The 57,671-nt window shown below is 74.4% G+C and carries 45 protein-coding genes and 1 tRNA gene (1 of these 46 running past the window's edge); 17 read left to right on the top strand and 29 right to left on the bottom strand.

Annotated elements, in window-relative coordinates:
* From aroA to hisN, 4 genes are all read left to right on the top strand, one after another.
* Positions 1-389 carry the 3' end of a 3-phosphoshikimate 1-carboxyvinyltransferase gene (gene aroA / locus ACWGKU_RS10975; protein WP_452177971.1) on the top strand. 946 nt of this gene lie to the left of the window's left edge, so the window shows 389 of its 1,335 coding nt (coding positions 947-1,335); its start codon lies off the left edge, out of view; the stop codon is at positions 387-389.
* Between the two features lie 15 nt (positions 390-404).
* On the top strand, positions 405-1,457 hold the full coding sequence (gene rsgA, locus ACWGKU_RS10970) for a ribosome small subunit-dependent GTPase A (RefSeq protein ID WP_359908428.1): 1,053 nt from the start codon (positions 405-407) through the stop codon (positions 1,455-1,457).
* A gap of 128 nt (positions 1,458-1,585) precedes the next feature.
* Complete coding sequence (locus tag ACWGKU_RS10965; protein ID WP_359908425.1) at positions 1,586-1,909, top strand: DMT family transporter; 324 nt, start codon at positions 1,586-1,588, stop codon at positions 1,907-1,909.
* Between the two features lie 151 nt (positions 1,910-2,060).
* Positions 2,061-2,858, top strand: coding sequence for a histidinol-phosphatase (gene hisN / locus ACWGKU_RS10960; protein WP_380540004.1), 798 nt, complete (start codon positions 2,061-2,063; stop codon positions 2,856-2,858).
* 80 nt (positions 2,859-2,938) lie between these two features.
* Here the strand turns inward: hisN and ACWGKU_RS10955 are convergent, their stop codons facing one another.
* A complete protein-coding gene (locus ACWGKU_RS10955; protein ID WP_452177972.1) occupies positions 2,939-4,414 on the bottom strand; it encodes a catalase in 1,476 nt (491 codons plus the stop codon).
* A 104-nt stretch (positions 4,415-4,518) separates the two neighbouring features.
* Between ACWGKU_RS10955 and ACWGKU_RS10950 the strand changes: the two genes are divergently transcribed.
* On the top strand, positions 4,519-4,932 hold the full coding sequence (locus tag ACWGKU_RS10950) for a Fur family transcriptional regulator (protein ID WP_452177973.1): 414 nt from the start codon (positions 4,519-4,521) through the stop codon (positions 4,930-4,932).
* Positions 4,933-5,024: 92 nt separating this feature from the next.
* Here the strand turns inward: ACWGKU_RS10950 and ACWGKU_RS10945 are convergent, their stop codons facing one another.
* From ACWGKU_RS10945 to ACWGKU_RS10935, 3 genes are all read right to left on the bottom strand, one after another.
* Complete coding sequence (locus tag ACWGKU_RS10945) at positions 5,025-7,001, bottom strand: sel1 repeat family protein (protein WP_401044173.1); 1,977 nt, start codon at positions 6,999-7,001, stop codon at positions 5,025-5,027.
* A gap of 367 nt (positions 7,002-7,368) precedes the next feature.
* Positions 7,369-7,442 (bottom strand) — tRNA-Met (locus ACWGKU_RS10940).
* A gap of 64 nt (positions 7,443-7,506) precedes the next feature.
* Complete coding sequence (locus tag ACWGKU_RS10935) at positions 7,507-10,464, bottom strand: UPF0182 family membrane protein (RefSeq protein WP_452177974.1); 2,958 nt, start codon at positions 10,462-10,464, stop codon at positions 7,507-7,509.
* Between the two features lie 274 nt (positions 10,465-10,738).
* Here ACWGKU_RS10935 and ACWGKU_RS10930 point away from each other — a divergent pair, with 274 nt between their 5' ends.
* Entirely contained in the window at positions 10,739-11,311 is a 573-nt protein-coding gene (locus ACWGKU_RS10930; protein ID WP_359908408.1) for a PPA1309 family protein, read from the top strand.
* Positions 11,312-11,373: 62 nt separating this feature from the next.
* On the opposite strand, the gene ACWGKU_RS10925 is transcribed toward ACWGKU_RS10930, so the two are convergent.
* The 4 genes from ACWGKU_RS10925 to ACWGKU_RS10910 all read right to left on the bottom strand — a co-directional run bounded on the left by ACWGKU_RS10925 (position 11,374) and on the right by ACWGKU_RS10910 (position 14,701).
* Positions 11,374-12,483 (bottom strand): YlbL family protein, encoded by a 1,110-nt coding sequence (locus tag ACWGKU_RS10925; protein WP_359908403.1) that lies wholly within the window; start codon positions 12,481-12,483, stop codon positions 11,374-11,376.
* A 42-nt stretch (positions 12,484-12,525) separates the two neighbouring features.
* Positions 12,526-12,717, bottom strand: a complete 192-nt coding sequence (locus ACWGKU_RS10920; protein WP_401044177.1) for a hypothetical protein — start codon at positions 12,715-12,717, stop codon at positions 12,526-12,528.
* Positions 12,718-12,929: 212 nt separating this feature from the next.
* Positions 12,930-13,370: a molybdenum cofactor biosynthesis protein MoaE gene (locus tag ACWGKU_RS10915; protein ID WP_359908397.1), complete on the bottom strand. Its 441-nt coding sequence runs from the start codon at positions 13,368-13,370 to the stop codon at positions 12,930-12,932.
* Between the two features lie 182 nt (positions 13,371-13,552).
* On the bottom strand, positions 13,553-14,701 hold the full coding sequence (locus ACWGKU_RS10910; RefSeq protein ID WP_359908394.1) for an NAD-dependent epimerase/dehydratase family protein: 1,149 nt from the start codon (positions 14,699-14,701) through the stop codon (positions 13,553-13,555).
* 199 nt (positions 14,702-14,900) lie between these two features.
* Here ACWGKU_RS10910 and ACWGKU_RS10905 point away from each other — a divergent pair, with 199 nt between their 5' ends.
* Positions 14,901-16,421 (top strand): zinc-dependent metalloprotease, encoded by a 1,521-nt coding sequence (locus ACWGKU_RS10905; RefSeq protein ID WP_401044180.1) that lies wholly within the window; start codon positions 14,901-14,903, stop codon positions 16,419-16,421.
* Positions 16,418-17,020: an NUDIX hydrolase gene (locus ACWGKU_RS10900; protein ID WP_359908388.1), complete on the top strand. Its 603-nt coding sequence runs from the start codon at positions 16,418-16,420 to the stop codon at positions 17,018-17,020. Before ACWGKU_RS10905 ends, ACWGKU_RS10900 begins: the two co-directional genes overlap by 4 nt.
* Positions 17,021-17,131: 111 nt before the next feature.
* Here ACWGKU_RS10900 and ACWGKU_RS10895 read toward each other — a convergent pair whose 3' ends face one another.
* Positions 17,132-17,869: a M48 metallopeptidase family protein gene (locus tag ACWGKU_RS10895; RefSeq protein ID WP_452177975.1), complete on the bottom strand. Its 738-nt coding sequence runs from the start codon at positions 17,867-17,869 to the stop codon at positions 17,132-17,134.
* A 255-nt stretch (positions 17,870-18,124) separates the two neighbouring features.
* Here ACWGKU_RS10895 and ACWGKU_RS10890 point away from each other — a divergent pair, with 255 nt between their 5' ends.
* Positions 18,125-19,213 carry a ThiF family adenylyltransferase gene (locus ACWGKU_RS10890; protein ID WP_387694932.1) on the top strand — a complete coding sequence of 363 codons (1,089 nt, stop codon included), beginning with the start codon at positions 18,125-18,127 and terminating at the stop codon, positions 19,211-19,213.
* A gap of 227 nt (positions 19,214-19,440) precedes the next feature.
* Entirely contained in the window at positions 19,441-20,823 is a 1,383-nt protein-coding gene (locus tag ACWGKU_RS10885; protein WP_401044187.1) for an ABC1 kinase family protein, read from the top strand.
* Between the two features lie 120 nt (positions 20,824-20,943).
* Here the strand turns inward: ACWGKU_RS10885 and ACWGKU_RS10880 are convergent, their stop codons facing one another.
* The 4 genes from ACWGKU_RS10880 to ACWGKU_RS10865 form a co-directional block, all read right to left on the bottom strand.
* Positions 20,944-21,342, bottom strand: coding sequence for a hypothetical protein (locus ACWGKU_RS10880; protein WP_452177976.1), 399 nt, complete (start codon positions 21,340-21,342; stop codon positions 20,944-20,946).
* Positions 21,339-21,707 carry a WhiB family transcriptional regulator gene (locus ACWGKU_RS10875; protein WP_380358898.1) on the bottom strand — a complete coding sequence of 123 codons (369 nt, stop codon included), beginning with the start codon at positions 21,705-21,707 and terminating at the stop codon, positions 21,339-21,341. The genes ACWGKU_RS10880 and ACWGKU_RS10875 overlap by 4 nt, the downstream gene beginning before the upstream one ends.
* Before the next feature lie 170 nt (positions 21,708-21,877).
* The gene (locus ACWGKU_RS10870) at positions 21,878-22,336 is read right to left on the bottom strand and encodes a hypothetical protein (protein WP_452177977.1); all 459 of its coding nucleotides are present in this window, start codon (positions 22,334-22,336) and stop codon (positions 21,878-21,880) included.
* Between the two features lie 270 nt (positions 22,337-22,606).
* Entirely contained in the window at positions 22,607-24,874 is a 2,268-nt protein-coding gene (locus ACWGKU_RS10865; protein ID WP_452177978.1) for an ATP-dependent DNA helicase UvrD2, read from the bottom strand.
* Positions 24,875-25,038: 164 nt separating this feature from the next.
* Here ACWGKU_RS10865 and ACWGKU_RS10860 point away from each other — a divergent pair, with 164 nt between their 5' ends.
* Entirely contained in the window at positions 25,039-25,296 is a 258-nt protein-coding gene (locus ACWGKU_RS10860) for a mycoredoxin (protein WP_030058313.1), read from the top strand.
* Between the two features lie 49 nt (positions 25,297-25,345).
* Here the strand turns inward: ACWGKU_RS10860 and ACWGKU_RS10855 are convergent, their stop codons facing one another.
* From ACWGKU_RS10855 to ACWGKU_RS10830, 6 genes are all read right to left on the bottom strand, one after another.
* Positions 25,346-26,185 (bottom strand): GntR family transcriptional regulator, encoded by an 840-nt coding sequence (locus ACWGKU_RS10855; protein ID WP_359915373.1) that lies wholly within the window; start codon positions 26,183-26,185, stop codon positions 25,346-25,348.
* Positions 26,186-26,496: 311 nt separating this feature from the next.
* Complete coding sequence (gene nudC, locus ACWGKU_RS10850) at positions 26,497-27,438, bottom strand: NAD(+) diphosphatase (RefSeq protein ID WP_401053629.1); 942 nt, start codon at positions 27,436-27,438, stop codon at positions 26,497-26,499.
* Positions 27,439-27,508: 70 nt separating this feature from the next.
* The gene (locus ACWGKU_RS10845; protein WP_401053630.1) at positions 27,509-28,912 is read right to left on the bottom strand and encodes a dipeptidase; all 1,404 of its coding nucleotides are present in this window, start codon (positions 28,910-28,912) and stop codon (positions 27,509-27,511) included.
* A gap of 182 nt (positions 28,913-29,094) precedes the next feature.
* Positions 29,095-31,953, bottom strand: a complete 2,859-nt coding sequence (locus ACWGKU_RS10840) for an ABC transporter permease (RefSeq protein WP_452177979.1) — start codon at positions 31,951-31,953, stop codon at positions 29,095-29,097.
* Positions 31,950-32,714 carry an ABC transporter ATP-binding protein gene (locus tag ACWGKU_RS10835; protein WP_401049441.1) on the bottom strand — a complete coding sequence of 255 codons (765 nt, stop codon included), beginning with the start codon at positions 32,712-32,714 and terminating at the stop codon, positions 31,950-31,952. The genes ACWGKU_RS10840 and ACWGKU_RS10835 overlap by 4 nt, the downstream gene beginning before the upstream one ends.
* Before the next feature lie 71 nt (positions 32,715-32,785).
* The gene (locus ACWGKU_RS10830; RefSeq protein WP_401049439.1) at positions 32,786-33,412 is read right to left on the bottom strand and encodes a PadR family transcriptional regulator; all 627 of its coding nucleotides are present in this window, start codon (positions 33,410-33,412) and stop codon (positions 32,786-32,788) included.
* A 79-nt stretch (positions 33,413-33,491) separates the two neighbouring features.
* Between ACWGKU_RS10830 and ACWGKU_RS10825 the strand changes: the two genes are divergently transcribed.
* On the top strand, positions 33,492-34,463 hold the full coding sequence (locus ACWGKU_RS10825; RefSeq protein ID WP_452177980.1) for an endonuclease/exonuclease/phosphatase family protein: 972 nt from the start codon (positions 33,492-33,494) through the stop codon (positions 34,461-34,463).
* A 15-nt stretch (positions 34,464-34,478) separates the two neighbouring features.
* On the opposite strand, the gene ACWGKU_RS10820 is transcribed toward ACWGKU_RS10825, so the two are convergent.
* From ACWGKU_RS10820 to ACWGKU_RS10805, 4 genes are all read right to left on the bottom strand, one after another.
* Entirely contained in the window at positions 34,479-35,690 is a 1,212-nt protein-coding gene (locus ACWGKU_RS10820) for a PP2C family protein-serine/threonine phosphatase (protein ID WP_401049438.1), read from the bottom strand.
* 191 nt (positions 35,691-35,881) lie between these two features.
* Positions 35,882-39,148, bottom strand: coding sequence for a UvrD-helicase domain-containing protein (locus ACWGKU_RS10815; RefSeq protein WP_452177981.1), 3,267 nt, complete (start codon positions 39,146-39,148; stop codon positions 35,882-35,884).
* 58 nt (positions 39,149-39,206) lie between these two features.
* On the bottom strand, positions 39,207-42,527 hold the full coding sequence (locus ACWGKU_RS10810) for an ATP-dependent helicase (RefSeq protein ID WP_401054236.1): 3,321 nt from the start codon (positions 42,525-42,527) through the stop codon (positions 39,207-39,209).
* Positions 42,528-42,661: 134 nt separating this feature from the next.
* Positions 42,662-43,012, bottom strand: coding sequence for an MGMT family protein (locus tag ACWGKU_RS10805; protein ID WP_380350175.1), 351 nt, complete (start codon positions 43,010-43,012; stop codon positions 42,662-42,664).
* A 135-nt stretch (positions 43,013-43,147) separates the two neighbouring features.
* Here ACWGKU_RS10805 and ACWGKU_RS10800 point away from each other — a divergent pair, with 135 nt between their 5' ends.
* Positions 43,148-45,910, top strand: coding sequence for a flippase-like domain-containing protein (locus ACWGKU_RS10800; RefSeq protein WP_452177982.1), 2,763 nt, complete (start codon positions 43,148-43,150; stop codon positions 45,908-45,910).
* 91 nt (positions 45,911-46,001) lie between these two features.
* On the opposite strand, the gene moeZ is transcribed toward ACWGKU_RS10800, so the two are convergent.
* The 5 genes from moeZ to ACWGKU_RS10775 form a co-directional block, all read right to left on the bottom strand.
* The gene (gene moeZ, locus ACWGKU_RS10795; protein WP_452177983.1) at positions 46,002-47,180 is read right to left on the bottom strand and encodes an adenylyltransferase/sulfurtransferase MoeZ; all 1,179 of its coding nucleotides are present in this window, start codon (positions 47,178-47,180) and stop codon (positions 46,002-46,004) included.
* A 228-nt stretch (positions 47,181-47,408) separates the two neighbouring features.
* The gene (locus ACWGKU_RS10790) at positions 47,409-48,398 is read right to left on the bottom strand and encodes an NAD-dependent epimerase/dehydratase family protein (RefSeq protein WP_380350169.1); all 990 of its coding nucleotides are present in this window, start codon (positions 48,396-48,398) and stop codon (positions 47,409-47,411) included.
* Between the two features lie 136 nt (positions 48,399-48,534).
* Positions 48,535-49,638 (bottom strand): hypothetical protein, encoded by a 1,104-nt coding sequence (locus ACWGKU_RS10785; protein WP_452191406.1) that lies wholly within the window; start codon positions 49,636-49,638, stop codon positions 48,535-48,537.
* Complete coding sequence (locus ACWGKU_RS10780; RefSeq protein ID WP_452180914.1) at positions 49,638-51,269, bottom strand: DUF3492 domain-containing protein; 1,632 nt, start codon at positions 51,267-51,269, stop codon at positions 49,638-49,640. The genes ACWGKU_RS10785 and ACWGKU_RS10780 overlap by 1 nt, the downstream gene beginning before the upstream one ends.
* Positions 51,270-51,794: 525 nt before the next feature.
* Positions 51,795-52,697, bottom strand: coding sequence for an alpha/beta fold hydrolase (locus tag ACWGKU_RS10775; RefSeq protein WP_452180913.1), 903 nt, complete (start codon positions 52,695-52,697; stop codon positions 51,795-51,797).
* Positions 52,698-52,918: 221 nt separating this feature from the next.
* Between ACWGKU_RS10775 and ACWGKU_RS10770 the strand changes: the two genes are divergently transcribed.
* From ACWGKU_RS10770 to ACWGKU_RS10760, 3 genes are all read left to right on the top strand, one after another.
* Entirely contained in the window at positions 52,919-53,581 is a 663-nt protein-coding gene (locus ACWGKU_RS10770; RefSeq protein WP_359903508.1) for a TetR/AcrR family transcriptional regulator, read from the top strand.
* 131 nt (positions 53,582-53,712) lie between these two features.
* A complete protein-coding gene (locus tag ACWGKU_RS10765) occupies positions 53,713-53,940 on the top strand; it encodes a DUF3107 domain-containing protein (protein WP_359903510.1) in 228 nt (75 codons plus the stop codon).
* A 135-nt stretch (positions 53,941-54,075) separates the two neighbouring features.
* Positions 54,076-54,402 carry a hypothetical protein gene (locus ACWGKU_RS10760; protein WP_359903512.1) on the top strand — a complete coding sequence of 109 codons (327 nt, stop codon included), beginning with the start codon at positions 54,076-54,078 and terminating at the stop codon, positions 54,400-54,402.
* A gap of 26 nt (positions 54,403-54,428) precedes the next feature.
* Here the strand turns inward: ACWGKU_RS10760 and ACWGKU_RS10755 are convergent, their stop codons facing one another.
* Positions 54,429-55,157: a ferritin-like fold-containing protein gene (locus ACWGKU_RS10755; RefSeq protein ID WP_049660234.1), complete on the bottom strand. Its 729-nt coding sequence runs from the start codon at positions 55,155-55,157 to the stop codon at positions 54,429-54,431.
* A 688-nt stretch (positions 55,158-55,845) separates the two neighbouring features.
* On the opposite strand from ACWGKU_RS10755, the gene ACWGKU_RS10750 reads away from it, so the two are divergent.
* On the top strand, positions 55,846-57,671 hold a 1,826-nt coding region (locus ACWGKU_RS10750), incomplete at its 3' end, for a DEAD/DEAH box helicase (RefSeq protein ID WP_452191404.1).

The following is a 57,671-nucleotide window of genomic DNA, read 5'->3' as shown; positions in this document are numbered from 1 at the left end:
GCATCGAGGCCGACCTGCACGACGTCGGCGAGCTCACCCCGGTGATCGCCGCCGTCGCCGCGCTGGCCGACTCCGAGTCCCACCTGTACGGCATCGCCCACCTGCGCCTGCACGAGACCGACCGGCTCGCCGCGCTCGCCAAGGAGATCAACGACCTGGGCGGCGACGTCACCGAGACCGAGGACGGCCTGCGGATCCGCCCGCGCCCGCTGCACAGCGGCATCTTCCACACCTACGAGGACCACCGCCTCGCCACCGCCGCCGCCGTGCTCGGCCTCGCCGTGCCCGGCGTCGAGGTCGAGAACGTCGCCACCACCGCCAAGACCCTGCCCGACTTCCCCGGGATGTGGTCCGAGCTGCTCGGCGGCGAAGCGGCGGCGGGCGCCTGAGCGGAGACTGAGCACATGCGCCGCTACGGCAAGGACGCCGACGAGGACGACATCCGCAACCGCCCCGCCCGCCGGGGCTCCCGGCCGCGGACCCGGATCCGGCCCAAGCACGAGGACGCCGCCGAGGCGATGGTGCTGACCATCGACCGCGGCCGGATCACCTGCCTGGTCGACCCGGGAACGAAGCAGGAACGCGAGGTCGTCGCCATGAAGGCCCGCGAGCTGGGCCGCAAGGGCGTCGTCGTCGGCGACGTGGTCAACCTGGTCGGCGACCTCACCGGGGACGCCGACACCCTCGCCCGGATCGTCCGGGTCGAGGAGCGCACCTCGGTGCTGCGGCGCACCGCGGACGACGACGACCCGTACGAGCGGATCGTGGTCGCCAACGCCGAGCAGCTGGCCATCGTCACCGCCCTGGCCGATCCGGAGCCGCGCCCCCGGCTGATCGACCGCTGCCTGGTGGCGGCGTACGACGCGGGCATGGAGCCGCTGCTGGTGCTCACCAAGTCGGACCTCGCCCCGGCCTCGACGCTGCTGGAGACCTACGCGCCGCTGGGCATCGAGTACGTGGTCACCCGCCGCGACGAGCTGGAGACCACCGGCGCCGAGGCCGTCCGGGAGCACCTGCGCGGCCTGTCCACGGTCTTCATCGGCCACTCCGGCGTCGGCAAGACCACCCTGGTCAACGCGCTCGTCCCGGACCGCCGGCGACAGACCGGGCACGTCAACGCCGTGACCGGCCGCGGCCGGCACACCACCGTCTCCGCGCTGGCGCTGCGCTTGCCCCCGCCGCCCGGCGCCAAGCCCGGCTCGAAGAAGGCGCTGAACCCCGGCTGGGTGATCGACACCCCCGGCTTCCGCTCGTTCGGCCTCTCGCACATCGATCCGTCCCGGGTCATCCTCGCCTTCCCCGACCTGGAGGCCGGCACCGTCGACTGCCCGCGCGCGTGCAGCCACGACGAGCCGGACTGCGCGCTGGACGCCTGGGTCGCCGAGGGCCACGCCGAGGCGGCCCGGCTCTACTCGCTGCGCCGTCTGCTGGCCAGCAAGGACGGCGAGGCCGACTGAGTCCGGCCGTCCGCGGCCCGTCGGCGGGGTTGGTGGCCCGTTCGAGGTGTCGGAGCGGGCCCACCTGGCGATCATAGGAAAGTCGGGCCGTATGCGGTCCGCCCGTCGATCGACAGGGAGGGCACGCGATGGCATGGGCCCTGGTGGTCCTGGCCGGCCTGCTGGAGACCGGCTTCGCGATCAACCTCAAGCTCAGCGAGGGCTTCACCAAGCTCTGGCCCACCATCAGCTTCTGCGTGTTCGCCCTCGGCAGCTTCGGCCTGCTCACCCTCTCGCTGAAGACCCTTCCGGTCGGCCCCGCCTACGCGGTGTGGACGGGCATCGGCGCGGCCGGCACCGCGATCTACGGCATGCTCTTCCTCGGCGAGAGCTCCTCGGTGCTCAAGCTGGTCTCGATCTCGCTGGTGATCGCCGGTGTCATCGGCCTCCAACTCAGCGGCACGACCCACTGAGCGGCCCGGCACGCGGAGCGGCCGCCCGGCACGCGGAGCGACGAGCGGAGCCGACACGGCGCGCCGGACGGCCGCGCGCGCCCGCACCCGCTCCGGGCCGCTCCGCGAGCCCGGCTGTGCCGATCCGGGGAGGCTCGCTAGGGTTTCGGGCATGGCCGATTACCACGACGACCTCCGACTCGCCCATGTCCTCGCCGACTCGGCCGACTCGGTCACCCTGGATCGCTTCCGCGCCCTCGACCTGAAGATCGAGACCAAGCCCGACCTCACCCCGGTGAGCGACGCCGACAAGGCCGCCGAGGAGCTCGTGCGCAGCGTGCTCCAGCGCGCCCGTCCGCGCGACGCCGTCCTCGGCGAGGAGTTCGGTCTCCAGGGCTCGGGCCCGCGCCGCTGGGTGATCGACCCGATCGACGGCACCAAGAACTACATCCGCGGCGTCCCGGTCTGGGCCACCCTGATCGCCCTGCTGGAGGACGGCCCGGACGGCGTCGAGCGCCCGGTGGTCGGCATCGTCTCCGCCCCCGCGCTGCAGCGCCGCTGGTGGGCGGCCAAGGGCCTGGGCGCGTTCGGCGGCCGCAGCCTGACCAAGGCCTCCCGGCTGCAGGTCTCCGGTGTCTCCCGGATCGAGGACGCGTCCTTCTCCTACTCCTCGCTCAGCGGCTGGGAGGAGCGCGGCCGCCTCGACCCGTTCCTGGACCTCACCCGCGCCTGCTGGCGCACCCGCGCGTACGGTGACTTCTGGTCCTACATGATGGTCGCCGAGGGCGCCGTCGACATCGCCGCCGAGCCCGAGCTGTCGCTGTGGGACATGGCGGCCAACTGCATCATCGTCGAGGAGGCCGGCGGCCGCTTCACCGGCCTGGACGGCGTCCCCGGCCCCGGCGGCGCCGACGCCGTCGCCTCCAACGGCCTGCTGCACGAGGAGGCCCTGCGCCGGCTCTCCGTCTGACCCGGCCGGCCCGAGCGTGGTCGCGGCCCCCCGACCAGTGGAAGCTGGTCGGTGGGCCGCCGCCGTTCCCGGTCCGGTGACTACCGCTTGCGCAGCTCCCGGACCGCCGCGTCCAGCCGCTGCCCGAAGTCGGCGTCGGCCTTGCGGAAGTTGTCGACCGCCCGCTCCACGATGTCCTCGCGGTCGGCGGAGACCTTGGCGATGAAGCCCGCCAGGTTGCCGATCAGGCGCTGCTTCTCCTCCTCGGAGAACAGCCGGTACAGGTCGCCGGCCTGCACGAAGTCGTCGTCCTCGGCGTGCGAGGGCGCGGCGTGGGTGCCGGTGGGGCCGTCGACGGCGGTCGCGGCCCACAGCGGACGGCCGGTCTGCACCGGGCCGCCGAAGCTGTTCGGCTCGTAGTTCTTCTGCCGGCCGTGGCAGCCGTCGTACAGGTGGCCGTCGCGGCTGTTGGTGCGGGCCTCGGTGGCGTGCGGACGGTTCACCGGCAGGTGGTCGGCGTTGATGCCGACCCGGTAGCGGTGGGCGTCGGCGTACGCGAACAGGCGGCCCTGGAGCATCTTGTCCGGGGACGGGCCGATGCCGGGCACGAAGTGCGCCGGGGAGAACACCGACTGCTCGACCTCGGCGAAGACGTTGTCGGGGTTGCGGTTGAGCTCCAGCTTCCCGATCTCGATCGGCGGGTAGTCGGCGTGCGGCCAGACCTTGGTGAGGTCGAAGGGGTTGAAGCGGTAGTTCGCCGCGTCGGCCGCCGGCATGATCTGGACCTGCACCGTCCAGCTGGGGAACTCGCCGCGCTCGATCGACTCGCGCAGGTCGCGCTGGTGGCTGTCCGGGTCCTCGCCGGCGAGGGTGTTGGCCTCCGCCTGGGCGAGGTTGCGGATGCCCTGGTCGGTCTTGAAGTGGTACTTGACCCAGAAGTGCTCGCCGGCCTCGTTCTGCCACTGGTAGGTGTGCGAGCCGTAGCCGTTCATGTGCCGGTACGAGGCGGGGATGCCGCGGTCGCCGAACAGCCAGGTCACCTGGTGGGTGGCCTCGGGCGACAGGCCCCAGAAGTCCCAGACGTTGTCCGCCTCCTGGGAGCCGGTGTACGGGTCGCGCTTCTGGGTGTGGATGAAGTCGGGGAACTTGATGGCGTCCTTGATGAAGAACACCGGGGTGTTGTTGCCGACGAGGTCGTAGTTGCCCTCCTCGGTGTAGAACTTCAGCGCGAAGCCGCGCGGGTCGCGCACCGCGTCGGCCGCGCCGAGGTTGCCCGCCACCGTGGAGAAGCGCAGGAACGTCTCGGTCTGCTTGCCGACCTCGGAGAGGAACGCCGCCCGGGTCCAGGACGTCACGTCGGCGGTCACGGTGAAGGTGCCGTACGCGCCGGCGCCGCGGGCGTGCACCACGCGCTCCGGGATCCGCTCGCGGTTGAAGTGCGCGAGCTTCTCGAACAGCAGCTGGTCCTGGATGAGCGCCGGGCCCCCGACGCCCGCCGTCTCGGTGTTCTGGTTGTCGGCGACGGGGGCACCCGCCTCCGTGGTCAGGGTCGGGCGCTGCTCGTCCTGGATCGTCATGGGAGTGCCTCCGCGGTGTCCGGTCGTGATGACACGATCCTAACTTGGACTTTGTCCAAGTCAATACTGGAACCAATCTCGGAGCTTGACCTACTCTGGATGGCATGAGCGACCTGCTGGAGAGACTGCGCGCACGGGGCTGGCGGCTGACCTCGCAACGCCGGGTCGTGGCCGAGGTCCTGGACGGCGACCACGTGCACCTCACCGCCGACGAGGTGCACGCCCGCGCGGCGGCCCGGCTGCCGGAGATCAGCCGCGCCACCGTCTACAACACGCTCGGCGAGCTCGTCACCCTCGGCGAGGTCCTGGAGGTCGCCACCGACGGCCGCGCCAAGCGCTACGACCCCAACGCGCACCGCACCCACCAGCACCTGATCTGCTCGGGCTGCGGCGCGATCCGCGACGTCCACCCGCAGGGCGACCCGCTCGCCGCCCTCCCCGCCGCCGAGCGCTTCGGCTTCGCCGTCACCGCCGCCGAGGTCACCTACCGCGGCCTGTGCCCGAACTGCCGCCCCTGATCAAGTAGTTGCACTGATCAGGGCGTTGCACTGATCAGGGCGTTGCACCGATCGGCGGGACAAGCGGATCGCGGGGCCGCTCGAATCGGGGGTTACGCGCTCAACTCGGCGTTCAGCGCGCCCAGCAGCCGCCCGGCCCGTTCGGCCACCTCGGCCGGCCCGGAGCCGATCGCCCGCCGGCACCAGTTCTCCGCCTGCATCGGCTCCCCGCGGCGCAGTGCCAGCAGCGCCAGCCGCAGCGCCGCCCGGCCGTGCCCGGCGTCGGCGGCCCGGGTGTACCAGAGCATCGCCTCGGCCTCGCTGTCCTGCCGGGCCAGCAGCAGCCCCAGGTTGAACGCGGCGCTGCGGCTGCCCGCCTCGGCGGCCCGCCGGTACCAGCTCTCCGCGATCTCCAGCGCCCCGCGCTCGGCCGCCCGCACGCCCATCCGCACCTGCGCCCGGCGGTGCCCGGCGTCGGCGGCCAGCGCGTACCAGTGCTCGGCCTCGGCGTCCGCGTCCCCGCGCCGGTCCAGCAGCGAGGCCAGCCGGAACGCGCCCTCGGCCGAGCCTCCGGCCGCCGCCTGCCGGTAGCGCTGCAGCGCCCCGGCCAGGTTGCCGCGCTGCTCCTGGACGACCGCGAGCTGCAGGGCCGCCTCGCCGTGCCCCTCGGCCGCGGCGCGCGCGTACCACTCCTGGGCCTGCTGCTGCTCGCCGCGCCCGGCGTGCAGCACGCCGAGGTTGAACGCGCCGTCCACGCTGCCGGCCTCGGCCGCCTTGGAGAACCAGGGCTGGGCGCCGGACTCGTCGCCGCGCTGCAGCAGCACCACGGCCAGCGCGTTGCAGGCCTCCCGGTGCCCGGCGTACGCGGCCCGGCGGTACCACTGCTCGGCCTGCTGCTCGCGGCCGGTGCCGGCGCAGAGCAGGCCCAGGTTGAAGGCGCCGTTCTGGTCTCCCGCGTCGAGTGCGGCGCGGTACCAGCGCTCGGCCGCGGCGGCCTCGCCGCGGCTCGCGTGCAGCGCGCCCAGGGCGTTGGCGGCGTTGCCGTCCCCGGCCTCGGCGGCCTCCTGCCACCACTCGGCGGCGGCCGCCACGTCCCCGGAGTCGCGCAGCAGGAAGCCCAGCGCGCAGGCCGCGCGCGGCTCCCCGTTCTGCGCGGCCTGCCGGTACCAGCGGGCCGCCTCCTCCAGCAGCGACCGGTCGGTGCGGGCGCGCTCCTCCAGCAGCACGCCCAGGCGCAGCGCGGCGCGGGCGTGGCTGCGGGCGGCGGCGGTGCGGTACCAGGTCTCGGCGGTCTCCTTGTCCCCGGCGGCCTCGCGCATCCGGGCCAGCCGGTAGGAGGCCTCCCGGTGCCCGGCGTCGGCGGAGACCTTGAACCAGCGCTCGGCGCGCACGTCCCGCCGGTGCTCCATCAGGTCGCCCAGGGCGTACGCGCCCAGCGGGTGGCCGTGGTCGGCGGCGAAGTGCAGCCAGTACTCGGCGGCCTCCTCCTCGCCCTGGTCGCGCAGTTGCAGCCCGAGCGCGTGCGCGGCCGGCGCGCTGCCGGCCACGGCGGCCTGGCGCCACCACTGGCCGGCCTCGGCGCGGTGGCCCTGCTGGTGCAGCAGCACGCCGAGGTTGTTGGCGGCGGCGCGCACCCCGGCGGCCGCGGCGGCACGCAGGTAGGACTCGGCGTCCTCCAGTTCGCCGCGGCGCAGCAGCAGGGTGCCGAGCCGGCAGGCGGCGTCCGGGTCGCCGCCGTCGGCGGCCTGCCGGTGGCGGGCCTCCAGCGCGGCGGACTCGCGGGCGGCGAGGGCGGTCTCGAAGCTGGTCGAGTCGAGGCCGGCCGGGTCGAGCGCGGCGCCGGCGGCCGGCTCCCCGCCGGGCTGTTCGCCGTACGCGCCGACGGCGGCGGCGAACTGACGGGTCGACACGTGGACCAGGCTGTCGGGCCCGTAGCCGGTGGCCGGGGAACGCTCGGACAGTCCGCTGGTGCGCTGGGCGGGCAGGGCTCCGGGGTGGGCGGCGGTGCTCTCGGGGCTCTCCGCCCAGGCGTCGGTGTCCGCCTCGACGGCCGCCGCGGACTTGGCGCCTGACTTGCCGATCAGCCTCATGCCGACTCCCGCTCCCCCAGAGTGTCGCGGCATCGTGCCCCGGCGTGCGACCGGGAGGACTCCCGGGGGAGGCGCCGGACCCGACGGCCGGTCAGCGGCCGTGCACCGTCCCCCATGTGTCCCATCGTCGCATCACCCAGTACCCGCGTACACCTGCCCCGGCCGAATTCCGGCGGGGCTGACCCGAAGCCGACGAAATTGCTTCGGCGCTTTGTCGATTTCCCGACACTCCAACCCCACAAACCCCGCTGCCGTCGTCCTTGGCGACGGTCGATACTACCGGAGCGGTTCCCGCCGCTTCCGGGCGAGAACGGAGCGGGAAACACCAGAGGCCCGGAGGAAGAATCCTCCGGGCCTCTGGCCTTTGTAGCGGGGACAGGATTTGAACCTGCGACCTCTGGGTTATGAGCCCAGCGAGCTACCGAGCTGCTCCACCCCGCGTCGGTGGTTGAACCATAGCACGGTCGCGGGGTGGAACGGAAAACGGTTGCCGCAGCTCAGTGGGCTACGGCTGCGGGCTGGGCGATCCGCCGCCCGTGGCACCCGGGGCGGGAGTGCCGCCCGGGGCGGGCGCCGGGCTGCCGCCGCGGGCCGCCTCGGCGGCCTTCAGCGCGTCGCCGAGCGCCTTCTGGGCGTTGCCGTAGGCCACCCAGTCGCCGTTCTTGAACGCGGTCTGGCTGTCGTTGTACGCCTTCTCCGCGTCCGAGAGCGCCTTCTGGAGCTCCGGCGAGATCGTCCCGCCCGGCGCCGGCGCGGTGGGCGTCGTCGGGTTGGTCGGGGTCGTCCCGGTGCCCGGGTTGGCCGGCACGGTCGGGGTGGTCGCCGGGGGCGTCCCGCCGAACACCTTCTTCAGCGCGGCCTCCAGGGTGTCCTCGAACGCCACGTTGTCGTCCCCGTACACCGCCAGGACCTTCTGCATCGTCGGGTACTTGGCGCCGCGTCCGCGCACGTACACCGGCTCGATGTTGAGCAGTCCGCCGCCGACCGGCAGGGTCAGCAGGTTGCCGTACTCCAGCTCGGCGTCCCCGCCGCTCTTCAGCGCGAAGATCTGGTTGGCCACCTCCTGGCGGGAGTTGAACTTCGACTGCACCAGGCCGGGGCCCGGGGCGCCGCTCTCGCCCGTCATCTTCAGGATGCGGATCTTCCCGTAGTCGTCCCCCGGGTCCGCGTTGACGGCCATGAAGGCCGCCAGGTTGGGCCGCTGGTTGGGCACGAAGGTGCTGGTGAGCGAGAAGCTCGCGGTGTTGGTGTCCGGCATCCGCACCGTCACGTAGTACGGCGGCTGGACCTGCTTGGTGTCGCTGGTCGGGTCCACCGGGACCTGCCAGATGTCACTGCCGTTGAAGAAGGAGTTGGCGTCGGTGACGTGGTACTGGCCGAGCAGGTCGCGCTGCACCTTGAACATGTCCTGCGGGTAGCGCAGGTGCGGCAGCAGGCCCTGCGGGATGTCCGCCTTGGGCTCGACGGTGCCGGGGAAGGCCTTCGTCCAGGTCTTCAGGACCGGGTCCTTGTCGTCCCACTGGTAGAGCTTCACCTCGCCGGTGTAGGCGTCCACCGTGGCCTTGACCGAGTTGCGGATGTAGTTGACCTGGTTGGCGACGGTCAGCAGCTCACCGCGCTGGTTGGTCAGCGAGTCCTTGGTGGCGGCGCCCAGCGTCGTCTTCGAGGAGAACGGGAAGCCGTCCGAGGTGGTGTAGCCGTCCAGCACCCAGAGCACCCGGCCGTCCTGCACCACCGGGTACGGGTCGGCGTCGATCGACAGCCACGGCGCGACCTTCTCCACCCGCTCCTTGGGCGTCCGGTTGTAGAGCACCTTGGCACCGTCGGTGATCGCCCCCGCGTAGAGGATCTGCGGCTCGCTGAAGCGCACCGCGTACGCGGCCCGGGTCAGCGGGTTGTCCAGCGAGACCCCGCTGCCGCCGGAGTAGGTGTACTCGGCGTTCTGGCCGGTCTTGGGATCGGTGTAGTCGATCTCCTTGTTGGCGCCGCCGACGATCGAGTAGGTGGTGGTCTTCTCGCCGTAGTAGATCCGCTGCTGGTAGTCGCCCAGCGTGCCGGTGGCCGGCAGGCCCGACTCGGTGAACACCGGCTGGCCCTTGTCGTCGACCTGGTTGCCCTTGGCGGCCACCGCGCCGTAGCCGTGGGTGTACTTGAAGTGGTCGTTGATCCAGTTGCGCTGCACGCCGTTGAGGTCGAGCTCGCGCAGGCCGATCACGCTGTCCTGCTTGCCCTGCCCGGTGCCGTAGCGGTCCACGTCCAGCGTGTTCGGGAAGGCGTAGTAGTTGCGCTGCTGCTCCAGCGACTGGAACGTCGGCGAGACCACGTTCGGGTCCAGCAGCCGGATGTCCGCGACGGTCTGCGCGTCCGGCTTGAGCGCGTCGGCGTTGGTGGTGCCCTGCGGGGTGTACTGGGTGGTCTGCGCGTCCGCGATCCCGTACGCCTGGCGGGTGGCGTCGATGTTCTTCTGGATGTACGGCGTCTCCTTGGCCTGCTCGTTCGGCTTGACCTGGAACTGCTGCACGATCGCCGGGTACAGCCCGCCGATCAGCACCGCCGACAGCACCATCAGCCCCAGGCCGATCAGGGCCGGGGCCCAGGTGCGGCGGATGGGGGTCAGGAAGAACAGCACCGCGCAGATGATCGCGACGAAGAACAGGATGGTCTTGGCCGGCAGGAACGCGTTGGCGTCCACGTAGCGCAGGCCGGTCCAGCCCGAGACGCCCTTGTACGAGCCGGTCTTCACCGCCAGCGCGTACCGGTCCAGCCAGTACGCGACGGCCTTCAGCAGCACGAACACGCCCAGCAGCACCGCCAGGTGCCCCTGCGCGCCCACACTCGCCCGGCGGCCCGGGCCCTGCAGCCGCAGCCCGCCGTACAGGTAGTGCACCAGCGCCGAGGTCAGCAGCGAGACGATCACCGCGCTGAACGCGAAGCCCAGCACGAACTCGTAGAACGGCAGGTCGAAGGCGTAGAACGAGACGTCCATGCCGAACTGCGAGTCCTTCTCACCGAAGGAGGTCGAGTTCGTCCACATCAGCCAGGTCCGCCACTGCCCGGAGGCGGCGGCGCCGGCCACCAGGCCGATCACCAGCGAGATGCCGATCAGCGCCCAGCGCTTGAACGGCGCCAGGCCGGCCCGGTAGCGGTCCAGGCTCTGCTGCTCCACCGACATCGCCGACAGCGGCGGCCGCAGCCGGTGCGCCAGCCAGATGTTGAAGCCGACGATCGCCGCCATCAGCAGCCCGAACACCGCGAACAGGCCGATCTTCGTCCACAGCTGGGTGGTGAACACCGAGGAGAAGTGGACCGACTTGAACCACAGCCAGTCCGTCCAGAAGCCCGCGAACATGACGAACAGCAGGAAGAGCACCGCGAGCACGCCCAGGGTCAGCAGGGCCACCCGCGCTCGCCGGGAGGGCGGGCCTACCCTGCGCCGGAAACCCGGCTCTGAGCGTTCGGGCATCTGGAAGACCACGGTGGCACCTCGGCTGTGTCGTCTGAATGGGTCGGTCGTCAGAGAAACTTAACCAGGCTTTGGTCGAGTTCCCACCGTTAGCAGACGGTTACGACGCCGGTCCGCCCCCGGCCGTCCCTTCCGTGGTTCCCGCGGCCCTCCGGGCGGCCCCGCGGCGGTCGTCGCGGCGCCCCTGCCGACGGCTCCCGCGGCGCCCCTGCCGACGGCTCCCGCGGCGGACCGCCCGGCGAGCGGGCCCCGCCCGGCGTGTGAGGATTGAGGCATGTCCGACGCGTCTGATCTGAACAACTCCCCCGACGACGTCTCCAAGCTCCCGGCCGCCACCCCGCTGACCCGGGCCGCGCTGGAGATCGACGAGTACGCATCCACCCTCGGCTGGGACCTCCCGGCCCGGCTGTTCGCCCTGGTGGACAGCGCCGCCCTGCGCAAGGCCAACCCGAAGATCGCCAAGCAGCTCGGCCTCGCCGAGGGCGACGAGGCCGGCCTGACCCCGATCGAGCAGGACGAGCTGCCGGCCGGCATGGAGCTCGACAAGTTCCTCGGCACCATCGCCTGGCCCGACTCGGTGGCCGGCTGCGCCCTGGTCGTCGAGCGCATGATGCTGCCCCCGGGCGCCGAGCAGTCCCGCCCGCGGGGCGCCAGCGACGCCCAGCTCGCCGAGTGGGTGGCCAACCACCCCAAGCGCGAGGAGGTGCGGATCACCGCCGCGGTGCTGCGCGGCGGCAAGAAGGAGATCGCCCTGCGGCTGCGTTCCAAGGACGTCGCCCGCGAGGTGCTGACCGGCCCCGACCTGGTGCCGGGCCTGACCGAGGCACTGCTGGCGACCTTCGCCTGACGCCTTCCCCGCCGGCTCTCCCGGCGGCCGCCCGGCGCCCGCCGGGCGGTCGGCCGGGCCTGTCAGCCGGCGGAGCAGGACGGCAGCGCGGAGGTCTGCCCGGAGCGGACCTGCTCCAGCGACTTCAGCGCGCCGTCCAGCGTGTCCGCCTTGATCAGGGTCAGCCCGGACGGCACGTTCTTGGTCGCCTCGGCGCAGTTCGAGGACGGGGTGAAGAAGTACTCGGCTCCGGCGTCCCGGGCGGCGATCAGCTTCATCGAGATGCCGCCGATCGGGCCGACCTTGCCGTCGTCGTCGATGGTCCCGGTGCCGGCCACGAACTTGCCGCCGGTGAGGTCGCCGCCGGGGGTGAGCTTGTCGATGATGCCGAGCGAGAACATCAGGCCGGCGCTCGGGCCGCCCACGTCCTGCAGGCCGATGTCGATCTGGAACGGGTAGGTGTGCCGCATCCCGGTGCCGATGCCCACCACCGCGAGCTCCGCCCGCTCGGCGGAGGCGTTCGGGTCGAGGTCCTTGGCCCGGACGGTCGGGACGGTGACGTCGGTCTTCCCGCCCTGCGTGGCGGCGCCGTTCGCGTCCTTGACCCGAGGCACGACGGTGAAGACCACCGACTCGCCCGGCTTGTGCTTGGTGACGGCCGCGACCACCTGCTCGACCGAGCCGACCGGCGTGCCGTCCACCGCCACGATCTGGTCCCCCGCGTGCAGCCGGCCCTCGGCCGGGGCGCCCGCGGTGACCGACTTCACGATGAACTCGCTGCCCACCGGGATGCCCAGCTGCTTGAGCGCCGCGGTGCGCGCGCTGTCCTCGGAGGAGGCGAACTCCTCGGCGTTCTGCTTCTTGGCCTCCGCGTCCGACTGCCCCTTGGGGTAGACGTTGTCGTGCGGCACCACCAGCACGTCGTCCCGCAGCCAGCCGACCACCGCGTTGACCAGGCTGGGCTCGTACTTGGCCCCGGTGACCTGGACGGTGGTCATGTTGAGGTGACCGCTCGTCGGGTACGAGTCGTGCCCGCTGATGCTGATCACCGGCTTGCCGCCCTGGTTGCCGAGCGTGTTGTACGTCGGCCCCGGGCTCATCTCCGTGTACGGCACCTTCATCAGCACCGAGACGCAGAGCAGCGCTATGAGCAGCAGGGTGGCAGCGAGCATCGTCGCGGAGCGGCGTGGCATGCCACGACAGTACGGGACGCGCCCGAAGCGGCGCCCGGCGGGCTACCTGCCGGAGCCCTCGCCGGGGGCGGCCGCGCCCGCGGTGGTGCGTTCCATGGCGGCCATGAAACGCCGGTGTTCGGCCAGCGAGGCCGGGTCCCCGGTGGCCCGCGGCGCCCGCTGGGCCCACACCGCCCAGAGGGCGGCGACCAGGACCGCGGCCACCGGAATGAGCAACCAGGCGAGCGCACCCATGTCAGTACTCCCAGCTCGTCGTGTCTATGAGCAGATTAACCACTCCGGCGGACAACGCGGCCGGCGCCATCCGGGTCACGGGACGGCCGATCGGCTCACTTCCAGGGAGTATTCGGAGCACCGTCACGGACCCGTTGGAGTGAGACCTCGGCGCGCCTGACCCGACCGACGCACGAGGTGTGCCGATCGGTTCCGTCGCACCGGTCCCGCTCTCAGCAGCCGCCGGCGCCGACCCACTCCTCCCCGCCGTCGGAGAAGACCTGGTGCTTCCAGATCGGCACCTCGTGCTTGAGGTCGTCGATCAGCCGACGGGCGGCCGCGAAGGCCTCGCCGCGGTGGGCGCAGGAGACGGCGACGATCACGGCCTTGTCCGTGATCTCCAGCCGGCCCACCCGGTGGACCGCGGCGAGCGCCCGGACCGGGAAGTCGGCGGCCACCTTCTCGGCGATCCGGCGCATCTCCTGCTCGGCGGTGGGGTGGCAGCTGTACTCCAGCGCGGAGACCGACTTGCCGCCGTCGTGGTCCCGGACCGTCCCGACGAAGACGGTGGTGCCGCCGGCCGCGTCGTCGCCGACCGCCTCGTACACCTCGTCCAGCGAGAGCGGGGTGTCGCGGATGGCGAGCAGGCGGATGGGGTCGTGGTTCTCGGACATGACCCCATGATTCCCCATCCGGGACGGGACGGGGCACGTACTTTCCGCATCACGACGCCGGACTTTCGCATCGTGAGAAGCGCGTGCCGTCCGTCGACCGCCTCCCCACGCCGCCCGGTACCGGCAGGACGGAACCGGCCGATCGGAACCGGCACCGGGGCCGACCGGTCGGGGCCGACCGGTCAGAACCGCCGCCGCTTGCGGGCCCGGCGCACCAGCGCCGCCGTACCCACCAGCGCCACCGTCGCCCCGGCCGCCCCCAGACTGGTCGCCGCCTCCTTGCCGCCCAGCCGGCGACCGGCCACCGCGTGCTTGCCGGACACCTGCTCCAGCAGCTCGGCCAGCACCTGCTCGTTGGTGTGCGCCGGACGCCAGCCCGCCTCGTGCAGCCGGCTCCCGGACACCACCCACGGGTACATCGTGTACGCCAGGTCCCCGGCCGGGGCCGGGGTCAGACCGAGCCGGTGCAGCCGCGCCGCCGTACCGAGCGCCAGCGAGGCCGGCAGCTCCATCCGCCGGATCCCGGACAGCCGCTCCACGTCCTCCTGCTCCAGCCAGCCGTCGCAGCCGACCGTCACCTCGCCCTCGACCAGGCCCAGCGCCGCGTACTCCAGCGCCGCCGCCAGGTCGTCCACGTGGCAGAACTGCCAGCACGGGCGGGAGCCCGCCACCACCAGCAGCCGGGGCGCCTCGAAGTGCCGGGTCAGCACGGTGTCCACGCCGGGACCCACCACCACGGCCGGGCGCAGCACCGTCACCTGGAGGCCCGGGTGGGCGCGCGGCGCCCGGCGGGCCAGCCGCTCGATCTCCAGCAGGTCCCCGACCAGCGAGGCCTCCTCGGTGGCCCGCAGCTCGGAGTCCTCCGCCAGCGGCACCTCGTTGTCGGCCAGCGCGCCGTAGACCATCGCCGAGGTGCACAGCACCACCCGGTGGACGCCGGCGGCCGCGGCCGCGGTCAGCACCGTCTGGGCGCCGCGCACGTTGTAGGCGCTGCGGGCCCGGGCGTCGGACTCCATGCCGAAGTCCATCGCCAGGTGCACCACCACGTCGACCCCGGCCAGCCGCTCGGCCACCGCCGGGTCGCGGACGTCGAGCACCCGCCACTGCACGCCCGGCACCTCCCCCCGCCGGTCGTCCACGGCGAGGACCTTCCGGACGTGCGGGGAGGCCACCAGCCGGGCGGCGACCCGCTCGCCCAGCACCCCCGCGGCGCCGGTGACCGCCACGGTCAGCGGCCGTCCGCCGTAGGCTGGAGACGGCGACGCCGTGGTGTCCGACGCGTCCTCTCCTCCGGTCAGCCCAGAGCGAACGTCCGAGGGCGGGGAACTCACCGGCCATCCTCCACGGTTAGCTTTATGTGCGTACGGACGTGTGTCACGTACGTCCATCCTGCCCGAGGCGAAGGCCCGGCGGTGCACCCGGCGCGGGCCTGCCGCGCGGGAGCCGCCCCCGAGTCCCCCACTCCGCCGCCGCCCCGGGCGCAGACTTTTCCGCCACACCCGCATGACGGCCGACCGGATCGAGGACCCCGTGAGCGACCTTCCCTTCGGATTCGGCGTTCCGCCCGAGGAGCCCGAGGACGGCAAGGCCAAGCCCGACGACGCGCAGAAGAACGAGAAGAAGGACCAGGAGCAGTCCGGCGGCGGTCCGCAGCCGTTCGGCTTCGGCGGCGGCAACCCCTTCGGCGCGATGTTCGGCATGCCCGGCGCCCCGGGCGGCGCCGGAGCCGACAACCCCTTCGCCGCGATGTTCGGCGGCATGAACCCGGGTGACCTCGGCGCCGCCTTCCAGCAGCTCGGCCAGATGCTCTCGTTCGAGGGCGGCCCGGTGAACTGGGACCTCGCCACGAACATCGCCCGCCAGACCGTGGTCGCCGAGCCCGCCGAGGGCAAGAGCAAGGACCGCTCGGTCAGCGCGGCCGAGCGCTCCGCCGTCGCCGAGGCCGTCCGCCTGGCCGACCTGTGGCTCGACGGCTCCACCGAGTTCCCCTCCGGGGCCGGCACCGCCGTCGCCTGGAGCCGCGCCGAGTGGATCGAGGCCACCCTCCCGGTCTGGAAGGACCTGGTGGACCCGGTCGCCGAGCGGGTCGGCAACGCCATGGGCGGCGTGCTGCCCGAGGAGATGCAGGCCATGGCCGGCCCGCTGATGGGCGTGATGCGCTCGATGGGCGGCGCCATGTTCGGCACCCAGATCGGCCAGGCGCTCGGCGCGCTCGCCGGCGAGGTGGTCGGCTCCTCCGACGTCGGCCTGCCGCTCGCCCCGGCCGGCAAGGCCGCGCTGCTGCCGCAGAACGTCGCCGAGTTCGGCGAGGGCCTGAGCGTGCCCGCCGACGAGGTCCGGCTCTACCTCGCCCTGCGCGAAGCCGCCCACCAGCGGCTCTTCGCCCACGTGCCGTGGCTGCGGGCCCACCTGCTGGGCGCCGTCGAGGCCTACGCGCGCGGCATCAAGGTCGACACCTCCCGGATGGAGGAGCTGGTCGGCCAGCTCGACCCGAGCAACCCGGAGGCGCTGCAGGAGGCGCTGGCCGGCGGCCTGCTCCAGCCCGAGGACACCCCGGAGCAGAAGGCCGCGCTCGCCCGCCTGGAGACCGCGCTCGCGCTGGTCGAGGGCTGGGTCGACGCCGTCGTGCACGCCGCCGCCGAGCCGCACCTGCCGCAGGCCGGCGCGCTGCGCGAGACCGTCCGCCGCCGCCGCGCGGCCGGCGGGCCCGCCGAGCAGACCTTCGCCACCCTGGTCGGCCTGGAGCTGCGTCCGCGCCGGCTGCGCGACGCCTCCCGGCTCTGGGCGCTGCTCGCCGACGCCCGCGGCATCGAGGGCCGCGACGCGCTCTGGGAGCACCCGGACATGCTGCCCACCGCCGCCGACCTGGACGACCCGGACGCCTTCGTGCACCGGGGCTCCGCCGACGACCTGGAGGGCGGCATCGACTTCGACGCCTTCGACAAGCTGCTCGGCGAGGCCGCGGCCGGCAAGCCCGACCTCACCAAGAAGGACGAGCGGCCGGGGACCGACGAGGACGGCACCGACGGAAAGGGCGAGCCCACCGCATGACGGCGACCGAGACGCCCGCCACCGGGACGCCCGGCACCGGACTGCACGCGGACGCCGTCCGCGCGCTGACCGGGTGGCGGCCCGCCGACGAGGACCAGGAGCGGCTGCGGCTGGACTACCTGGAGCACCTGGCCGAGCAGCCCGAGGGCCTGTACCGCTCCTGCCTGCCCGCGCACATCACCGCGAGCGCGGCGGTCGTCGACCCGGCCGCCGGGCGGGTGCTGCTCACCCTGCACCCCAAGGTCGGCATGTGGCTCCAGATGGGCGGGCACTGCGAGCCCGGCGACCGCGACCTCGCCTCGGCCGCGCTGCGCGAGGCCGTCGAGGAGTCCGGCATCCCCGACCTGGTGCTGCTGGAGAGCGACGGCGCCCCGGTGCCGGCCAAGCTGGACCGGCACCTGGTCCGCTGCACCGGCAAGGACCGGCCGGAGAACACCCACCTGGACGTCCAGTACATCGCGCTGGCCCCGGCCGGCGCGCAGGCGCTGATCAGCGAGGAGTCGCTGGACCTGCGCTGGTTCGACTACGACCGGCTGCCGGAGCTCACCGACCACTCGGTGCGCGACCTGGTGGCCCGGGCACGGCAGCTGACCGGCTGAGGTGCGACGTCGGAAGGGGGCGCGGAGCCTATTGGCCCGCGCCCCCTTCCGTCGTTCCTCCGGTCGGACCGACCGGTCTCCGGCCGGGTGCACACCCGCGCCGCCGCGGCCTCAGCCGCAGGAGGAGTCCGGGTCCGGCCCGGACGGATCCGGGGCCGCGTGCCGCGCGCCGGGGATGTGCGGCAGCCGGGCGGCGGAGACCACGCCCTCCAGGTAGCCGCGGGCCCGCTCGGTCCGCGGGTAGGACTCCAGCAGGGCCCAGAACGCCGGGCCGTGGTCCGGCACCAGCAGGTGCGCCAGCTCGTGCAGCAGCACGTAGTCCAGCACGTACTCCGGCATGCCCTGGAGCCGGTGGGAGAGACGGATCGTCCCCTCGCTGGGGGTGCAGGAGCCCCAGCGGGAATTCTGGTTGGTGACCCAGCGGACCTGGCTGGGCCGGGCGCGACCGTCCAGGTGGGCGCCCGACAGCTCGCGGGCCCGGGTCATCAGGGCCTCGTCACCGGGGGTCCGCCGGGACTCCTGGGCGGCGAGCTTCTCCAGCATCTGCGCGACCCAGCGCTGCTCCTCGGCGTGCGACATCCGGGCCGGGATCAGCACCACGGTGCGGTCGCCCTCGCGGTAGGCGGAGACCGTACGGCTGCGGCGGGCGCTGCGGCGCACCTCGACCCGGCCGCGGTCGTGCGCCTCGGGGGCCGCCGCGCCGGAGGGCGGCGGCTGCGGTGGAGCCGGCCTCGGCTGCTGCCGCTGGTCGGGGCGCCCGCGTGTGTTCGGCGCCGCGACCTGCGACCCGGACGCTGCGCGGGCACGCCGACTCGACGCCGGAGGATGGGAGTCCCGCTCGGCTGCCATGGCACACGACGTTACCCGGTACCACGGACAGAAGTCCGCTGCCGTGGCCGGAATCTTTCATGGAGTGATCGGGAACGAAAAGTCGACGGCGGGTGTCCGGAAACCGACTCCGGAGGGGATGGCCGGTTATCCACAGGGCGCGCGAACGGATGGTGCGATCATGCGCACGGCCCTGTGGACAACCTTCCGCACGACGTCGGCGCGATGGGGCAAGCTGCGATCGGCCGTCCGGAAACGATCGGAAGGGAGATCGTCGTGCGCCTCGCCCTCAAACCCGCGCTGTCCCGCAGCTGGCGGGACCCGCAGACCCTGCAGTTCGGCACCGTCACCCGCTTCGCCGGGGTGCTCGGCAACGCCGACAAGACCCTCTGCGACTTCCTCGCGCTGCTCGACGGGACACGGGAGCGACCGGAGCTCCTGACCGAGGGCGAACGCATCGGGCTCGGCCGCGAACCGGCCGACACCCTGCTCACCGGCCTGGAGGAGACCGGCCTGCTGGACGACGCGGAGGCCGACCGCCGCGCCCTGGCCCGCTTCCCCCCGCAGCAGCGGGACCTGCTCGGCCCCGACCTCGCCTCGCTCTCCCTGGTCCACTCCGGCCCGGGCGCCGCACCGGCGGTCCTCGGCCGCCGGGCCGACGCGCGGATCGAGGTGCGCGGCGCGGGCCGGGTCGGCACCGCCGTGGCGGCGGTGCTCGCGGCGGGCGGCACCGGCACGGTCACGGTCGCGGACCGCGGCCGGGTGAAGCCGGAGGACTGCTCCCCCGCCGGGCTGCCGCCCGGGGACGTCGGACGGCTGCGCTCGACGGCGGCCCGGGAGGCGGTGCAGCGGGCCACCGGCCGGCCGCCGGCGCCCCTGCCCCGGCGCCGCACCGGGGAGCCGCCACCGGACTTCGTGGTCCTCGCGCCGCGGGACGGCAGCGCCGCCTTCGCCGGCGGGACGTACGAGGCCCGACTGCTGCTGCGGGCCGGGGTGCCGCACCTCTACGTGGGCGTGGTCGAGGAGTTCGGCGTCGTCGGACCGCTGGTGATCCCCGGGGTGTCCGCCTGCGGGCACTGCCTGGTGCTGCGCCGGGAGGACGAGGACGCCGCCTGGCCCCGGGTCCTGGCCCAGCTCGCCGACGGAGGCCCCGGACGGGCCCGGACCCCGGCCTGCGACACGGCGCTGGCGACGGCGGTCGCCGGGCTGGCGGCGCTGCACGTCCAGGTGTTCCTGGACGGCGGCCGGCCGCCGAGCGTGGACGGCTGGTGCGAGGTCTCGGCCGGGGACGGCATGCCGAGGCGCCTGCGGCTGCGCGGGCACCCCGACTGCGGCTGCCTGTGGCAGCCGCTGCCGCCGGGGTGAGGAGCCCCGGAGGAAGCCATCCGGCCCCGCGCGGGAAGTCGGCCGAGCCGACTTCCGGCGCGGAACCACCGGCCCCCACCGGACCAAGCCACCCAACTCCCCGCAAAGCGAGGGCACTCCCGGCCCCGCCCCACGGAATTCCGAGGGGCACGCGGCAGGGAGCGGGCACAATGGCGTAGAGATGGTCGGCCGCCCGGAACCGGGGGGCCGGGGAATGGAGGCCCGGGGTGAGCGATCTTCCGCGCAAGGCAATGACCCGCACGGCACGGCTCGCCGCCCTGCCGCTGGGGATAGCCGGCCGCGCCACGCTCGGCCTGGGCAAGCGGATCGGCGGCCGCTCCGCCGAGGTCGTCACCGCCGAGCTCCAACAGGCCACCGCGGACCAGCTGTTCAAGGTCCTCGGCGAACTCAAGGGCGGGGCGATGAAGTTCGGGCAGGTGCTGTCCGTCTTCGAGGCCGCGCTGCCGGAGGAGGTGGCCGGGCCGTACCGGGCGGCGCTCACCAAGCTCCAGGACGCCGCTCCCCCGATGCCCGCCGCCAAGGTGCACACCGCGCTCGCCCAGCGGCTCGGCGACTCCTGGCGCGAGCTGTTCCGGGAGTTCGACGACCGGCCCTCGGCCGCCGCCTCGATCGGCCAGGTGCACAAGGCGGTCTGGCACGACGGCCGCACGGTCGCCGTCAAGGTGCAGTACCCGGGCGCGGGCGACGCCCTGCTCGCGGACCTCTCGCAGCTGAGCCGGGTGGCCTGGCTGCTGGGACCGCTGATCCCCGGGCTGGACATCAAGCCGCTGATCGCCGAGCTGCGCGAGCGCGTCTCGGAGGAGCTGGACTACGAGCTGGAGGCGCAGGCCCAGCGCCGGCACGCCGAGGAGTTCACGGACGACCCGGACATCGTGGTGCCGGGCGTGGTGGCCCAGGCCGACCAGGTGCTGGTCACCGAGTGGATGGGCGGCACCCCGCTGGCCGAGGTGATCGCGGGCGGCACCCAGGAGGAGCGCGACCGCGCCGGGCAGCTGCTGGCCCGGTTCCTGTTCGCGGGCCCGTCCCGGACGGGGCTGCTGCACGCGGACCCGCACCCGGGCAACTTCCGGCTGCTGAAGGACGACGGCCCGGCGTCGGGCTGGCGGCTGGGCGTGCTGGACTTCGGCACCGTGGACCGGCTGCCCGGCGGGCTGCCCGCGCCGATCGGGGCCTCGCTGCGGATGGCGTTGGCCGGGGACGCGGCCGGGGTGCTCCGGATGCTGCGCGAGGAGGGCTTCGTGAAGCCCTCGATCCGGCTGGATCCGGACGCGGTGCTGGACTACCTGCTGCCGATCATCGAGCCGGCCGCGGTGGAGAACTTCCACTTCACCCGGACCTGGATGCGCGCCCAGGCGGCCCGGATCGCCGATCCGCGCTCGCCCGCCTACAACCTGGGCAAGCAGCTGAACCTGCCGCCCGCGTACCTGCTGATCCACCGGGTGACGCTGAGCACCATCGGGGTGCTCTGCCAGCTGGGCGCCAAGGCGCCGTTCCGCGCCGAGATGCTGGCGTGGCTGCCCGAGTTCGCCGGGCACCCGTCGGCAGGGCCGGCGGAGCCCGCCGCGCCCGCCCGGGTCCGCGAGGACTGACCCAGGCACCGCGACAACGGCCGCAGGCCGCTCCCCGACGACGGGGAGCGGCCTGCGGCACGACGGGGGTGGACCGGAGTCCGGGAGGGGCCGGTCGAGGACGGCCCCGGGCCGACGGCCCTACATCAGTGCGACGGCGAGCGCCTTGCGGGCCCGCATCGAGACCCGCTCTGCCCGCTGCCTGAGCCTGCGGGCCCGGGCGACCCGGTTGACGAGCCGTTGGTTCTCGGCCTCGTGCAGCCTGTCTTGCATATGGGCACGGGCCAGGGATTCGTGGAGGAGTTGCATTTCGAGGATCCTGTTCTGGGTCTGACGTTCGGTGGCCTGCTCGGCGCGGGCGGTGGGATCGACGGCGGCGGGGTTCATGTGGTGGTCCTGCTCGTGGTGCTTGCTCGGGAACGGGATGCGGGCTGCGGCGTCGGCCTTGGCGGCGGCGATCCGCACGGATCGGCGGAGGGCGCTGTCCAGCGGGGGCTGCTCTCCCCGGCGGACGACCCTGGCGCCGTGGGCGGGGTTCACGCCATGACCTCGGTCTTGCGCGGACGGCCACGGGGACGCTTGCGGGCCACGACGACGCCCTGGACGAACAGCTCGCCACCCCAGACGCCCCACGGCTCGCGCCGCTCCAGGGCGCCGGCCAGGCAGGCCTCCTTCACCGGGCAGGTGCCGCAGAGGGACTTCGCGTACTCGACGTCGGCCGGCGTCTCGGCGAAGAAGACCTCGGGGTCGAAGGCGCGGCAGGGGATGGGGAGACCGAGGGACTCGGCCTGCTCGATCGAGCTGAGCTGCATGGAAGGAACCTCCGGGGGGTCGGCCTGGTCGGCCTGGGTGATCTGGCTTGTCGGCGGTACGGACGGGGTGGGCGGTGTGATGACCGTGGACACTGTGGGCGTCTTCCTCGTCTTTTCTCAGTGGTTCCGGCCCAGGTGACTGGTGGTGCTGGGCCGGAGGCCCCGGAGGGCCTGGGTGGTCTTGCGTACCGGACAAAACAGAAGGGCCGCGGATCCCGGTGTGACGGGTTCCGCGGCCCTGGAGGTGCCGACCTGAGGCTGGCTCAGGTTCGTTCTCTCCAGGGTTCAGGGCCGCGGAAGGCCCACATCCGGACGGCCTCGGCGCCGGTAAAGGCGGCCGTGGCCTGGTTAATCTGCTGCTCGTTCTGCTTCTGGGCGTTTTCGGCACCGATGACCTGCGCATAGCCGCCATGCATGGCGGCGGCTACGGCCGCCTTCGGTGCCTGGGTCGGTCGCTCGTCGCGCAGGGAGCACGGCGTGCCGAACGAGGCCCAGCCCCGGGACAGACCGGTCTCGACAGTGGTGCCGTCGACGCTCCTGCTGCCCGTGAGGCACAGATCAGTGTGTCCAGGACCACTGACAACGGGGGCGACGGAGACACCGGTGGTGTCGAGACCCAGACCGGTTCCACCGAGCTCGGCGAGCGCCCGCAGACGGGCGGCACGCAGGGAGGCAGCGACAACGGTCTGGCCAGTCATTTTGGTGATCATGATGTTTCCCACTGTCTTCGCCTCCTCTCGGCGTCTCGCGGAGCCTGGTCTCCCTGGCTCCGAATGTTCGGATGTCTGTCTCGGTAAAGCTGTGGTGAAGCTCTCGGGCGAGGGGCATCAGCACAGGTTTCACCCCGTGCGACCGCGTCCCCTTGACCGCTCCGGCAGGCTATTGCGCTCCCGGTACGCGGCGCAAACTATTTTTCACGCGAGTTCTTCGGCACGTCACACAACGGGTTCCGAAACCCTCGAAGCGGCCTCCTGGACCACGCCCGGACCGGCTCAGGCCGGATCGTCCGAACCGCCGTCCTCGACGTCGTCCGGGTCCTCCTCGGGCTCCTCCCCCGCACACAACGAGAGCACGGCCGCCCCGTACTTGTCCAGCTTCAGGGCGCCGACCCCGGAGATGGCGGCCAGCTCCCCGCGGCCGGCGGGCACGTCCTCGGCGATCGCCATCAGCGTGGCGTCGGTGAACACCACGTAGGCCGGCGCGCCCTGCTTCTTCGCCTGCCGGGCCCGCCACTCGCGCAGCCGCTCGTACAGCCCCTCGTCCATCGTGGACGGGCAGCTCTCGCAGCGGCGCAGCTTGCGCTCGACGGCCTCGGTGAGCACCTTGTCGCAGACCCGGCACTTGACCGGTCCGCGGACCCGCCGCGCGGCGGAGCGCTCGCCGGGCTCGACGCCCCCTCGCCCGCCGCGCGCGCCGGTGCGCGCGCCGGGAGCGGTGGAGCCGGGGCGCAGCCCGTCCAGGAAGCGGCTGGGCTTGCGGCTCGCCCGGCCGCCCGGGGAGCGGGAGAGCGCCCAGGAGAGGCTGAGGTGCTTGCGGGCGCGGGTGACGCCGACGTAGAGGAGGCGGCGCTCCTCCTCGACCTGCTCGTCGGTCTTGGCGTAGATGATCGGCAGGGTGCCCTCGGTGAGGCCGACCAGGAAGACGGCGTCCCATTCGAGGCCCTTGGCGGCGTGCAGCGAGGCGAGCGTGACGCCCTCGACGGCCGGGGCGTGCTGGGCCGCGGCGCGGGCGTCCAGCTCGGCGACGTAGGCCGAGAGGTCGGTGCCCTGGCCTGCCTCGGTACGGGCGCGCTCGAACTCCTCGGCCAGCCGGACGAGGGCGGCCAGCGACTCCCAGCGGTCCCGGACGGCGCCGGAGCCTGCCGGGGGCTCGGCGGTGAAGCCGCGGGTGGCCAGCACCGCGCGGACCTGGCCGGCCAGGTCGGGGGCGTCGTCGGTGAGCGGGTCGGAGGCGGCCCGGGCGGCGCCGCGCAGCAGCACGCCGGCGTCCCGGACCTCGGGGCGTTCGAAGAACCGTTCCGCGCCCTTGAGCTGGTAGGGGACGTTGAGGTCGGCGAGGGCCTGCTCGTAGACCTCGGACTGGCCGTTGGTGCGGAACAGCACCGCGATCTCGCTGGCGCGCACGCCGGCGGCGAGCAGCTCCTTGATCCGGCGGGCGGTGGTCTCGGCCTCGGTGGGCTCGTCCTCGTACTCGGTGTAGACCGGTTCGGGGCCGGCCTCGCGCTGGGAGACGAGCTCCAGGCGGTGCCGGGCGGCCTCGCCGCGGGCCTGGGAGAGCAGCCCGTTGGCGAGGTGGACGACCTGGGGGGTGGAGCGGTAGTCGCGGACCAGCTTGACCACCGTCGCCCCGGGGTGCCGGTTGCGGAAGTTGAGCAGGTAGTCGGGCGTGGCGCCGGTGAAGGAGTAGATGGTCTGGCTGGCGTCGCCGACGACGCAGAGGCTGGCGCCGCCGTCCGGGCCGGTCCACCGGTCGAGCAGGCGCTGCTGGAGCGGGGAGACGTCCTGGTACTCGTCGACGGTGAAGTGCCGGTACTGGGAGCGGACCTGGTCGGCGATGTCCGGGCGGTCCTCCAGGATCGCGGCGGTGAGCAGCAGGACGTCCTCGAAGTCCATGCTGCCGCGGCGGCTCTTGGCCTCCTCGTAGACGCGGTAGACCTGGGCGGTCTCGGCCGGGTCGCGGGGGGCCTCGCGGCCGGACTTGGCGACGGCCACCGGGTAGTCCTCGGGGGCGATCTGGGTGACCTTGGCCCATTCGATCTCGGCGGTGAGGTCGCGCAGTTCGGTGCGCTGGACGCGCAGGCCGCAGCGGCCGGCCGCCTCGGCCACCAGCTGGACCTTGCGTTCCAGGAGCTGGGGCACGGGGCCGCCGACGGCGCGCGGCCAGAAGTACTGGAGCTGGCGCAGCGCGGCGGCGTGGAAGGTGCGGGCCTGGACGCCCTCGGCGCCGAGCTGGCGCAGCCGGCCGCGCATCTCGCCGGCCGCGCGGGCGGTGAAGGTCACGGCGAGGACCTGCTGGGGGTGGTAGACGCCGCTGCTCACGCCGTAGGCGATCCGGTGGGTGATGGCGCGGGTCTTGCCGGTGCCGGCGCCGGCCAGGACGCAGACCGGGCCCTGCAGGGCGGTGGCGACGGCGCGCTGCTCGGGGTCGAGCCCGGCGAGCACGGCGTCCGGGCCCGTCGCGGCGCCGGGGTCGGCCCAGGGGGAGCCGTGGGGGCCGTCGTAGGGGCTGCCGCTCAAGAGGTCTTCCTGCATGCGTTCCATCCTCTCAGCCCGGTGGGACATCGCGGAGGGGGTTGTCCACAGGCCCGGTGCGATCGCAGGATGATCGCCCCGTACGACGGTCGACGACATACCGGAATGCCCGCCGCCCGGTGGACGTTGCCTCCGGAGACCGTACGCACCTCTCTTTCGAAGGAGCCCCCTCGATGTCCGGCACCGTGACGATGTACAGCACGACCTGGTGTGGGTACTGCAACCGACTCAAGAGCCAGCTGGAGCGCGAAGGCATCGGCTACACCGAGATCAACATCGAGGAGGACCCGGCGTCGGCGTCCTTCGTCGAGTCGGTGAACAACGGCAACCAGACCGTTCCGACGGTGCTGGTGACGCCGGCCGGCGGCGGCGAGCGCGTCGTCATGACGAACCCGAGCCTGCTGCAGGTCAAGAAGGCCCTGGCGGCCTGAGTCCGCCGGGTCCGGCCCGGGCCGCCCGGGCCGCCGGGGCCGGCGCGCGTCACGGCGCGTCGGCCCGGGCCGGGTCGACGGGCGCGGCGGGGGCGGGCAGGGTGGTGCGGGCGCCGAGGTCGCCCACGCCGTAGACGAGCCGGCTGCGGTCGGCCGAGTAGCGGGTCTCGATGACCCGGACGGGCCCGCGCCGGTCGTAGGTGACGCGGGTCTGCACCATCAGCGGCACCCCGGGGCCGCCCTGGAACCACTGGGCCTCCTCGGGGCCGGGCATCCGCGCGACCAGGTGGTCCACGGCCCCGATCTCGGTGCGTCCGAGGGTGGCGAGCACCGCCTCGTCGCCGCCCTCGACGGGGTCGGGCTCCATCAGCGGGGTGCCGGCGGCGAGGCCGGCCCGGTAGTGGCTCTCCTCGATGGAGTACGGCTCGCGGTCGAGCAGCCGCAGCTGGCGGCGGACCACGATGGCCTCGCCGGGGCGCAGTCCGAGCCGTTCGGCGATGTCCACCCTGGCCCGGACGATCATCATCTCGAAGTCGGTGCCGAGCTCCCGTCCGGCCTCGGCGGCCTCGCCGAGGTAGACGGCGGAGGGCGCGGCGAGGCAGTCGCGCGGCGCGGGGGTCAGGCCGGGCCCGTAGGCGCGGTGGTCCAGGACGGGGTGTTCGCGCAGGTAGGTGCCCTTGCCCTGGAGGCGGACCAGGCGGCCCTCGTTGACCAGGACGTCGACGGCGAGCCGGACGGTGTTGCGGGCGACGCCGTACTGGCGCTCCAGTTCGCTCTCGACCGGCAGGGCCGCGTCGGCGGTGAACTCGCCCTCGGCGATCCGGCGGCGCAGGTCGGCGGCGAGGCGCTGGTATTTGGGGGATTGGGCGGTGCCCCGGGGGATTGTCACCCTCGTGAATGTAGCGAGCACGGCGAGCCGGTTTCAGCCGTTTCCGGCAATATCGTCCGCGCGGGTTGACTTCGGAGTCCTGCGAGCCCCTCCCGGTAGCAGAACTGGCCCGTCCGGATACGAACAGCTGGTCGTGGCGAATTCGGGAAGGGATTGCGGAGTAAAAGGGGGGCGCGCGGAATTCTCCACGCGCCCCCCTTCGCCCGGGCACCATTCGGGCGGGCCGCTTTCGGGCTGACCACTTCGTACGGGCCGCTTTCGGGCGGACCGCTTCGGGCGGACCGCTTCGGCCGGACCGCTTTACCGCAGGGCTACCAGCGAGCCGCCGAGGGAAGCGGCTCCCCGTACCAGAGCTCGACCAGGTGCCGGGCGATCGAGATGCCGGACGGCGGCAGGATCTCGCCCGCCTCCATCCCGGCCCGCAGCTCCTCGCGGGAGAACCAGCGCGCCTCGGCCAGCTCCTCGCCGTCCACGGTGATCTCGGTGCCGCCGGGCAGCGCCCGGCCCAGGAAGCCGAGCATCAGGCTGGACGGGAACGGCCAGGGCTGGCTGGCGACGTAGCGCACCTCGCCGACCCGCACGCCCGCCTCCTCCTGCACCTCGCGGGCCACCGCCTGCTCGATCGACTCCCCCGGCTCGACGAAGCCGGCCAGCGTGGACCAGCGGCCCTCCGGCCACAGCGCCTGGCGGCCGAGCAGGCAGCGGTCCTGCTCGTCGGTGATCACCATGATCACCGCCGGGTCGGTGCGCGGGTAGTGCTCGGCCGCGCAGGAGGTGCAGCGCCGCACGTGCCCGGCGCCGGCCTTCTCGGTCGGGTGCCCGCAGCGCGAGCAGAAGCTGTGCAGCCGGTGCCAGTGCTCCAGCGCCACCGCGTGCACCAGCAGCCCGGCGTCCCGGTCGGACAGCAGCCCGCCGACCTCGCGCAGCCCGGCCGGGCGGGCGTCGCCGTCCAGGCGCCCGGGCAGACTCTCGCCGGCCAGCGCGAAGTACGAGACGCCGTCCTCGTCGGTGCCCAGGAAGTACCGGTCGCCGGTCTGCGGCGCCTCGAAGGAGGGCATCAGCACGAGCTCGGTGCCCTCCGCGGTGTCGACCACGAACGCCTCGCCGCCCGCGATCGGCAGGACCCGGGTGCTCGGGTGGCTCCAGGCCGCCGCCAGCCAGGGCTCGTCGAGGCGGTGCTCGGCCGCCCGGTCCACCCCGGACCGGGCCAGTGCCAGGTGCAGCGGGCGCTCGGTCTCAGGCACGGTGCTCACGTCTGTTCCATCCCCACGTGGTGAATCATCCGGATGAGTGATCTGGCTGCCATGGTGCTCGAACCCGGGGTCATGCCCCCGGCCGGAAGTTCTCCGCCAGGTCGCCCCAGAGGTACGCGGCGGTCTCCACACCCTTGGCCAGCAGGTCCAGCTCGACCTTCTCGTTGACCGAGTGCCAGCCGTCCGAGGGCACCGAGATGCCGAGGAACAGCACCGGCGCGCCCAGCACGTCCTGGAGGTCGGCGGCGGGGCCGGAGCCGCCCTCGCGGGTGAAGAGGATCTTCTGGCCGAAGGCCCGCCCCATCGCCCGGACGGTGGACCGGAGCGCCGGGTGGTCCAGCGGGGTCAGGCAGGGCCGGGTCGCGCCGGGGAAGACCAGGTCGTACCGGACGCCCGCGGGCACCCGCTCGGCCACCCAGGCCCGCACCGCCTCGCGGACCTTCTCCACCTCCTGTCCGGCGACCAGCCGGAAGGACAGCTTGAGGTGCGCCGAGGCGGGGACGATGGTCTTGCCGCCGGGGCCGGTGTAGCCGCCCCAGATGCCGTTGACCTCGGCGGTCGGGCGGGCCCAGATCCGCTCCAGGGTGGAGTAGCCGGCCTCGCCGCGGGTGCCGTACGACTTGGCGACCCGCAGCCACTGCTCCTCGTCGAAGGGCAGCTCGGCGAACAGCTCGCGCTCCGTCCCGGTCAGCTCGACGACGCCGTCGTAGAACCCCGGGATCGCGACCTTGCGGTCGGCGTCGTGCAGGCCGGCGGCCAGCTCCGCCGCGACCTGGGCCGGATTGGGGACGGCGCCGCCGAAGGACCCGGAGTGGATGTCGGTGTCCGGCCCGTACAGGTCGATCTGGGCGTCGGCCAGGCCGCGCATGCCGGTGCAGACGGTCGGCGTGGTAGCGGACCACATGCCGGTGTCCGAGATGACCACCACATCGGCGGCCAGCCGTCCGGCCTCGCGCCGGACCAGCTCGGCGAAGTTCGGCGAGCCGGACTCCTCCTCGCCCTCGATCAGCAGCTTGAGGTTGACGGCCGGCGCGGTGCGGCCGGTGGCGGCCAGGTGGGCGCGCACGCCCAGGGTGTGGAAGAACACCTGGCCCTTGTCGTCGGCGGCGCCGCGCGCGTACAGCCGGCCGTCGACCACGGTCGGGGTGAACGGCTCGGTCTCCCAGCCGTCCTCCCGCGCCGCGGGCTGCACGTCGTGGTGCCCGTAGACCAGGACGGTCGGCGCGGACGGGTCCCCGGAGGGCCACTCGGCGAACACCGCGGGCAGGCCTTCGGTCTCCCACACCTCGGTCACCGGGAAGCCGGTCTCGCCGAGCTTGGCGGCCAGCCACTCGGCCGAGCGCCGCACGTCGCCGGCCCGGTCCGGATCGGCCGAGACCGAGGGGATGGCCAGCCACTCGGCGAGGTCGGCGAGGAAGGCGGCCTGGTGCCGGTCGATGTAGGAGCGGACGGCGCTGTCCGGGGTTCTCGTCATACCGACGACTGTAGTTCGCCCGTGCGGGTGCCCGCCCCGGCCGTCCGGCTGCCGGGCGCCGTCGGGGCTGTAACCTCCGTCACCCCCGCCGCGGCGAAGACGCGGACGGGGGTGACGCGGACGGGGGCGGGGCGAGCGGGCGCGGGGCCCCGGCCGACGCGGGCCCCAGGGCGGCGCGGGCCTCAGCCCGAGCGGCGCAGCAGGGTGATCCGCGAGCGGGTCATCAGCGCCGCGAGCCCGGCCGCGAGCACCGGCAGCAGCAGCACGGTGGCGGCGATGGTGGGCCACGGGAAGACCAGGGCCGCCTTGCTGGCGATCTCCTCGGGGCTCATGCCGGGGTAGCTGCTCGCCGCGGCCTCGACCTTGCGCAGCGCCACTCCCGGCACCACGCCGCAGACCACGCCGAGCAGGGCGCCCATCGCGGCGATCACCCCGCACTGGAAGCCGGACAGCGAGCGCCGGATGCGGGGCTCGGCGCCGACCGCCGCGAGGGTGGTCAGATCGCGCTGGGAGTCGGCGGCGGCCAGTCCGGTGGCGATGCCGGCCGCGCCGAGGGCGACGATGCCGGCGAAGACGTTCAGACCGAACTGGATCAGCCCGGCCGGGGACTCGTAGCCGCGCTCGATCTTGAGCACGTCGTGGTCGACGAGCTTGGCCAGCGCGCCGTCGGCCTTCTGCTGGGCGGTGTCCGAGGGCATGGCGCCGGGCAGCCAGACGGAGCCGGCCGGGGCGGTGGAGAAGCCGAGCCGGGTGGCGGTGTCCTGGGTGACCACGGCCTGGGCCGAGGCGGGCAGCGCGGGCTCGGCGAGGACGGCGTCCACGGTGATCTCGGTGATGACGGGCTTGCTCGCGGGGCCGTTCCCGCTGCCGGTCACCGGACTGCTGTACCGGAGGATCGCCTTGCCGTCCTTGAGGTAGCGGGCGTCGAAGACCACGGCCTTGCCGGCGGCGAGGGCCCGGCCCGGGGCCGGGTCGGTGACGCCGAAGAGGTTGTGCAGCAGGGTGGCGTCCCCGGCCGTGACCGCGCTGAACTGGTTGTTGCGGCGGTGGTCCCTCTGGCAGCGCTTGTCGGTGCTCATGACGTGCTCGCTCTCGGCCAGCGAGAGGGTGTCGCCCGTGTCCATGAGCGGGCAGCGGTCCTCCTTGGGCAGCTCGACGCTGACGTAGCCGCAGTAGCTGCCCTCGGAGCAGTCGACCTTCGGCTGGACGCGCCGGACGTCGGCGCGCGGGCCGAGGTCGGGGATGCTGCGTTCGACGGCCTCGCGCATCTGCGGCAGCAGCTTGGCGTCGGACAGCCAGCCGTTGCCGAGGATGACGGCCCCGGACGGACCGGAGGCGGTGTACTCCAGCCGGTACTGCTCCTCGAAGCTGGCGATGTAGACGCTGACGGCAACCGAGCCGGCGACGGCGGCCATCACGGCGGCCACCGCGGGCGCGGTGCGGGCGCGGTGGCGCACCGAGTCGCGCAGGGCGAGCCGGGGGCCGAGCGGGAGCCAGCGGCCGAGCCGGCCGAACAGGCCGACCAGGTAGGGCACGAGGGCGACCATGCCGAGCTCGGCGAGGGCCGAGCCGCCGAGGACGGCGAAGCTGCGGTTGCCGACGCCGCTGGTGGCACCGGCCAGGGCGAGGGCCGCGCCGCCGCCGAGTGTCAGCAGTCCCGCGACGGCGAGCCTGCGGCTCGGCGGCTTGAGGGTGTCGCGGCCGGTGAGCGCGGCGACGACGTCCTGCCGGGAGGCCTGGACGGCGGGGACGACGGCGGCCAGCAGGCCGGTGACGAGCCCGACCATGAGGACGCCGAGCAGGTCGAGCGGCGGCAGGGCGAAGTGGGCGAAGCGCTGGCCGGAGCGCTCCTCGGCGGCGGTGCGCAGCAGGGCGACCAGGCCGATGCCGAGGCCCAGGCCGATCACGGCGCCGGTGATGCCGAGGACGATGCCGCCGCCGAGCACGACCGCGCGGACGTTGGCGCGCTCACCGCCGGCGGCGGCGAGCAGCCCGAGCTGCCGCCGGGAGCGCCGGGCGCCGACGGCGAAGGCGGGGCCCGCGAGGAGGACGATCTCCAGCAGGGCCATGCCGACGACGGTGGCGAGGATGACGATGTCGGTCCGGTTGAAGTAGCTGGGGCCGCTGCCGTCATGCTTCTGCTCGACGAAGTACGGGACGTCGGCACTGGCCGGCGGGTCGGCCAGCACGGCGCGCGAGGTCACCTGGAAGCCGTACTCGTTGAACTCCTTGACCTTCTGCCAGTCGATCGAGGCCCCGGCCGGGAGCTTGACCAGCCAGCGGGTGGTCTCGCCGGGGTCCTCGGTCGAGGCGTCGGAGCCGCCCGACGGCTTGGGGAGGCGGTCGAGCACGGTGCCGGGGCGGGCGGTGAGCTCGGTGGCCCGCAGTTCGCCGGGGTACTCGTAGACGCCGGTGATGGTGAAGGGGCTGTTCTCCAGACCGCGGACGGCGGTCCTGTCGCCGATCCTGAGCCCGGAGCGCTTGAGGAAGTCCCGGGTGACGGCGGCCTCGGTGTCGGCGGTGGGGGCCCGGCCCTGGAGGAGGTCGATCCGGCCCCGCCAGACCGGGTCGGCCAGGTCGGCCTCGCCGACCCGGGTGCTGATCAGGCCCTCGGAGCTGCTCGCGGCGGTGAACGGGCCGGAGAGCTCGGGCACCAGGGTGGCGCCGGCCGGGAGCAGTTGGCGGGCCAGCTCGTCGGGTGCGGTGTCGAGGGAGCGCTGCTGCGCGGGGGTGTACGTGGGGGCTTCGCCGGCCTTGGCGTCGTCCTTGGGGCTCTGGATGGTGAGCCCCTTCTCGGGGTCGGGCGCCTGCTTGACGGAGGAGCCGCGTTCGACGATGTGCACTTCGCCGACCGCCTGGCCCATGACCCGCGTCGCGTGTTCGGCGGGGGTGAGCTCGGCGCTGCGGAAGACCACGTCGGCGCCGGTGACGCCGAGGACGGGCAGGGCGACCATGGCGATGACGAGGGCGCTGCGGCCCTTGGCGCGCAGGGCGTCGCGGCGGGCGATGCGCAGGGCCACCCGCCAGGCGCTGAGCTTCACTCGTCCACCTTCAGGCTGTTGGTGGCGGCGCTGACGAGCAGGCTGGCGGCGTCCTGGCTGACGGATTCGTCGACCATCCGGCCGTCGCGCAGGAAGACGACCCGGTCGGCCCAGGCGGCGTGCCGGGCCTCGTGGGTGACCATCATGGCGGCGGCGCCGGCGTCGCAGCGGGCGCGCAGGACGGCGAGGACGGCCTCGCCGGTGGTGGAGTCGAGGGCGCCGGTGGGTTCGTCGGCGAGGACCAGCCGGCGGTCGCCGATCAGGGCGCGGGCGATGGCGACGCGCTGCTGCTGACCGCCGGACATGTCGTCGGGGAAGCGGTCGGCGAGTTCGGGGATGCCGAGCTCCTCCAGGGCGGCGAGGGCCTCGCGGCGGGCGGCGCGGGTGGACAGCCCGTCGAGTTCGCGCGGCAGCGAGATGTTCTCGGCGGCGGTGAGCGCCGGTATCAGGTTGTAGTCCTGGAAGACGTAGCCGACGGAGCGGCGGCGGACCCGGGCGAGCTTCTTGCGGTCGAGCTCGCCCAGGGCGACGCCCTCGACCAGGACCCGGCCGCCGCTCGGGGTGTCCAGGCCGCCGGCCAGGGTGAGCAGGGTCGACTTGCCGGAGCCCGAGGGGCCCATGACGGCGACGAACTCGCCGGGGTGGACCTTGAGGTCGACGCCGCGCAGGGCCTGGACCTCGGCGGCGCCGTGGCCGTGGACGCGGGTGACGTTCTCCAGGTGGAGCACCGGCGTCGGCCGGGCCTCTTGGGTGTGGGACATGGATTCCCCCCTCGTACTGGGTGTGCGCTCGGCGTCGGGGCCGAGCATGGTGGTTCGGTTGCCGCGGGGGCTCAGGCGCGCAGGCGGCGCCCGCGCTTGGCGGGCGCGGCGCCGTCGCGGGCGGCCTCGGCGGTGCGGGTCTGCAGGAGTTCGGCCTGCTGGGCGAGCCGGGTCTCGCAGTGGTCGAGCCAGCGGATCTCGGCTTCGGTCTGGAAGATGAGCTGGTCGAGGACGAGCAGCCAGGCCAGGTCGTTACTGGCGGAGGGCGTGGCGCCGGGGCGCTTCTCCCCCGCGAGGGCGCGGCCCTTGAGCCGGGTGTAGTCCTGGAGCGCCTTGATGCTGTGCCGGCGCTGGCCCTGGACGACGGCGGAGACGTCGACCCCGGGGACGGTCACCGCCATGGCGAGCTTGATCGCCAGTTCGTCGCGCGGGGGGTTGGTCCGGGGCACCGGGGTGTCGAACCAGGTCCGCAGCTCTTCCCGGCCCGCGTCGGTGGCGGCGTAGAACTGGTGGCCCTCGTCGTCCTCCCCCGCGGGCTCGACCAGCCCGTCGCGCTCCAGCCGCGACAACGTGGTGTAGACCTGCCCGACGTTGAGCGGCCAGGTGGCGCCGGTGCGCGCCTCGAACTCGGTGCGCAGCTGGTAGCCGTAGCGAGGGCCCTGGTCGAGCAGGGCGAGCAGACCGTGACGGATGGACATACCGAGTATGTATACCCGGTATGCCCTACCGTCTCAAGCCGCGCCCACCCGGTCGGGGGAGCGGGTACCGTCGTGCGGTGTGAGCCACTTGCGCATCGCCACCTTCAACCTCCTGCACGGCCAGCCGCTCGCCCCGGACGGCGCCCCGCAGCCCTACCCGTCCGACGCCGGCGAGCCGTTGGCCGAGGCGGTGGCCGCACTGGACGCCGACGTGCTGGCGCTCCAGGAGGTCGACCGGTACCAGGCGCGCTCCGGCGGCACCGACCAGGCGGCGGTGGCGGCCGCGGCCATGGGCGCCAAGGACTGGCGCTTCGCCGCCGCCCTGCACGGCCGCCCGGCACCGGTCGCGGGCTGGGTGCCGGAGCCGTCCGGACCGGGCGGCCTGCGGGTGTACGGGCCCGGCGAGATGGGCGACGGCGCCCCGCCCTCGTACGGGACGGCGCTGCTGACGCGGCTCCCGGTGCGGCACTGGCGGGCCCGGCGGTTCGCCCCGGCGCCGTTCGGGCTGCCGCTGCGGGTGGCCGGGCGGCGCGGGCTGACCCCGGTGCCGGACGAGCCGCGGGCGACGCTGGCGGCCGTCCTGGAGGGCGACCGCGGGCCGTTCACCGTGGTGGCGGCGCACCTGTCCTTCGTCCCCGGCTGGAACATGGCGCAGCTGGCCGGCATCCGGCGCTGGATCGCCGACCTGCCGCAGCCGTACCTGGTACTGGGCGACTTCAACCTGGTCGGCGCCGTGCCCCGCACGGTGCTCGGCGGGGCGACGGCGCTGGAGCGCACCGCGCCGCGGGTGCGGGTGCGCGAGCTGCGGGCGGCGCGGCGGGCCCGGCCGGCCCTGACCGAGGCGCGCCGGCGCCGGGTGCGCGAGCCGCGCCCCCGCCTGCAGGGCTGGTACGACCTGGCGCGCACGCCGACCTACCCCTCGCACCGGCCCGCGGTGCAGTTCGACCACGTGCTGGGAATCGGTGTGCCGCGCACGGCGGTCGGGCCGGCGGCGGCGCCGCGCGCGACGGTGTCGGACCACCGCCCGCTGCTGGTCGAGGTGTCGCTGTAGGGCGGCCCCGGACGCCTACTGGCGCGCCAGGACCCCGGCCTGCTGCGGGAGGTGGACGGTGGTGGCGGCCCGGGGCTCCCCCGGCCCGAGCGCGTGCGGGGGGTCGAACTGGAGCAGCAGCATGGCCGCGTCGTCGCCGAGCTGGCGCCCGACGTGGCGCACCACGTCCTCGTGCAGCCGCTGCAGGACGTCGGCCGGGCGGCCGGCCGCGCAGTGCGGGAAGCGTTCGGCGAGCGGGTAGAAGACGCCCGCGCGGTCGCGGGCCTCGATCACGCCGTCGGTGAACAGCAGCACCCGGTCGTCGCCCTGGAGCAGCAGCCGGTGCACCGGCGGTCGGACGTCGACCGGGTCGAGGACGCCCAGCGGCGGTACGGTCTCGGCGAGTTCGAGCGGCCGGACCTCCCCGCCGCGCAGCAGCAGCGGGGCCGGATGACCGCAGTTGACGATCTCCGCGGCGCCGTCGGGCCCGACGCCGATCAGCACCAGGGTGACGAACTCCTCCTCCACGCCCGGGTGGTCGTTCTCGTGCAGGGCGCGGTCGAGGCTGACGGCCAGCCAGCCGGCCACCCGGTCCAGGGCGGCCTCCTGGTGGGCGGCCTCGCGGAAGGCCCCGAGCACGGCGGCGGCCGTCTCCACCGCGCCGAGGCCCTTGCCGCGCACGTCCCCGACCACCGCCCGCACCCCGTGCCGGGTGTTGACCACCTCGTAGAGGTCGCCGCCGATCCGGGCGTGCGCGGCGGCGGCCTCGTAGTGGACGGCCGCCCGGACGGTGCCGACCCGCTCGGGGACGGGCCGCAGCAGCACCCGGCGGGCGATCGAGGCGACCAGCTGGGCGTCGGCCAGCGCCCGTTCCTGGCGCAGCCTCAGGGTGGCGCTGACCCAGCCGATCGCGGCGACGAGCAGGATCGCGAAGACGCTGGCGGCGTGCACGGACTCGCCGAGCGTGTCGCTGCGGAAGGCCATCAGGAAGGCCGCCGCCTCGGTGCCCAGACCGATGGCGAGCGGGTACCAGGTTCGGCGGCTGACCACGGCGGCCAGCGCGGGTACGGCGGTGAGGGCCGGTTCGACCGTCACCTCGGTGCCGCTGAGGTAGTCGAGGGCGACGATCAGCACCATGCCGAGGAACGGCAGCGCCAGCGCCGTCCTCGGCCAGGTGCCGGTCGCGCGCGGAGCGGGCCCCGGTGTCGGCCCGGTGAACCGCTCTCTGATCCATCCGGTCGCGCTCAACTTCGGTCTCTCCAGCAGAAGACGCCGATGCCCGAGGGCACCTGCGGTGATGACTGAGGGTCAGGGAATGCGGGCCTCGCTGGCGGCCGGAGTACGGGGGTTGACCGGTTACCGACCCCACAATAGGCGCGAAACGTGCATGACGCACAGGTTTCGGGCACTGGCATGATGACTTGGATGCTCTGCGTGACTCAATAGTCACTGTTCCCGATCAGGAGCCGTTCCAACTCTTTTCGGTCGGGAAGTCCTGCCGGACGGACGATCCGGCCACTGCGGACGTACAGGAACGACGCCGTGACCTGCTCGGGATCGACGCCCGCGTGCTCGGCCCAGGCCAGCCGGTAGACCGCGAGCTGCAACGGGTCGGCGGTCTCCTCCCGATGGGTTTTCCAGTCCACCACTTCGTAGCGTGACGCACCACCGGATTCCGACAACGCGTCATCCTCCCGGTAGACCGCGTCGATCCGTCCCCGCACCACCCGACCCGCCAGCACCAGCTGGAACGGCACCTCCACCCGGTGGGGCTTGCGCCGGGCGTACGGGGTGCGCAGGAACGCCTCCTTGAGCCGCTCCAGGTCCTGCTCGTCCTCGATGCCGTCGTCGTCGGCGCCGGGCAGCGCACCGGGCTCGACCAGCAGCAGCGGCTCGATCCGGGACTGCACCCAGGCGTGGAAGCGGGTGCCGCGCCGGGCCGCCGGCTGCGGGGGGCGCGGCATCGGGCGGGCCAGTTCGTGCGCGAAGCCGTCCGGGTCCGCGGCCAGCCGCAGCAGCTGGGTGGCGGACAGCGCGGCGGGCAGCGGCACGTCCCGCGCGGTGCGCCGGGACCGCTCCAACTCGCCCAGCAGCGCCGTCAGATCGCGGTCCCAGGAGGCGACCTGACGCTGGTCCTCGGGGGCCGTCTCCTCGGCTTCGGGGGCGGGCGCCCCCGCCACCCGGGCGCGCACCACCCCGGCGACCCGGCGGCGGGCGTGCTGGGCGGCCGGGTCCAGCGGCAGCGGCCAGGGGCGCTCGACCGGGGCGGCCAGCGCCGGGTTCTCGGCGCCCTTCTCCGGCTGCTCGGCCCAGTGCTCGACCTCGCCCGCGCCGGGCCGCTCGCAGTGCTCGCGCAGCCGCTCCAGGAAGGCGGACGGGCCGCGGACGGTCTTCTGGCTCGGCCCCCACCAGTGCCCGGAGGCCAGCAGCAGCGACCTGGGCCGGGTGAACGCCACGTAGCCCAGGCGCAGTTCCTCGACGCCGGAGTGCTCGGCCAGCTCCTTCTTGAACGCCGCCATCGACTTCCCGTTCCACCCGCCGCGCACGTCGGGCAGAGTTTCGGCGTCGCCGCGCAGGGCGTGCGGGAGCACCCGCTTGGTGCTCGTCCAGCGTTCGCGCGGGCTCGACGACGGGAATGCGCCCCGCACCAGACCGGGGACGGCCACCACGTCCCACTCCAGGCCCTTGGACTTGTGCGCGGTGAGCACCTTCACGGTGTCCTCGCCGCCGGGCAGGCTGCTGTCCAGGCCGCGGTCGTACTCCTGGGCGGCGCGCAGGAAGCCGAGGAAGGCGGCCAGGCCCGGGTCGCCGTCGAGGTCGGCGAAGGAGGCGGCGACGTCCAGGAAGGCGTACAGGGTCTCCCGCCGCCGGGCGGCCAGGGCCTGCGGGGAGGCGGCGAGTTCGACCTCCAGACCGGTGACGGACAGCACCCGGTGCAGCACGTCCATCAGCGGGTCGGCGAGCGAGCGCCGCAGTTCGCGCAGCTCGACGGCGAGCCGGGCGAAGCGCACCCGGGCCTCGGCGGAGAACGGCAGCTCGTCCGGCTTCCCGTCCTCACCGGCCGAGGGGTCCAGGAAGGTCTCCACCGCGTCGGCCAGCGAGACCACCTCGGTCGGATCGGCCTCGGCGACCGCCGCGGCCAGCGCCTCGACGCCCTCCGGCCGGTCGGTGCGCACCAGGTCGGCGGCCCGGCGGCCGAGCAGCGCGAGGTCGCGCGGGCCGATCCGCCAGCGCGGGCCGATCAGCAGGCGCACCAGCGCCGCGTTGGCGGTCGGGTCCTGCAGCACCTCGCAGACCGCCACCAGGTCGGCCACCTCGGGCAGCTGCAGCAGCCCGCCCAGGCCCACCACCTCGACCGGCACCTCCCGGGCGACCAGCGCGGCGTGGATGTCCGGGAAGGCCGCGCCGCCGCGGCACAGCACGGCGATCCGGCCGGGCGCGGTGCCGGTGCGCACCAGGTGCGCGATCGAGTCGGCCAGCCAGTCGACCTCCTCGGCGTGGGTGGGCAGCAGCGCCGCCCGCACGAAGCCGTCCCGCTCGGCGCCGGGGGCCGGGCGCAGCGCCTCCACGCCCTCGTGCATCTCCCGCAGCGGGGCGGCGAGTTCGTTGGCGAAGGCGAGCAGCCGGCCGCCGCTGCGGCGGTTCTCGCTGAGCGCGTAGCGGGCGGCGGGGCGGCCGTCGGCCTTCGGGAAGTGCCGGGGGAACTCGTCGAGGTTGGCCACGGAGGCGCCGCGCCAGCCGTAGATCGCCTGACAGGGGTCGCCGACGGCGGTCACCGGGTGACCGCCGCCGGTGCGGGCGCCGTCGGAGGGGGCGCCGAACAGGCCCGCGAGCATCAGCCGCTGGGCGACCGAGGTGTCCTGGTACTCGTCCAGCAGCACCACCTTGAACTGGTCGCGCAGCAGCTCCCCGACCTCCGGGCGCTGCTGGGCCAGGCGGGCGGCGGCGGCGATCTGGTCGCCGAAGTCCATCAGCCCGGCGGAGCGCTTGCGGCGCCGGTAGTCCTCGACGAGGCGCAGCAGCTCCAGCCGGGCCCGGGCGGTGACCGGGACGGCCCGCAGGTCGTCGTTGGTCAGCTTGACGGTGGCGAGGGTGTCCAGCAGCCGCTCGTCGAACTCGCGCAGGGTCTGCGGCTCGACCAGGTGCTCGGCGAGTTCGCCGTCCAGCGCGGCCAGGTCGGCGACCAGGTTGGAGAAGGTGCCGGTGAGGGCGGGGAACGGGCCACGGGCGGTGCGCAGCACCTTGGCGGCGAGCTGGAAGCGGGTGGCGTCGGCGAGCAGCCGGACGTCCGGCTCGATGCCGATCCGCAGGCCGTGCTCCTTGAGCAGGCGCCCGGCGAAGGCGTGGTAGGTGGAGATCTCCGGGTCGCCGAGCGGCTCGGCGGCGGCCCGGTCGGCCGCCCTCCCCCAGTCCTCGTCCGGGAGTGCCCCCTGCCCGCCGAGACGCAGCGAGGCCCGCACGCGCTCGGAGAGCTCGCCGGCGGCCTTGTTGGTGAAGGTGAGGCCGAGCACCTCCTCGGGCCGTACGGCACCGGAGCCGACCAGCCAGACCACGCGGGCGGCCATCACCGTGGTCTTGCCGGAGCCGGCGCCGGCCACGATCACGGCCGGTTCCAGGGGGGCGCCGATGGCCGCCATCTGCTCCCGGTTGAACGGGATCCCCAGCAGCTCCTTGAGCTGGTCGGGATGGCTGAGCACGGCGGTCACCCCGCAACCGTAACCGGAGCGACGGACAAACCCCGCCCGGCCGTTCCCCGCCCGCCCCCTACTCGACGAGTTGGGTGCCGTCCCGCTGGGCGGAGCAGCTGCGGCGGAAGGCGCAGCGGTCGCAGCCCGCGCCGGTCCGCGGGACGAAGCGCTCGGCGAGGACCTTCCCGGCCGCCTCGGCGAGCAGGTTCTCGATCCAGGGCTCGCCCTCCGGCGGCTCCTGCCGCTGCACCTTGGGGGCGTCCGAGGCGGCCTTGGCGGCGGGCTCGCGCAGGTGGACCAGTTCGGCGCCGCCGGTGTCCGGCGGGTGCCCGGTGAAGCCGGGCAGCTCGTTCAGGGCGCCGGCCCGGACGGCGAGCTGGTAGACGGCGAGCTGCTTGTGCTCGGGCAGCGACTTGTCGGTGGGTATCTGCTTGCCGGTCTTGAAGTCGACCACGTAGGCGCGCCCGGCCGCGTCCTTCTCCACCCGGTCCATCGAGCCGCGGATGCGCACCGCGACGCCGCCGACGTCGAGGGTGACGTCGAAGCCGTGCTCGGTGGCGACGAGGTCCCGGCCGCGCTCCAGGACGTGCCAGTTGAGGAAGCGCTCCAGGGCGGCGCGGGCCTCGGTCTTCTCCTGCTGGGACTTCCAGGGCGCGTCGAAGGCCAGCGCGTCCCAGACGGTGTCCAGCCGCTCCATGAGCACGGCGAGGTCGGCGGGGGTGCGGCCGGAGCCGACCTCGTCGGCGAGGGCGTGCACCACGTTGCCGAAGCCCTGGGCGGCCGAGCCCGCGCCGCGGGCCTTGACCTCCTTGTCCAGGAACCACTGCAGGGAGCAGCTCTCCAGCTGTTCCAGCCCGCTGCCGGACAGCCGGACCGGCACGTCGGCGCTGCGCAGCGGTTCGGGGGCGGTGGTGGGGTCGTCCAGGCCCCACCAGCGCTCGGGCTGGGCGGCGGGCACCAGCGGCAGCCCGTCCTCGTCGGTAGCGGCGGCCAGGGTGGCGAGCCGTTCGGCGGCGGCGCGGCGCAGTTCGGGCGAGCGGGCGGGGTCGACGGTGACGGCGCGCAGTTCGGCGACCAGTGCGGCGACGGACAGCGGGCGGCGCGGGCGGTGGGTGACGTCCTCGACGGTGACCGGCGGGGTGCGGCGGACCACCTTGCCGGTCCGGGGGTCGACGTCCTCGCGGTAGAGCTCGCGCAGGAAGCGGGACGGTTCGTCGCCGTCGTCGGCGGGGGCCTTGACGGCGGTGACGATCAGCCGCTCCTTGGCGCGGGTCGCGGCGACGTAGAAGAGCCGGCGCTCCTCGCCGAGCAGGGCGCCCGGGGAGAGCGGTTCGGCGAGGCCGTCGCGGCCGATCCGGTCGGCCTCCAGCAGGGAGCCGCGGCGGCGCAGGTCGGGCCAGAGACCGTCCTGGACGCCGGCCACCACGACCAGGCGCCACTCCAGGCCCTTGGAGCGGTGGGCCGTCATCAGGCGCACCGCCTCGGGGCGCACCGCCCGGACGGTGAGGGTGTCGGCGGCGATGTCCTGGGCTTCGAGCTCGGCGAGCAGGTCCAGGGCGCTGCGGTGGCCGGTGACCTGCTCCTCGGCCCGGGCGGCGGTCTCGAACAGGGCGCACAGCGCGTCCAGGTCGCGGTCGGCGTTGCGGCCGGCCGCGCCGCCGCGCAGGGCGGCCCGTTCGAGCCGCTCGCGCCAGCGCCGGCTGCCGTCCCACAGCTCCCAGAGCGCCTCCTCGGCGGTGCAGCCGCCGGCCAGCTGTTCGCGGACCTTGCGCAGCAGGGTGCCGAGGTCGCGGGCGCGGCGGGCGTGCGCGGGGTCGAGGGCGACGAGGCGCTCGGGTTCGGCGAGGGCCTCGCGGATCAGTTCGGCGGCCGGGCGCGGGACGGCGGCGGGGCGGCCATCGGCGCGCAGCGCGGCGCGTTCCTCCTCGCGCAGGGCGCGGCCGAGCCGGCGCAGGTCGGAGCCGTCGAGGCCGCCGAGCGGGCCGGTGAGCAGGGCGTGCGCCACGTCGGTGGTGAGCGGGTCGGGGGCGTCCGGGTCGCCCTGCTTGTCCCGGGCGGCCTGCTCGGCGCAGGCCCGCAGGGCGAGCAGCAGCTGGGCGACGGCCGGCTCCTCGCGCAGCGGCAGGTCGTCGCCGTCGATCTCCAGCGGGACGCCGGCCGCGCCGAGCGCCCGCCGCACCCCGGGGATGGAGCGGGCGCCGGCCCGGACGAGCACGGCCATCTCGCCCCAGGGCACGCCGTCCTCCAGGTGGGCGCGGCGCAGCAGGTCGGCGATCGAGTCCAGCTCGGCGCCGGGGGTCGGGTAGGTGTAGACCTCGACCCTGCCGCCCTCGCGGGAGGGCAGCAGGGCGCGGTGCTGGGCGAGCTTGTCGGCGGGCAGCCGGCCCATCGGCATCCGGCGGGCGACTTCCCGGGAGGCGGCGAGCAGCACGGCGCCGGAGCGGCGGGAGACCCGCAGCACCTTGACCTCGGCGGGGCTGCCGTCGGCCCGCCGGAAGGCCTGCGGGAAGTCGAGGATGCCGTTGATGTCGGCGCCGCGGAAGGCGTAGATCGACTGGTCCGGGTCGCCGACCGCGACGAGGTCGCGCCCGCCGCCGGCCAGCTGGCGCAGCAGCCGGACCTGGGAGGGGTCGGTGTCCTGGTACTCGTCGACGAAGACGACCTCGTAGCGCCGCCGCAGCTGCTCGCCGACCTCGGGACGCTCGGCGAGCAGCACGGCGCGGTGGACGAGTTCGGCGTAGTCGAGGACGCCGCGCAGGTCGAGGACGTCGAGGTAGTCGGCCAGGAAGTGCGCGGCGGCGGCCCAGTCGGGGCGCTGGACGCCCTGCGCGAAGCGTTCCAGTTCGGCTTCGCCGAGGCCGAGTTCGCGGCTGCGGGCGAGGACGGCGCGGACCTCGTCGGCGAAGCCGCGGGTGGTCAGGCAGGCGCGCAGGTCCAGCGGCCACTCGATGCGGGTGCTGCCGTGCTTGGCGTCCTCGGCGCCGCCGGCCAGCAGCTCGCGGACCATGACGTCCTGCTCGGGGCCGGAGAGCAGCCGCAGCGGCTCGGCGTAGTCCGCCGGGTCCTGGTGGGCGCGCAGCAGGGCGTAGCAGAAGGAGTGGAAGGTGGTGGCCTGCGGGGCGGCGGCCGAGCCGCCGAGCCGGCCGGACATCCGGTCGCGCAGTTCGGTGGCGGCCTTGCGGCTGAAGGTGAGGACGAGGATCCGCTCGGGGTCGGTGCCGTCCTCGATCCGCCGGGCGACCGCCTCGACCAGGGTGGTGGTCTTGCCCGTGCCCGGTCCGGCCAGCACCAGCAGCGGCCCGCCGGTGTGCTCGACCACGGCGCGCTGGTAGGCGTCCAGCACGGGTGGGTCGGGCTGGACGAGCGGGCTGCGCACGAGCCGGTAGGGGGAGCTCACGAACTGGTCCTGGGGGTCGAACGGTGGGGCACGGCGGAGGCGGACCCGTCGGGCCCGCCCGTACCGAGCCTACGATCCTGCCCCGTCATTCCCGTCCGCGCGGCGGTTTCGGCACAATGCGACCCGGGCCGGGCCTACGCCTGCGCGCCGTCCCAGCGGGCCCGCTTCAGGTCGACCCGGGGCGGGTCGGCGAGTTCGCGCAGCGGGGTTCCCTCGTCGCCGTAGTGGGCGAGGGCGCGCTGCTCGTGCCCGGGCAGCAGGCGGCCGTCCGCGCGGATCACCCGCCACCAGGGCACCGAGCCGCCGTACAGTGCCATCACCCGGCCGACCTGCCGGGGGCCGCCCTGGCCGAGGTATTCGGCGACGTCGCCGTAGGTCATCACCCTGCCGGGTGGAATCCGCTCGGTCAGGTCGAGCACCAGTTCGGCGAACGGCGGCAGGGCGTCCGGAAGACCGTCGTGTGTTGCGTCCGTCACCTGCGGCATTCTTCCTTACAGGGGCGCGTCCGTGGCCCGGTGCGTACGATCCGCCGCGCCCGATCCGCCCCCTGTCCCGCACGGGACGCCGGGGCATGCCACCATCTTCCGGGGCGGTGAGTGGTGATACGAGGACAAGACCAGATGACCGGGACGGCTGACGTGGGCGTGGACAAGGACTCCGACGAGTCCGCCTCCGCCGTGCCGTCGACGCCCGGGAACGAGAGCGAAGGCCGGCCCGAACCGGGCCCGACGCCGGAAGTCTCCCTGATCAAGGACCGAACGATCAAGACCCCCGCACCCGCGAAGGCCCCCGGACAGCCCGGCCCTCCCGCGGCCGAGACCACCTCGGCCCCGGAGCCGGCGCTCCCGACGGCCCCTGCCGTCCCGCCCGAGGACCACGAGCCGCCGGACCACGACCCGCTGGACGAGGCCCCGCACCTGGACGTCGACGAGCCGCTGCTCGCCGCCCGCGCGCACCGCCCGTCCGACCTGATCCGCTTCCTGGCCGGCGTCCTCGGGATAGTCGCCGTCTTCGTGCTGGCCGGCATCGCCACCGGGACCACCAGCGGCATCGAGCAGGACATCGCCTCCAACGCGCCGCACTTCTCCGCGGTGTTCTCCACCATCACCGGCCTGCTCTCCAGCGTCGCGGTGCTCGCCGTGCCGCTGGCCTTCGCCGTCGAACGGCTGATCAAACGCGACGGCCTGCGGGTCGCCGACGGCGTGCTCGCCTCGGTGCTGGCGTACGGCGTCTCGCTCGGCATCGACTGGTGGGTGGCCGAGGGCGCCTCCGAGCACACCCGGGACGCGCTGACCAGGCTGCCCCTGGACAGCAACGGCACCCTCACCGACCCGGTGCACGGCTACCTCGCCCCGGTGATCGCCTACATGACCGCCGTCGGCATGTCGAGCAGACCCCGCTGGCGGGTCGCCCTGTGGGTGGTGGTGGTCTTCAGCGGGGTCACCGAGCTGCTCGGCGGCTACACCACCCCGCTGTCGCTGATGCTCACCGTGCTGATCGGCTGGTCCGTCGCCTACGGCACGCTGTACGCGATCGGCTCCCCCAACATCCGGCCCACCGGCCAGCACCTGATGATCGGCCTGCGCAAGGTCGGCTTCACCCCGGCCGGCGCCGTGCGCGCCCCCGACGCCCCCGGCGGCACCCGCCGCTACCACGTCACCCAGCAGGGCGGCCCCCCGCTGGACGTGCACATCATCGACCGCGAGCAGCAGGCCTCCGGCTTCTTCTACCGGGCCTGGCGGCGGCTGCGGCTGCGCTCGGTCGCGGTGCGCCGCAGCCCCCAGTCGCTGCGCCAGGCGCTGGAGCAGGAGGCCCTGATCGCGTACGCGGCGGCCGCCTCGGGCGCCCGCGCGCCGCAGCTGGTCGCCACCTCCGAGCTCGGCCCGGACGCCGCGATCCTGGTGTACGAGAACGTCGAGGGCCGCACCCTGGACGAGCTGGCCGACGAGGAGGTCACCGACCCGGTGATGGCCTCGGTCTGGCAGTCGGTGGCCGCCCTGCACGAGCGCCGGATCGCCCACCGCCGGCTCACCGGCGAGTCGCTGCTGGTGGTGGACGAGCGCACCGGCTGCCTGGTCAACCTCTCCGGCGGCGACATCGCCGCCACCGACCTGACGCTGCGCATCGACGTCGCCCAGCTGCTCACCACCTTCGCGCTGCGGATCGGCCCGGAGCGCGCCGTCGCCACCGCCAACGCGGTGCTCGGCGCCGAGCGGGTCGCCCAGGCGCTGCCGCTGCTCCAGCCGGTCGGGATGAGCCGCTCCACCCGGGTCGACCTCGCCAAGCTCACCAAGGAGCGCAAGACCGCCGCCCGGGCCAGGGCGCTGGAGCAGGTCGCGGCCGGCGAGCGCACCCAGCAGCAGGCCGAGGAGGACATCGCGGTGGCCGGCGAGGACCTGCTGAGCCGCATCCGCGGCCAGATCCTCCAGATCGCCCCCGAGGCCCCGATGGCCCCGGTCAAGCTGGAACGGCTGAAGCCGAAGAGCCTGATCATGGTGATCGCGCTGACCTTCGCCGCCTACCTGGCCCTGACCACCATCAAGCCGGCCCAGCTGAAGCTCTCCCAGATGAACTGGGCCTGGGCCGCGGCCGCCCTGCTCGCCGCCGCCTTCAGCTACGTCGCCGCCGCGATGAGCCTGACCGGCTTCGTCCCCGAGCGGCTGCCGTTCCGGCGCACCGTCGCCGCCCAGCTGGCCGGCTCCTTCGTCAAGCTGGTCGCCCCCGCCGCGATCGGCGGCATCGCGCTCAACACCCGGTACCTGCAGAGGGCCGGCATCCGCTCGGGCCAGGCGGTGGCCTCGGTCGGCGCCTCCCAACTGGCGGGCCTGGCCGGGCACCTGCTGCTGCTGTTCAGCTTCGGCCTGATCACCGGCAGCCAGACCAACGGCGACCTCTCCGCCTCCCGCGCGGTGATCATCGGCGTGCTGAGCGCCGCCGTGCTCGCCCTGGTGGTGGCCGCCGTCGCGCCGCTGCGCCGGTTCGTGCTGGGCCGGCTGCGCTCGCTGTTCTTCGGCGTGGTGCCGCGGATGCTCGACCTGATGCAGACGCCCAGCAAGCTGGTCACCGGCTTCGGCGGCATCCTGCTGCTGACCCTCTCCTTCACCGCCTGCCTGGACTTCTCGGTGCAGGCCTTCGGCGGCGACGTCAGCTTCTCGGCCGTCGCGGTGGTCTTCCTGACCGCCAACGCGGCCGGCTCGGCGATCCCCACCCCCGGCGGCATCGGCCCGGTCGAGGTCGCCCTGATCGGCGCCCTGACCGTCGCCGACGTCTCCCCCACGATCGCCACCCCGGCGGTCTTCCTCTACCGGGCGCTCACCTTCTGGCTGCCGGTGCTGCCGGGCTGGATCGCCTACAACGTGCTCCAGCGCAAGAAGGCGCTCTGAGCCGCCCCGGGCACCGCCGACCTCCCCGCGCGCACCGGAGCACGGAAAAGGGCCCGCCGGACGGCGGGCCCTTCCACGGTGGGGGCGTCGGTCAGTAGACCGGCTTGTGCGGCTCGATCTGGTTCACCCAGCCGAGCACGCCGCCGCCCAGGTGCACGGCGTTGCCGAAGCCGGCGGCCTTCACCACGGCCAGCACCTCGGCCGAGCGCACGCCCGACTTGCAGTGCAGCACGATCTTCCTGTCCTGCGGCAGCTTCTCCAGCGCGTCGCCCATCAGGAACTCGTTCTTCGGGATCAGCACCGCGCCGGGGATGTTGACGATCTCGTACTCGCCGGGCTCGCGGACGTCGATGAGGTAGATGTCCTCCTTGTCGTCCTGCCACTGCTTGAGCTGCTGCGAGGTGATGGTCGAACCGGCGGCGGCGGCCTGCGCCTCCTCCGACACGACGCCGCAGAAGGCCTCGTAGTCGATCAGCTCGGTGACCGTCGGGTTCTCGCCGCAGACGGCGCAGTTCGGGTCCTTGCGGACCTTCACCTGGCGGTAGTTCATCTCCAGGGCGTCGTAGATCACCAGCCGGCCGACCAGCGGGTCGCCGATGCCGGCGAGCAGCTTGATCGCCTCGTTGACCTGGATCGAGCCGATGGACGCGCACAGCACGCCCAGCACGCCGCCCTCGGCGCAGGAGGGGACCATGCCCGCCGGCGGGGCCTCCGGGTAGAGGCAGCGGTAGCAGGGGCCGTGCTCGGCCCAGAACACGCTGGCCTGGCCGTCGAAGCGGTAGATCGAGCCCCACACGTACGGCTTGCCGAGCAGCACCGCGGCGTCGTTCACCAGGTAGCGGGTGGCGAAGTTGTCGGTGCCGTCCACGATCAGGTCGTAGCCGGAGAAGATCTCCATGACGTTGGAGTTGTCGAGGCGCTCCTCGTGCAGCACCACGTCGACGTACGGGTTGATCTCCTTGACCGAGTCGCGGGCCGACTCCGCCTTGGACCGGCCGATGTCCGACTGACCGTGGATCACCTGGCGCTGCAGGTTCGACTCGTCGACCACGTCGAACTCGACGATGCCCAGCGTTCCGACACCGGCGGCGGCCAGGTACAGCAGGGCCGGCGAGCCGAGGCCGCCGGCGCCGACGCACAGCACCTTGGCGTTCTTCAGCCGCTTCTGCCCCGCCATGCCCACGTCCGGGATGATCAGGTGGCGGGAGTACCGGCGGACCTCGTCAACGGTGAGCTCGGCGGCCGGCTCGACCAGGGGTGGCAACGACACGGGGACTCCGATGGGTCTTGTTCGGGTGGCCAGGGCCAACCGCGCTGCGGGTTGCTGCTCCGCCACTCGGGTGGCTGTCTAGGCCAACAGTGTCACGCCCCCTCGCTATTCCGAGACAGCCCGTCCGATGGGCGAGACGGGCGGCACCGGATCGTGGAACCGGCGGCGGGGCCCCGGAAAAGCGCCCCGAGCCCGTGGTTGACGGGCCCGGGGCACCGCGCGGCACGCTCACACCCGGCAGGCCGTCTCCAGCCACACGTCGCCCAGCGACTCCTCCAGCGGCACCTGCGTCCGCCATCCGAGACGGTCCCGGGCGGTGCGCACGTCCGCCTGCCGCCACGGCACCGGCTCGCCCGGCACCGCCCGGCCCTCCGGGCGGTGCCCCTCCGGCCGGTGCCCCGGCAGGTGGTGGCCGGGCAGGTGGTCGCCGCCCGCCCCGGCAGCCTGCGCGGGCAGCAGGACCTGCCGGTTCTCCTCGACGATCTGCCCCTCGAAGCCCGAGGCCCGCACCAGCAGCTGGGCCGCGTCCCGGGCCCGCACGGCGTGCCCGCTGCCGATGTTGATCACCCCGGTGGCGGCCGACACCGCGGCCGCCCGGATGGCCCGCGCGACGTCCCGCACGTCCACGAAATCCCGGTATCCGGACAGGTCCGGCATCCGCACCTGGTGCTCGTCCCGCTCCAGCGCCCGCCGCAGGCCCTCGGCCAGCCGCCCGAACAGCGAGGCGGTCGGCGCCCCCGGGCCCACCACGTCGAACACCCGCAGCACCGCCGCGTCCAGCCCGGAGGCCAGCACCAGCTCCGTCCCGGCCAGCTTGGACACCCCGTACGGGCCGACCGGCCGCGGCTCGGCCTGCTCGGACACCGGCACCCCGCCGGGCACCGGCCCGTACTCGGCGGCCGAGCCGACGTGCACCAGCCGGGCCGGCTCCCGGCTGCGCCGGATGGCCTCGCAGACGGTCGCGACGGCCAGCGTGTTCGACCGGATCAGGGTGCGCGAGCTGCCGTAGGTGGCGCCCGCGCAGTTGATCACCACCTGCGGCGCGACCGCGTCCAGGAACCGGGCCAGCGCGCCCGGGCTCCCCGTGGTCAGGTCGAAGCGGATGTCGGCCGAGTCGCGCCGGCCGAGCACCGTCACCTGCAACTCCTGGTCCATCAGCAGACGATCGGTGACCCGGCGGCCGATGAAGCCGTCGGCGCCCAGCAGCAGCACCCTCATCGGGGGTGTCCTTCCACGAAGCCAGTTCGGGACGACCTGGCGGACTGAGTTCAACGAACGGGACGAGAGCGGGGATCACGCGGCGGATCCCCGCGGTGGAGCGACGGAGCGGGTGGACGGTGTCGGCGGACGGCGCTCAGCGGTGCGAGCCGGCCCGGCCGAGCACCGCCCCGGCGTACGCCAGCAGCGCCACCGCGACGGTGCCGCCGCCGAGCAGCCAGGCCTCCGGGGCGGAGCGCCCCAGGGCGAGCGGCCCGAGCACCGCGGCGGCCCCGGCCGACGCCGCCGCCGCGGCGGCGGCCGTCCGGCCGCACCGCGCCAGCAGCACCGGCAGCACCAGCAGCAGGCCCAGCACGCCCTGCGCCGCCCACTGGGCGGGGCCGGCCCGCTCGACCGCCAGGTGCAGCGGCCCGCCGCCGTGGCCCGGCCCGGGGCGCGGCGCGACGACGGCCAGCACGGCCAGCGCGGCGAAGCTCAGCACCCCGAGCACCGCCAGGTGCAGGGCCAGCGCGACCGGGAGCACCGGCCGCATCCGGGCCCGGAACTCGGCCAGGGTGCCCGCCGTACCCAGGTGGCCGCGGCCGACCTGCCGGTACCAGCGGGCCGTCCGCTCGGCCGCCCCGGCCGAGACCGCCGCCGCCAGCACCAGCGCGACGGCCTGCGGACGGTCCCCGCCCGGTACGGCCGAGGGGAGCAGCAGCAGCGCGGCCAGGCCCAGCCCGTGGCCCAGCGCCGCCGGGCGCAGCCGGGAGCCCGGGAGCGGCCGGGGCGCCGGTGCCCCGGCGGGCCCCGGCCCCAGGGCGTCCGGCGGGCGGACGGGTCCGGCGCACGGCGGGCCGGGATCGGCCGGGGACGGCGCGGTCAGCGCGGGCAGCAGCACCAGCGGGACGGCGGCGGACAGCAGCACCGGCCAGCGCGGCCCGAGCGCGGCCACCCCCGCGCAGGGCAGCGCGGCCAGCGCGGCGGCGGTCAGCGCGGCCCGGGCGGCGGCTCCGCCCGACCGCCGCTCCACCGGCCGGGGCGCCGGCGGGCGGCGGGGCACCCGGGCGTACAGCTCCTCGGCCAGCGAGAAGAGGTCGGCGTGCCGGCAGCGGGCGGCGGTGTCCGGGCCGAGCCCGGCCTCCTCCAGCCCGGCGGCGATCTCCAGCGGGTCGACGGCGCGCTCGCACAGCCCGCGGTGCTCCGCCATCACCTCGCGCACCGGGTCCGCGCTGCCGCCGAGCAGGGTCCCGCCCGGCATCAGCGGGCCTCCGCGAGTTCGGCCCGCCGCCCGGCCGGCTCCCGCGCCCCGTCCGGGTTCGCGTTCCCCTCCTCCGGGGTGCCGCCCCCGCGCGGGCCGTCGGCCAGCCAGTACTCGGCGGGACGGGCGAACGGGCGCGGCGCGGGCCCGCCCTCCCCGCCGCCCCCGCCGCCGGGGAAGGCCGGGTACTGCGAGACCAGCTCCAGGTAGATCTCCCGGAACGCGCCGATCACCGGCTCCACGGCGAAGCGTTCCTGCGCCCGCAGCCGCCCGGCCAGCCCGAGCCGGCCCCGCCGCTCCTCGTCGCGCAGCAGCGCCAGGCAGGCGCCGGCCAGGGCGCGCGGATCGCGGGCGGGCACCAGCAGCCCGGTCGGCCCGACCACCTCGCGGGCCACCCCGACATCGGTGGAGACCACCGCCCGGCCGCTGAGCATCGCGTCCGCGAGCAGCCGGGGGCTGCGCAGGGAGAGCCCCGAGAAGACCGTCGCCGTGCCCGCCTCCCAGGCCCCGGCGAGGGAGCCGGGCCGCCCGGCGAAGTCCACCGCCGCGGCCACCCCCAGCCGTTCGGCCACCGCCGCGCAGTGCGCCCGGTAGCCGGGCGCCGCCTCCTCGCCGTACACCACCAGCCGGGCGCCGGGCAGTTCGGCGCGGACCCGGACGAGGGCGTGCAGCGCGAGTTCGAGGTCCCGGCCCGGCTCCAGCGCGCCCGCCCACACCAGGGTCGGCGCCGCGGGCTCCGGCCCGGCGGCCGGGCGGTCCACCGCCGGCGTGCCCTCGTACACCACCCGGGTGCGCGCCGGGTCGGCCCCGCAGCGGCGCTGCCACTGCTGGTCGTGGGCGCTGCCGGGGGTGAGTATCGCGGCCTGCCGGTAGGTCTCCCCGGTGAGCGCCCGGAAGAAGGACAGCAGCAGGGCGCGGACCGGCCACCGGTACGGCGCCTCGCGGTAGCCGAGGTACTGCTCGCGCAGGTGCAGGCCGTGCTCGGTGACCACGAACGGCACCCCGTGCAGGTGCCGGGCCACCAGGGCGGGCAGCGCGGCCGGACCGCCGCCGACCACGTGGCACAGGTCGGCCGCGCCGAGGCCGCCGGGGCCGGTGCCGTACCAGGGCGCGGACAGCGGGCGCAGGCACTGCTCCAGCAGGTCCGCCGCGACCAGCACGTCGCACACCAGCGGCTGCCCGGCCGAGGTGTCCGCGCCGGGCAGCCGCCAGATCCGCTCCAGCAGCCGGCGGGCGTGCGCGGAGGCCAGGAAGGCGGGCAGCGTGCCGTCCTCCCGGGCGAGCGCCGCCAGCCGGTACAGCCCGGGCCCGAAGCCGGCTCTCTCCGCGGGCAGCACCAGGGCCCGCACCAGTTGTTCGTACGCCCCGGCGTACCGGCGTCTGCGCACCGCGCCCGGCGCCCGGCCGCCCGGCCGGCGCCCCCACAGCGCCAGCTCGTGCGGGCCGCGCAGGACGGCCGGCAGCCGCTCCGCGGTGTCCGGGGCCCGCCGGACCGGCCCCGGCCGCGGGCCGGTCAGCAGGTACAGCTCGAACCCGTGCTCCGGCAGGCCCTCGGCCAGCCGCTCGCACCAGCCCCCGGCACCACGCCGGGAATGCGGACGGACACCCTCGGTGAGCAGGGCAACGCGCACGGGAGACCTCCAGGGCAGAGCGGATTCGCTGGGCGGGATCACGGACGGATCGACGGATTTCCGGGCGGCCCGGGCGGTCGCCCGGGGCGCCCCCGCACGACGGCGGGAACGGTCGGGGAAGGGAGGTCCGGTCGGCCCGGGTCGGCGCCGCGGTGCCTCCGTGCGGCCCGCCGGCGGCCCGGTCGCGGCCGCGCCGCGTTCCGTTCCCCCGGGCTCCCGCCCGCTTCGGCGGTCGGGCCCGGCCCGCCGGAACCCCTCGGCCGCGGCCGCCCTCCGGTTCCTCCGGCGGCCGCGACTCCCCCACACCTGTTCGGTCCGACAGCAGAAAGGTAGGACCGGCCCTGGCCGATCCATCGGTCACATGCCTGCCTGCCACCTGATCGAGTGAACCGCCGTGACCTCGACCCGATCCGGGCCGTTACCGGGCGGTATGCGCGGCCGCCCGCGCGGCCCCGCCCGGGCGCGCGATCGGCCCGCCGCGGCGCGCGCCCCACCCGCGCCGTGCGCTCGGCCGGTGACGTGCGCTCAGCCGGCGGTGTGCGCGATCAGCTCCCGTACCGCCCGGGCGACCTCGTCGGGGTGCTCCATCATCGCCACGTGCCCGGATTCCGGCAGCACCAGCAGCCGGGCGTCCGTGAAGGCCGCGCAGGCGCGGCGGGCCGAGCGGTAGGAGACCAGTTTGTCGCGCAGCCCGTACACCAGCAGCACCGGCGCCCCGACCCGCTCGGCCTGCCGCCACAGCGCCTGGTCGCCGCGCTCCGTGTACGCCGAGACGATGCCGCGGGCCGAGCCGACCAGCGCCTGCATCGCGTGCGGCACCTCCAGCCGGCGCCGGTACTCGGCGACCGCCTGGGCCCGGGTCTCCGGGCTCAGGCCCTCCGGAGCGCCGTAGACCAGCCGCAGCAGGTCCTCGGTGGCCGCCTCCGCGTCGCGCCCGCCCGCGGACAGCCGGCGCAGCACCGCGGGCACGCCGGGCACCGCGAGCAGACCGGTCGGCCAGGCGGAGCGCTGCGGGGGCAACTCGGGCAGCGCCGGGGAGACCAGGGTGAGGCTGCGCACCAGGTCCGGGCGCACGGCCGCCAGCCGGACGGCGACCGCGCCGCCCAGCGAGTTGCCGAACAGGTGGACCGGGCCGCGGCCGGAGGCCTCCAGGTAGCCGATCACCGCGCGGACGTGGCCGGAGACGGTGAGGTTGCCGTCGGTGGGCGGGTGGGAGCGGCCGAAGCCGGGCAGGTCCACGGCCTCGCCGTCGACGTACCCGGAGAGCCGGCCCATCAGGGCCTCCCAGTTGGCGGCCGAGCCGCCGAGGCCGTGCACGAAGAGCCCGGGCTCGCGCCCGTCGGCGACGCCGTCGGCGGCGGGCCGGTGCACCGCGAGCACCGCGCCGGGGACCTCGACCGTACGTACCTGCTGCTCAGCGCTGCTCATGGTGGACGATGGTAGTGAGCCCCGCCCCGGAAGCGCCGGGGTGGTCGGGCCGTGGGCCGCCTCCGTCCCACCACTGCCGAGGCCGAGGTCAGCGCCGTATTGTGGGCTCCTGACAACCAGGCCGATCGTCTTTTCTCGCCTTCGCCGAACGCGGGCGCGGTTACCGAAAAGTAGAATCGGCCATCCTGCAGCAGCGAACAGACCCCGAAGTGAGGAGCGCCGTGACGGCCATCCAGGAGGCGCAGGAGCGCCCGCGCGGTGCCCGCCTGCCGCGAAGCGCCCGCCGTGAACAACTGCTCGGTGCCGCCCAGGAGGTGTTCGTCGCGCAGGGCTACCACGCGGCCGCCATGGACGACATCGCCGACCGCGCCGGGGTGAGCAAGCCGGTGCTCTACCAGCACTTCCCCGGGAAGCTGGAGCTCTACCTGGCGCTGCTGGACAAGCACTGCGACGCCCTGGTCGAGTCGACCCGCGAGGCGCTGTCGGCGACCAACGACAACAAGCAGCGGGTGGCCAACACCATGGAGGCGTACTTCAACTACGTCTCCAGCGAGTCCGGCGCCTTCCGGCTGGTCTTCGAGTCGGACCTGACCAACGAGCCGGCCGTGCGCGAGCGGGTCGAGCGGGCCTCCGAGGCGAGCGCGACGCTGGTCAGCAAGGTGATCCAGGAGGACACCGACCTGCCCGAGGCGGAGTCCAAGCTGCTCGCCGCCGGGGTCTGCGGCCTGGCCCAGATCACCGCCAGGTACTGGCTCTCGCAGGGCCTGGAGATCCCCCGCGACGAGGCGGTGCGGCTGGTCGCCAGCCTGTCCTGGCGCGGCCTGAAGGGCTTCCCGATGCACCCGGGCGAGCAGTCCGGCGAGGGTGCCGCCCACCAGGGCTGATCCACCGACCTTCGTCGGGCCGGGGATCCGGTGCTCTATGGTGAAGCCGTACGGCACGGTCGCCGCGAACGCTTGTCCCAGGCGGTCCGGTGCCCGTGCGTGGAGGCTGCAACCCCGGAGGGACGGAAGCCGTGGAGGTCAAGATCGGCGTGCAGAACGCGCCTCGCGAGATCGTGATCGAGAGCTCGCAGACTGCCGATGAGGTCCAGAGCGCGGTCGCGAAGGCACTGGAGGGCTCGGAGAAGATCTTCGCGCTGTCCGACGAGCACGGCCGTCGCATCATCGTCCCGGCCGAGCGCCTGGCGTACGTGGAGATCGGCGAGTCGGCCTCCCGCAAGGTCGGCTTCGGCACCGCCTGAGGCGTCGCCGCACAGGATCGTCCGGTGCCCCGTTCCCGCGAGGGAGCGGGGCACCGTCGCGTGTACGACCGGGTGGGGCGGGGTACGGCGAGGGTGCGGCGCCGGTGCCGCACGCCCGTTCCCCGGGAGGCAGCCTTGCTGGTCGAGTCGATCGCCTTCGCCCTCGTCGGCCTGGTCACGGGCGGCGCCGCCCTGCTGGCCCTGCCCGCGTACTTCCGCGCCGCCCGGGCCCTGACACTGGGCACCGCGCTGGCGGCGGCGCTGGTCGGCGGGGTGGTCGCGCACTTCGGCGTGGACGGGCGCCAGCCCGCGGTGTCCGTCGCGGCCGCGGCGGTGGCCGCGGGCGTGCTCACCTCGCTGCTGGCCCGGCCGGACCTCGCCGCCGGGCGCGCCCCGGCGCACCGGCACCACCCGCACCGGCCCGGCGCCCACCGCGCGTCGCGGCGGCACCGGGCGGCCTGAGGAACCCGTCGGCGGCCCGAGGACTCCTAGGACGCCAGGCCGAGGGCGGCCATCCGCTTGGTGTGCGCCTCGGTGATCCGGTTGAACATCTTGCCGACCTCGACCAGGTCGAAGCCCTGCACCTGCACGCCGCCGACCAGCAGGTTGGACAGCGCGTCGCGCTCGGCGACGACCCGCTGGGCCTGGCTGAGCGCCTCGCCCATCAGCCGCCGGCCCCACAGGGCGAGCCGGCCGCCGGCCCGCGGGTCGGCCTCGATGGCCTGGCGGACCTTGTCCACGGCGAACTGGGCGTGGCCGGTGTCGGACATCACGCTCAGCACCAGGTCACGGGTGTCGTCGTCCAGCCGGACGGCCACCTCGCGGTAGAAGTCGGTCGCGATGGCGTCGCCGACGTAGGCCTTGACCAGGCCCTCCAGCCAGTCCGAGGGCGCCGTCATCCGGTGGAACAGCTCCAGCGGCTCGACGAAGGGCCGCATCGCTTCCTGCGGGTCGGCGCCGACCTCGGCGAGCCGGTCGTGCAGCCGCTGGTAGTGCTGGAACTCGGCGGAGGCCATCCGGGCGAGCGCCGCCTTGTCGGCGAGGTCGGGCGCCAGCTTGGCGTCCTCGGCGAGCCGCTCGAAGGCGCTGAGCTCGCCGTACGCGAGCGCGCCGAGCAGGTCCAGCACCGCCGCCCGGTAGCCGGGGTCGGCCGAGCACGCGGCCCAGTCCCCGATCGAGCCGGCCGCCGCGTCCTGCGTCTCACCATGGGTCTCCATGACCCGCAACTTTAGTCCCGCCCCGCCGCCCCGTGCCCGGGCACGCCCGGTGACCGGCCGGACCGGCCGCTCCGGTGGCAGTTGCCGGGGGCAATGTCGGACGCGTCACGTGTTCGAGTCGTCGCCTGACTGTATGGTGGTACGGAGCCCGTCGTGTTCGCATGGTGTCACCGCCGTCTCGGTACCCCGCGCGAACCCTCCGTAGTGGCACCGTCCAGCCGGACGTGTCCGCACCGGAGGCACGGGTACTCACGTACGCGGATGCCCGGTCGGAGAGCCGATCGGCTCCGACCATGGCTTGGACTTCAAGCCTTGGCACCGCATCAGTGGCCGAGCGAGGGCCGCCGAGACCACGCCCCGAGGCGGAGGTCCCGCGCAGGTCCCTCACGGGAATCCTCCCCGACGCCGCCGGCGACGCGCCCCGCACCAGGGCAGCGCGCACCGGCCGGCCGCAGGGACCGGCGCGGTTGTGCGTCCGCGCAGCTGTATCAGGGCCGCCAGGCCCGTAGGCAGCCGCGCGGCTGCCCGCCCGCCGCTCGCTCTCGGCCCTTTCGAAAACGGAAGAGGCAGCACCCTGTCCACCACCGCTGAACCCATCAAGACGACGTTCCGGGAACTGGGGATCCTCCCGGAGACCGCCGAGGCGCTCGAGTCCGTCGGCATCGTCCACCCCTTCCCCATCCAGGAGATGACCCTGCCGGTCGCGCTGACCGGCCACGACGTCATCGGCCAGGCCAAGACCGGCACCGGCAAGACCCTCGGCTTCGGCCTCCCGCTGATCGAGCGGGCCATCGTGCGCGCCGACGTGGACGCCGGCCGGGCCACCGAGGACCAGCTCTCCGACTTCCCGCAGGCGCTGATCGTCGTCCCGACCCGCGAGCTGTGCACCCAGGTCACCAACGACCTGCAGACCGCCGGCAAGGTGCGCAACGTGCGCGTCCTCGCCGTCTACGGCGGCCGGGCGTACGAGCCGCAGGTGGAGGCGCTCACCAAGGGCGTCGACATCGTGGTCGGCACCCCGGGCCGCCTGCTGGACCTGGCCGGGCAGAAGAAGCTCAACCTGTCCAAGGTCCGCGCGCTGGTCCTGGACGAGGCCGACGAGATGCTCGACCTCGGCTTCCTGCCGGACGTCGAGAAGATCATCACCATGCTGCCGGCCAAGCGGCAGACCCTGCTGTTCTCGGCCACCATGCCGGGCCAGGTCATCAACCTCGCCCGCCGGTACATGAGCCAGCCGACCCACATCCGGGCCGCCGCCCCGGACGACACCGGCGCGACCGTCGCCAACATCGAGCAGCACATCTTCCGTGCGCACTCGCTGGACAAGGTCGAGACGGTCTCGCGCATCCTGCAGGCCGACGGCCGCGGGCTGGCGATGATCTTCTGCCGCACCAAGCGCACCGCCGCCGACGTCTCCGACCAGCTGACCCAGCGCGGCTTCGCGGCCGGCGCGGTCCACGGCGACCTCGGCCAGGGCGCCCGCGAGCAGGCCCTGCGGGCCTTCCGCAACGGCAAGGTCGACGTGCTGGTCTGCACCGACGTCGCGGCCCGCGGCATCGACGTCGAGGGCGTCACCCACGTCATCAACTACCAGTGCCCCGAGGACGAGAAGACCTACCTGCACCGGATCGGCCGCACCGGCCGGGCCGGCGCCTCCGGCACCGCCGTCACCCTGGTCGACTGGGACGACATCCCGCGCTGGCAGCTGATCAACAAGGCGCTGGACCTGCCGTTCAACGACCCGGAGGAGACCTACTCCACCTCCGCGCACCTGTACGAGCTGCTGAAGATCGCGCCGGGCACCAAGGGCGTCCTGCCGCGCTCTGAGCGGACCCGCGCCGGGCTCAACGCGGAGGAGGTCGAGGACCTCGGCGAGACCGGTGGACGCGGCGCCCGCTCGGGCCGCGGCGGTCGCGGTGAGCGCAGTGACCGCAGTGAGCGCGGTGACCGTGGTGGACGCGGCGGCCAGGGCGGCTCCGGCCGTCCGGGCGCCGGCGCCGCCACGGCCGAGACCGAGGAGCAGCAGCCGCGCCGCACCCGCGAGCGCCGCCGCACCCGCCGGGGCACGGCGGTCGGCGCCGAGGGCGAGGCCGCTGCCGTCGTGACCGGTGCCGCCGTGGCGACCCCGGCCGTCGAGGGCGCCGAGGACGAGGCCGCTCCGCGCCGTCGCCGTCGCCGCTCGCGCGGCGGTGCCGCCTCGGCCGAGGCCGCGGTGGCGGTCGAGTCGACCCCGGCCGCCGAGGCCGTCGTCGCCGAGGCCGCCGCGGTCGTCGAGGCCGCTGCCGAGGCGGTCACCGAGGCGGTCACCGAGGCCCCGGCCCCGGCGAAGAAGGCCACCCGCACCCGGACCCGCAAGCCGAAGGCGGAGACCACCGAGACGGCTCCGGCCGCCGAGGCCGACGTGGCCGAGGCCGTCGCTCCGGTGAAGAAGGCGACCCGGGCCCGCAAGCCGAAGGCGGAGGCCGTCGAGACGGCTCCGGCTGCAGCGCGATCCCGCCGTACAGCCGGTGCCGG

It is taken from the genome of Kitasatospora sp. NPDC054768, from assembly GCF_053612025.1.
The sequence above is the reverse complement of the archived record's forward strand: the minus strand, read 5'-3'. Positions and strand labels throughout refer to the sequence as shown.

What these genes read in the sequence shown, in the direction of transcription:
- rsgA (WP_359908428.1), top strand. Translation starts at nt 405, where the DNA reads ATGCGCCGCTACGGCAAGGACGCCGACGAGGACGACATCCGCAACCGC.
- ACWGKU_RS10965 (WP_359908425.1), top strand. Translation starts at nt 1,586, where the DNA reads ATGGCATGGGCCCTGGTGGTCCTGGCCGGCCTGCTGGAGACCGGCTTC.
- hisN (WP_380540004.1), top strand. Translation starts at nt 2,061, where the DNA reads ATGGCCGATTACCACGACGACCTCCGACTCGCCCATGTCCTCGCCGAC.
- ACWGKU_RS10955 (WP_452177972.1), bottom strand. Translation starts at nt 4,414, where the DNA reads ATGACGATCCAGGACGAGCAGCGCCCGACCCTGACCACGGAGGCGGGT.
- ACWGKU_RS10950 (WP_452177973.1), top strand. Translation starts at nt 4,519, where the DNA reads ATGAGCGACCTGCTGGAGAGACTGCGCGCACGGGGCTGGCGGCTGACC.
- ACWGKU_RS10945 (WP_401044173.1), bottom strand. Translation starts at nt 7,001, where the DNA reads ATGAGGCTGATCGGCAAGTCAGGCGCCAAGTCCGCGGCGGCCGTCGAG.
- ACWGKU_RS10935 (WP_452177974.1), bottom strand. Translation starts at nt 10,464, where the DNA reads ATGCCCGAACGCTCAGAGCCGGGTTTCCGGCGCAGGGTAGGCCCGCCC.
- ACWGKU_RS10930 (WP_359908408.1), top strand. Translation starts at nt 10,739, where the DNA reads ATGTCCGACGCGTCTGATCTGAACAACTCCCCCGACGACGTCTCCAAG.
- ACWGKU_RS10925 (WP_359908403.1), bottom strand. Translation starts at nt 12,483, where the DNA reads ATGCCACGCCGCTCCGCGACGATGCTCGCTGCCACCCTGCTGCTCATA.
- ACWGKU_RS10920 (WP_401044177.1), bottom strand. Translation starts at nt 12,717, where the DNA reads ATGGGTGCGCTCGCCTGGTTGCTCATTCCGGTGGCCGCGGTCCTGGTC.
- ACWGKU_RS10915 (WP_359908397.1), bottom strand. Translation starts at nt 13,370, where the DNA reads ATGTCCGAGAACCACGACCCCATCCGCCTGCTCGCCATCCGCGACACC.
- ACWGKU_RS10900 (WP_359908388.1), top strand. Translation starts at nt 16,418, where the DNA reads ATGACGGCGACCGAGACGCCCGCCACCGGGACGCCCGGCACCGGACTG.
- ACWGKU_RS10895 (WP_452177975.1), bottom strand. Translation starts at nt 17,869, where the DNA reads ATGGCAGCCGAGCGGGACTCCCATCCTCCGGCGTCGAGTCGGCGTGCC.
- ACWGKU_RS10865 (WP_452177978.1), bottom strand. Translation starts at nt 24,874, where the DNA reads ATGGAACGCATGCAGGAAGACCTCTTGAGCGGCAGCCCCTACGACGGC.
- ACWGKU_RS10860 (WP_030058313.1), top strand. Translation starts at nt 25,039, where the DNA reads ATGTCCGGCACCGTGACGATGTACAGCACGACCTGGTGTGGGTACTGC.
- ACWGKU_RS10845 (WP_401053630.1), bottom strand. Translation starts at nt 28,912, where the DNA reads ATGACGAGAACCCCGGACAGCGCCGTCCGCTCCTACATCGACCGGCAC.
- ACWGKU_RS10835 (WP_401049441.1), bottom strand. Translation starts at nt 32,714, where the DNA reads ATGTCCCACACCCAAGAGGCCCGGCCGACGCCGGTGCTCCACCTGGAG.
- ACWGKU_RS10830 (WP_401049439.1), bottom strand. Translation starts at nt 33,412, where the DNA reads ATGTCCATCCGTCACGGTCTGCTCGCCCTGCTCGACCAGGGCCCTCGC.
- ACWGKU_RS10805 (WP_380350175.1), bottom strand. Translation starts at nt 43,012, where the DNA reads ATGCCGCAGGTGACGGACGCAACACACGACGGTCTTCCGGACGCCCTG.
- ACWGKU_RS10800 (WP_452177982.1), top strand. Translation starts at nt 43,148, where the DNA reads ATGACCGGGACGGCTGACGTGGGCGTGGACAAGGACTCCGACGAGTCC.
- ACWGKU_RS10790 (WP_380350169.1), bottom strand. Translation starts at nt 48,398, where the DNA reads ATGAGGGTGCTGCTGCTGGGCGCCGACGGCTTCATCGGCCGCCGGGTC.
- ACWGKU_RS10785 (WP_452191406.1), bottom strand. Translation starts at nt 49,638, where the DNA reads ATGCCGGGCGGGACCCTGCTCGGCGGCAGCGCGGACCCGGTGCGCGAG.
- ACWGKU_RS10775 (WP_452180913.1), bottom strand. Translation starts at nt 52,697, where the DNA reads ATGAGCAGCGCTGAGCAGCAGGTACGTACGGTCGAGGTCCCCGGCGCG.
- ACWGKU_RS10755 (WP_049660234.1), bottom strand. Translation starts at nt 55,157, where the DNA reads ATGGAGACCCATGGTGAGACGCAGGACGCGGCGGCCGGCTCGATCGGG.